Annotated in this window: 53 protein-coding genes (2 of these 53 running past the window's edge); 22 read left to right on the forward strand and 31 right to left on the reverse strand. The window is 62.6% G+C overall.

The window, feature by feature from the left end:
• Positions 1–580, reverse strand: the 5' portion of a protein-coding gene (locus tag BM216_RS08575) for a helix-turn-helix transcriptional regulator (RefSeq protein WP_092997918.1). The gene continues 152 nt to the left of window position 1, outside the view; 580 of the gene's 732 nt are visible here — the first part of the coding sequence; it begins with the start codon at positions 578–580; its stop codon lies off the left edge, out of view.
• 338 nt (positions 581–918) lie between these two features.
• Between BM216_RS08575 and BM216_RS08580 the strand changes: the two genes are divergently transcribed.
• Positions 919–1,800, forward strand: coding sequence for an SMP-30/gluconolactonase/LRE family protein (locus tag BM216_RS08580; RefSeq protein WP_092997921.1), 882 nt, complete (start codon positions 919–921; stop codon positions 1,798–1,800).
• Between the two features lie 179 nt (positions 1,801–1,979).
• Positions 1,980–2,600 carry a PRC-barrel domain-containing protein gene (locus BM216_RS08585; protein WP_092998502.1) on the forward strand — a complete coding sequence of 207 codons (621 nt, stop codon included), beginning with the start codon at positions 1,980–1,982 and terminating at the stop codon, positions 2,598–2,600.
• A gap of 76 nt (positions 2,601–2,676) precedes the next feature.
• Here BM216_RS08585 and BM216_RS08590 read toward each other — a convergent pair whose 3' ends face one another.
• From BM216_RS08590 to BM216_RS08600, 3 genes are all read right to left on the reverse strand, one after another.
• Positions 2,677–4,719, reverse strand: coding sequence for an NADH:flavin oxidoreductase (locus tag BM216_RS08590; RefSeq protein ID WP_092997924.1), 2,043 nt, complete (start codon positions 4,717–4,719; stop codon positions 2,677–2,679).
• Positions 4,720–4,856: 137 nt separating this feature from the next.
• Positions 4,857–6,212 carry a putative bifunctional diguanylate cyclase/phosphodiesterase gene (locus tag BM216_RS08595; protein WP_092997927.1) on the reverse strand — a complete coding sequence of 452 codons (1,356 nt, stop codon included), beginning with the start codon at positions 6,210–6,212 and terminating at the stop codon, positions 4,857–4,859.
• A 101-nt stretch (positions 6,213–6,313) separates the two neighbouring features.
• Entirely contained in the window at positions 6,314–7,996 is a 1,683-nt protein-coding gene (locus BM216_RS08600; RefSeq protein ID WP_092997930.1) for a response regulator, read from the reverse strand.
• 346 nt (positions 7,997–8,342) lie between these two features.
• On the opposite strand from BM216_RS08600, the gene mutL reads away from it, so the two are divergent.
• Positions 8,343–10,190, forward strand: coding sequence for a DNA mismatch repair endonuclease MutL (mutL, locus tag BM216_RS08605; RefSeq protein ID WP_092997933.1), 1,848 nt, complete (start codon positions 8,343–8,345; stop codon positions 10,188–10,190).
• Between the two features lie 175 nt (positions 10,191–10,365).
• A complete protein-coding gene (locus tag BM216_RS08610) occupies positions 10,366–10,599 on the forward strand; it encodes a DUF2093 domain-containing protein (protein ID WP_092997936.1) in 234 nt (77 codons plus the stop codon).
• Positions 10,600–10,611: 12 nt separating this feature from the next.
• On the opposite strand, the gene BM216_RS08615 is transcribed toward BM216_RS08610, so the two are convergent.
• From BM216_RS08615 to BM216_RS08650, 8 genes are all read right to left on the reverse strand, one after another.
• Positions 10,612–10,836 (reverse strand): hypothetical protein, encoded by a 225-nt coding sequence (locus tag BM216_RS08615; RefSeq protein ID WP_244530122.1) that lies wholly within the window; start codon positions 10,834–10,836, stop codon positions 10,612–10,614.
• 38 nt (positions 10,837–10,874) lie between these two features.
• Positions 10,875–11,306 (reverse strand): putative toxin-antitoxin system toxin component, PIN family, encoded by a 432-nt coding sequence (locus BM216_RS08620; RefSeq protein ID WP_092997942.1) that lies wholly within the window; start codon positions 11,304–11,306, stop codon positions 10,875–10,877.
• 60 nt (positions 11,307–11,366) lie between these two features.
• Complete coding sequence (gene lpxK / locus BM216_RS08625) at positions 11,367–12,413, reverse strand: tetraacyldisaccharide 4'-kinase (protein WP_092997945.1); 1,047 nt, start codon at positions 12,411–12,413, stop codon at positions 11,367–11,369.
• 5 nt (positions 12,414–12,418) lie between these two features.
• The gene (locus BM216_RS08630; protein ID WP_092998504.1) at positions 12,419–13,150 is read right to left on the reverse strand and encodes an HAD family hydrolase; all 732 of its coding nucleotides are present in this window, start codon (positions 13,148–13,150) and stop codon (positions 12,419–12,421) included.
• Positions 13,151–13,158: 8 nt separating this feature from the next.
• The gene (gene waaA, locus BM216_RS08635; protein WP_092997948.1) at positions 13,159–14,487 is read right to left on the reverse strand and encodes a lipid IV(A) 3-deoxy-D-manno-octulosonic acid transferase; all 1,329 of its coding nucleotides are present in this window, start codon (positions 14,485–14,487) and stop codon (positions 13,159–13,161) included.
• Between the two features lie 152 nt (positions 14,488–14,639).
• Positions 14,640–14,882, reverse strand: coding sequence for a DUF4170 domain-containing protein (locus BM216_RS08640; protein ID WP_092997951.1), 243 nt, complete (start codon positions 14,880–14,882; stop codon positions 14,640–14,642).
• Between the two features lie 59 nt (positions 14,883–14,941).
• Positions 14,942–15,742 carry a 3'(2'),5'-bisphosphate nucleotidase CysQ gene (locus BM216_RS08645; protein ID WP_092997954.1) on the reverse strand — a complete coding sequence of 267 codons (801 nt, stop codon included), beginning with the start codon at positions 15,740–15,742 and terminating at the stop codon, positions 14,942–14,944.
• Between the two features lie 5 nt (positions 15,743–15,747).
• Positions 15,748–17,094 carry a TldD/PmbA family protein gene (locus BM216_RS08650; protein ID WP_092998506.1) on the reverse strand — a complete coding sequence of 449 codons (1,347 nt, stop codon included), beginning with the start codon at positions 17,092–17,094 and terminating at the stop codon, positions 15,748–15,750.
• 119 nt (positions 17,095–17,213) lie between these two features.
• Here BM216_RS08650 and BM216_RS08655 point away from each other — a divergent pair, with 119 nt between their 5' ends.
• Both BM216_RS08655 and BM216_RS08660 read left to right on the forward strand, forming a co-directional pair.
• On the forward strand, positions 17,214–19,028 hold the full coding sequence (locus BM216_RS08655; protein WP_092997957.1) for a monovalent cation:proton antiporter-2 (CPA2) family protein: 1,815 nt from the start codon (positions 17,214–17,216) through the stop codon (positions 19,026–19,028).
• 39 nt (positions 19,029–19,067) lie between these two features.
• Positions 19,068–19,535: a hypothetical protein gene (locus BM216_RS08660; protein WP_143102757.1), complete on the forward strand. Its 468-nt coding sequence runs from the start codon at positions 19,068–19,070 to the stop codon at positions 19,533–19,535.
• A 44-nt stretch (positions 19,536–19,579) separates the two neighbouring features.
• On the opposite strand, the gene BM216_RS08665 is transcribed toward BM216_RS08660, so the two are convergent.
• From BM216_RS08665 to BM216_RS08675, 3 genes are read right to left on the reverse strand one after another with little or no spacing between them, the layout of a single operon-like run.
• Complete coding sequence (locus tag BM216_RS08665) at positions 19,580–20,464, reverse strand: patatin-like phospholipase family protein (protein WP_092997962.1); 885 nt, start codon at positions 20,462–20,464, stop codon at positions 19,580–19,582.
• A 6-nt stretch (positions 20,465–20,470) separates the two neighbouring features.
• Positions 20,471–21,031, reverse strand: coding sequence for a 16S rRNA (guanine(966)-N(2))-methyltransferase RsmD (gene rsmD / locus BM216_RS08670; protein ID WP_092997964.1), 561 nt, complete (start codon positions 21,029–21,031; stop codon positions 20,471–20,473).
• A 3-nt stretch (positions 21,032–21,034) separates the two neighbouring features.
• On the reverse strand, positions 21,035–23,212 hold the full coding sequence (locus tag BM216_RS08675; RefSeq protein ID WP_092997967.1) for a pseudouridine synthase: 2,178 nt from the start codon (positions 23,210–23,212) through the stop codon (positions 21,035–21,037).
• Between the two features lie 147 nt (positions 23,213–23,359).
• On the opposite strand from BM216_RS08675, the gene BM216_RS08680 reads away from it, so the two are divergent.
• Entirely contained in the window at positions 23,360–23,815 is a 456-nt protein-coding gene (locus tag BM216_RS08680; protein WP_092997970.1) for a nucleoside deaminase, read from the forward strand.
• Positions 23,816–23,887: 72 nt separating this feature from the next.
• On the opposite strand, the gene BM216_RS08685 is transcribed toward BM216_RS08680, so the two are convergent.
• From BM216_RS08685 to BM216_RS08695, 3 genes are all read right to left on the reverse strand, one after another.
• Positions 23,888–24,499: a hypothetical protein gene (locus BM216_RS08685; RefSeq protein WP_244530132.1), complete on the reverse strand. Its 612-nt coding sequence runs from the start codon at positions 24,497–24,499 to the stop codon at positions 23,888–23,890.
• 162 nt (positions 24,500–24,661) lie between these two features.
• Positions 24,662–27,574, reverse strand: a complete 2,913-nt coding sequence (ileS, locus tag BM216_RS08690) for an isoleucine--tRNA ligase (RefSeq protein WP_092997976.1) — start codon at positions 27,572–27,574, stop codon at positions 24,662–24,664.
• A gap of 402 nt (positions 27,575–27,976) precedes the next feature.
• Positions 27,977–28,219 (reverse strand): BrnA antitoxin family protein, encoded by a 243-nt coding sequence (locus BM216_RS08695; protein ID WP_177230741.1) that lies wholly within the window; start codon positions 28,217–28,219, stop codon positions 27,977–27,979.
• 104 nt (positions 28,220–28,323) lie between these two features.
• On the opposite strand from BM216_RS08695, the gene BM216_RS08700 reads away from it, so the two are divergent.
• Positions 28,324–28,575 (forward strand): DUF1902 domain-containing protein, encoded by a 252-nt coding sequence (locus BM216_RS08700; protein ID WP_092997980.1) that lies wholly within the window; start codon positions 28,324–28,326, stop codon positions 28,573–28,575.
• Positions 28,576–28,777: 202 nt separating this feature from the next.
• Here BM216_RS08700 and BM216_RS08705 read toward each other — a convergent pair whose 3' ends face one another.
• The 3 genes from BM216_RS08705 to chrA all read right to left on the reverse strand — a co-directional run bounded on the left by BM216_RS08705 (position 28,778) and on the right by chrA (position 32,213).
• Positions 28,778–29,758, reverse strand: coding sequence for a bifunctional riboflavin kinase/FAD synthetase (locus BM216_RS08705; RefSeq protein WP_092997983.1), 981 nt, complete (start codon positions 29,756–29,758; stop codon positions 28,778–28,780).
• 31 nt (positions 29,759–29,789) lie between these two features.
• Positions 29,790–30,638 carry a TIGR01459 family HAD-type hydrolase gene (locus BM216_RS08710; protein WP_092997986.1) on the reverse strand — a complete coding sequence of 283 codons (849 nt, stop codon included), beginning with the start codon at positions 30,636–30,638 and terminating at the stop codon, positions 29,790–29,792.
• Positions 30,639–30,884: 246 nt separating this feature from the next.
• Positions 30,885–32,213 carry a chromate efflux transporter gene (gene chrA, locus BM216_RS08715; protein WP_092997989.1) on the reverse strand — a complete coding sequence of 443 codons (1,329 nt, stop codon included), beginning with the start codon at positions 32,211–32,213 and terminating at the stop codon, positions 30,885–30,887.
• Between the two features lie 337 nt (positions 32,214–32,550).
• Between chrA and groES the strand changes: the two genes are divergently transcribed.
• The 5 genes from groES to BM216_RS08740 all read left to right on the forward strand — a co-directional run bounded on the left by groES (position 32,551) and on the right by BM216_RS08740 (position 39,515).
• The gene (gene groES, locus BM216_RS08720; protein ID WP_092997992.1) at positions 32,551–32,847 is read left to right on the forward strand and encodes a co-chaperone GroES; all 297 of its coding nucleotides are present in this window, start codon (positions 32,551–32,553) and stop codon (positions 32,845–32,847) included.
• A gap of 56 nt (positions 32,848–32,903) precedes the next feature.
• The gene (groL, locus tag BM216_RS08725) at positions 32,904–34,547 is read left to right on the forward strand and encodes a chaperonin GroEL (protein WP_092997995.1); all 1,644 of its coding nucleotides are present in this window, start codon (positions 32,904–32,906) and stop codon (positions 34,545–34,547) included.
• Between the two features lie 246 nt (positions 34,548–34,793).
• A complete protein-coding gene (locus BM216_RS08730; protein WP_092997998.1) occupies positions 34,794–35,426 on the forward strand; it encodes a hypothetical protein in 633 nt (210 codons plus the stop codon).
• Between the two features lie 231 nt (positions 35,427–35,657).
• A complete protein-coding gene (locus BM216_RS08735; RefSeq protein WP_244530123.1) occupies positions 35,658–38,423 on the forward strand; it encodes an autotransporter family protein in 2,766 nt (921 codons plus the stop codon).
• Positions 38,424–38,657: 234 nt separating this feature from the next.
• Positions 38,658–39,515 (forward strand): alpha/beta hydrolase family protein, encoded by an 858-nt coding sequence (locus BM216_RS08740; RefSeq protein WP_348271998.1) that lies wholly within the window; start codon positions 38,658–38,660, stop codon positions 39,513–39,515.
• Positions 39,516–39,553: 38 nt separating this feature from the next.
• On the opposite strand, the gene BM216_RS08745 is transcribed toward BM216_RS08740, so the two are convergent.
• Entirely contained in the window at positions 39,554–40,159 is a 606-nt protein-coding gene (locus BM216_RS08745) for a LysE family translocator (protein ID WP_092998004.1), read from the reverse strand.
• A 252-nt stretch (positions 40,160–40,411) separates the two neighbouring features.
• Positions 40,412–40,732, reverse strand: a complete 321-nt coding sequence (locus BM216_RS08750) for a hypothetical protein (protein WP_092998007.1) — start codon at positions 40,730–40,732, stop codon at positions 40,412–40,414.
• Positions 40,733–41,387: 655 nt separating this feature from the next.
• On the opposite strand from BM216_RS08750, the gene BM216_RS08755 reads away from it, so the two are divergent.
• A complete protein-coding gene (locus BM216_RS08755) occupies positions 41,388–41,837 on the forward strand; it encodes a DoxX family protein (protein ID WP_092998009.1) in 450 nt (149 codons plus the stop codon).
• A 79-nt stretch (positions 41,838–41,916) separates the two neighbouring features.
• Here the strand turns inward: BM216_RS08755 and BM216_RS08760 are convergent, their stop codons facing one another.
• From BM216_RS08760 to hisS, 4 genes are all read right to left on the reverse strand, one after another.
• Positions 41,917–42,525, reverse strand: coding sequence for a class I SAM-dependent DNA methyltransferase (locus tag BM216_RS08760; RefSeq protein WP_092998012.1), 609 nt, complete (start codon positions 42,523–42,525; stop codon positions 41,917–41,919).
• Positions 42,526–42,543: 18 nt separating this feature from the next.
• Complete coding sequence (gene hisG, locus BM216_RS08765; protein WP_092998015.1) at positions 42,544–43,242, reverse strand: ATP phosphoribosyltransferase; 699 nt, start codon at positions 43,240–43,242, stop codon at positions 42,544–42,546.
• The gene (locus BM216_RS08770; protein ID WP_092998018.1) at positions 43,242–44,351 is read right to left on the reverse strand and encodes an ATP phosphoribosyltransferase regulatory subunit; all 1,110 of its coding nucleotides are present in this window, start codon (positions 44,349–44,351) and stop codon (positions 43,242–43,244) included. Before BM216_RS08770 ends, hisG begins: the two co-directional genes overlap by 1 nt.
• A gap of 177 nt (positions 44,352–44,528) precedes the next feature.
• On the reverse strand, positions 44,529–46,094 hold the full coding sequence (hisS, locus tag BM216_RS08775; protein ID WP_092998020.1) for a histidine--tRNA ligase: 1,566 nt from the start codon (positions 46,092–46,094) through the stop codon (positions 44,529–44,531).
• A 148-nt stretch (positions 46,095–46,242) separates the two neighbouring features.
• On the opposite strand from hisS, the gene BM216_RS08780 reads away from it, so the two are divergent.
• From BM216_RS08780 to BM216_RS08800, 5 genes are all read left to right on the forward strand, one after another.
• Complete coding sequence (locus BM216_RS08780) at positions 46,243–46,476, forward strand: type II toxin-antitoxin system RelB family antitoxin (protein ID WP_143102758.1); 234 nt, start codon at positions 46,243–46,245, stop codon at positions 46,474–46,476.
• Between the two features lie 33 nt (positions 46,477–46,509).
• On the forward strand, positions 46,510–47,262 hold the full coding sequence (locus tag BM216_RS08785; RefSeq protein WP_092998025.1) for a hypothetical protein: 753 nt from the start codon (positions 46,510–46,512) through the stop codon (positions 47,260–47,262).
• Between the two features lie 234 nt (positions 47,263–47,496).
• Positions 47,497–47,958, forward strand: a complete 462-nt coding sequence (locus BM216_RS08790; RefSeq protein WP_143102759.1) for a hypothetical protein — start codon at positions 47,497–47,499, stop codon at positions 47,956–47,958.
• Positions 47,959–48,009: 51 nt separating this feature from the next.
• Complete coding sequence (locus tag BM216_RS08795) at positions 48,010–48,384, forward strand: CopM family metallochaperone (RefSeq protein ID WP_092998031.1); 375 nt, start codon at positions 48,010–48,012, stop codon at positions 48,382–48,384.
• A gap of 79 nt (positions 48,385–48,463) precedes the next feature.
• The gene (locus BM216_RS08800) at positions 48,464–49,174 is read left to right on the forward strand and encodes an HAD family hydrolase (protein ID WP_092998512.1); all 711 of its coding nucleotides are present in this window, start codon (positions 48,464–48,466) and stop codon (positions 49,172–49,174) included.
• Positions 49,175–49,213: 39 nt separating this feature from the next.
• On the opposite strand, the gene BM216_RS08805 is transcribed toward BM216_RS08800, so the two are convergent.
• The gene (locus BM216_RS08805; protein WP_092998034.1) at positions 49,214–49,837 is read right to left on the reverse strand and encodes a DNA-3-methyladenine glycosylase I; all 624 of its coding nucleotides are present in this window, start codon (positions 49,835–49,837) and stop codon (positions 49,214–49,216) included.
• Positions 49,838–50,069: 232 nt separating this feature from the next.
• Here BM216_RS08805 and BM216_RS08810 point away from each other — a divergent pair, with 232 nt between their 5' ends.
• The 3 genes from BM216_RS08810 (at position 50,070) to BM216_RS08820 (ending at position 52,584) form a co-directional block, all read left to right on the forward strand.
• Positions 50,070–50,927 carry a L,D-transpeptidase gene (locus tag BM216_RS08810; RefSeq protein WP_092998037.1) on the forward strand — a complete coding sequence of 286 codons (858 nt, stop codon included), beginning with the start codon at positions 50,070–50,072 and terminating at the stop codon, positions 50,925–50,927.
• Between the two features lie 155 nt (positions 50,928–51,082).
• Positions 51,083–51,766 carry a L,D-transpeptidase gene (locus BM216_RS08815; RefSeq protein WP_092998040.1) on the forward strand — a complete coding sequence of 228 codons (684 nt, stop codon included), beginning with the start codon at positions 51,083–51,085 and terminating at the stop codon, positions 51,764–51,766.
• A 155-nt stretch (positions 51,767–51,921) separates the two neighbouring features.
• Positions 51,922–52,584, forward strand: coding sequence for an outer membrane protein (locus tag BM216_RS08820; protein WP_092998043.1), 663 nt, complete (start codon positions 51,922–51,924; stop codon positions 52,582–52,584).
• Positions 52,585–52,720: 136 nt separating this feature from the next.
• On the opposite strand, the gene glcF is transcribed toward BM216_RS08820, so the two are convergent.
• The 3 genes from glcF to BM216_RS08840 all read right to left on the reverse strand — a co-directional run.
• Positions 52,721–54,019 carry a glycolate oxidase subunit GlcF gene (gene glcF, locus BM216_RS08825; RefSeq protein ID WP_092998046.1) on the reverse strand — a complete coding sequence of 433 codons (1,299 nt, stop codon included), beginning with the start codon at positions 54,017–54,019 and terminating at the stop codon, positions 52,721–52,723.
• Between the two features lie 295 nt (positions 54,020–54,314).
• On the reverse strand, positions 54,315–55,538 hold the full coding sequence (locus tag BM216_RS08830) for an FAD-binding protein (RefSeq protein ID WP_092998049.1): 1,224 nt from the start codon (positions 55,536–55,538) through the stop codon (positions 54,315–54,317).
• A 292-nt stretch (positions 55,539–55,830) separates the two neighbouring features.
• A protein-coding gene (locus BM216_RS08840; protein ID WP_092998052.1) for an FAD-linked oxidase C-terminal domain-containing protein crosses the window boundary here: on the reverse strand, positions 55,831–56,812 show its 3' portion. 452 nt of this gene lie beyond the right edge of the window; 982 of the gene's 1,434 nt are visible here — the last part of the coding sequence; its start codon lies beyond the right edge, outside the window; the stop codon is at positions 55,831–55,833.

A 56,812-nucleotide genomic window follows, 5' to 3' on the forward strand; every position in this document is an offset into this window, starting at 1 on the left:
CGGTCCAGTTGAGACAATCGGTCTCGCGCTCGGTCAGGACCTCGCCGGGGCGGATGTCCGCCTTGCGGAAGTCCGCCAGCCGCTCGTAGACATGAGCCGAGACATACATCAGCTCCATCATCTGCTGGACCGACGGGACGGGACGCGTGCCGCCGAAAGCGATGGCTCCGCGCTTGCCGGTAGCATCGTGAACGGGGAAATAGGCACCGCGGGCGATGCCGAAGCGGCCGAAAATCTCGCGGAGATTGGCGTTGCTCTCCGCCGGACGGTCGTTCTCGAGATCGAAGATGAAGGGCAGCGTCGAACGGCGAAGATGCTGCAGCACGAAGCTCGTCTTGCCGAGCCCTTCACGATCGAAGAGTGCGGTCAGTTCGGCCGGCCAGTTGGTGATGATCGTGTTGCCGGCGAGCTCCATCGCGGTCGGCGGCGGCAGGTTCAGTACCATGAATGTCCGGAAGTCATAGAACTCCGTCAGTTTCTTCATGAAGCGAAAGACGTCGAATTGCGTGTCGAGACCCGAGAGCTCCCCGACATCTACACCAAAGCCAGACAGTTCAGCGGCTTTTTCCGTTTTGGACATCTGCTACTTCTTTGTTCCACCGCGTGAGGTGATGCGCCCGTTAAGGCTCGAATCGATAGGGGGATCTTCGATAGAAATCTAGCAGGAGATGAGAGAAAAGTTGCAAGCTCTTTTCCTTCTCCCGTATGGAGTGCCTCGTGGACTGCAAGCTTCCACTTGAGACTTGAAAGAGATGTTAATTTCTACGGCCACCCCGTCGAAGATGCTGACATTTTATCGCTTTTAATCGGATTCGCAGCTTTGCGCATCTCTGTTGACCATTTTCCTGGGGATGACATCTTGTCAGCCCATCCGCCGAGCCCTGCCAGGCACAGCGGAAAAACATAGGCGAGGAAAAAATGACGACTGTCCACCGCTTCGAAGGCACCATCCTGTCGCACGCCCCATGCGAACTCGGCGAGGGGCCGAGCTTTGAGATGGAAACCAATACGCTCTGGTGGTTCGACATTCTCGGCAAGGCGCTGCACGAACTGAAGATGGACGGAATGACGGAGACTGTCTATCCTTTGCCTTTCATGGGAAGCGTCATTGCCCGCATTGACGACGCGCGCCAGCTGATCGCCAGCGACAAGGGCCTGTTCATCCGCAACCGGGCAACGGGCGAGCTGTCGCTTCATTGCGAACTGGAGCCCGGCAAGCCGGAGAACCGCTCCAATGACGGCCGGGTGCATGTCTCGGGCAGCCTGTGGATCGGCACGATGGGCAAGACCGCACCGGATGGCGCCGGCGCGATCTATCACGTCGCCAAAGGAAAGGTGACGAAACTGTTCGACAGGATCAGCATCTCCAACTCGATCTGCTTCTCGCCGGATGGCGCCACCGCCTATTTCGTCGATACCCGCGCCAACAAGCTGATGAAGGTCGCGGTCGATCCGGCGACGGGCCTGCCGATCGGTGAACCGTCGATCTTCGTCGATGGCAGCAAGGATCCGGGCGGCATCGATGGTTCGGTCTGTGACGGTGAAGGCCACATATGGAACGCCCGCTGGGGAGAGGCCGCGCTCGACCACTACGATACCGACGGAAAGCTGATCGAGCGTTACGCGCTGCCGGCCAAGCGCACGACCTGCCCCGCCTTCATCGGCGGCGGCCGCATCGCCGTCACGTCCTCCTGGGAAGGACTGGACGAAGCTGGCCGCGCGGAAGATCCGAAGGCCGGGAACCTGTTTGCGGTCACGACCGGCGCACAAGAAAAATACGAATTTTCATACCGGCTCTAACTCCCGGCAAGCCGGGCGTATCCGCGCCAAAACGGCACAGATACGCCTAATAAATCAGCAGGATCCTGGAACGAAACCTCTTCTGTCGTTGTTTGCCTATCGAAGCCCGCGGTGAGAACACAAGAAACAGACCGCGTGCCGAGCTGAACGACAAGAACAAACAGAAGAGGCAGGATCCCATGAAAAAGACCCTTGGAGCACTCGTAGCCGCAGCTCTCATGACATCGACCGCGCTTGCACCCGCATTCGCACAGTCGAACAATAGCGGCGCCAGCCCGGCAACGCCCACAGCCCCGACGGCACCGGCCGAACCGAAGGGCATGGCCCCGGCACCGTCGGCCAATTCCGACATGCCGGCAACCGGTGACGCCGCTTATCTGACCCAGCAGTCGGAAACGCAGGTGAGCGCCAATGATTACATCGGCAAGCAGATCTACAATTCCAACAATGAGAGCATCGGTGATGTGAACGATCTCATTCTGGAAGAAAACGGCGGCATCGTCGCTGCCGTGGTCGGCGTCGGCGGTTTCCTCGGCATCGGCGAAAAGGATGTCGCCTTGCCGATGGACAAGATCAGCATGGCCCGTGACGCAGAGAACAACAATGAAGTGCGTCTGACCACGACCGAAACGGCCGAAGCCCTGCAGGCTGCTCCGGAATTCAAGACCTTGGGTGATCAGCAGGCCGGCACGGATGCGACCACAACGTCGTCCACGACGTCCGAACCGGCCGCTCCTGCGACCCCGGCAACGCCATCCACTGGCGGCGACACGAACTCGTCGACGGCTCCCGCGAAGTAAGCCTGGAACGAGTGGATCATCGCCGATGGCGAGACTGATGAGGGGCGGTGCTGCGGCACCGCCCCTTCTTCGTTTCCTACAAAAGGGAACAGAGGCGTAGCGCGTCGTAGATCGCCGCATGGATATTGCGGCTCGACACGGCATCGCCGATCCGCACCAGATCGAAGCTCCCGCTTTCATTCTTCCCGGCCAGGGGCGGCTGACGCGCAATCAGAGCCCCGTAGTCGACCGCGCCGAGATTTCTGGATGACGGTTTGAGTTCCAGAAACAGATCCGCATTCGCCTGGGTCCCATGCTCGACAACCACCTGGGCGACGCGCCGCTCGACGGTGGCATCGGAGTAATCCGAGCCCAGCACGGCTGTCAGGCCGTTTCCCTCGCGGCGGACGGATTTCAGCTGTGTGTTGATGGTCACCGTCACCTGTTTTTCGGCAAAGGCCTTGGCATAGGGCACATGGTTCATGCCGCCCATCTCAGGCGCGAAGAAGCGTTCGGGCGAGACGAGTTCCAGCTCGGCACCCGATGCCGCGATCACTTCCGCAGCACTCATGCCCGGATGGCCACCATTGTCGTCGAACAGCAATACCGGACCCGACGGCTTGACCGCACCGGCCAGGATATCCCAGCTGCTGGTTACCAGATCTTCGCCCGCATCCAGCTCCGGCACCTGGGCGAAGCCGCCGGTCGCGACGACCACCAGATCCGGCTCGAGCGCCAGAACATCCGCGCCCTCGGCATAGACATCATAGCGGATCTCGACGCCGAGGCGTTCGAGTTCGGCAAGTCGCCAGTCGACGATGCCGACCATTTCCTTACGGCGCGGGTTGCGGATCAGGAGATTGACCTGGCCGCCGGCCTCGCCCGTCGCCTCCAGCACGGTCACGGCATGGCCGCGCTCGGCAAGCACACGCGCCGCCTCCAGTCCCGCCGGGCCGGCTCCGACCACGACGGCGCGGCGAGCCTTTTCGGCAGGTGCGATATCATGGGGAATGAGCGCTTCGCGGCCGGTTGCCGCATTGTGAATACAAAGCGCCTCGCCGCCCTCGTAGATTCGATCGAGACAGTAGGTGGCGCCGACGCAAGGGCGGATGCGAGCCTCTTCCCCGCGCATGATCTTCCTGACGATATGCGGGTCGGCGATATGAGCGCGGGTCATGCCGACCATGTCGAGCTTGCCCTCGGCGATCGCGTGACGGGCGGTCGCGACATCGGCGATGCGGGCGGCATGGAAGACCGGGAATTTCGTCGCCGCCCTCACCTCTCCGGCGAAATCGAGATGCGGCGAGGCGCGCATGCCCTGGATCGGGATGACATCGTTCAGCGAGGCGTCGTGGTCGATATGGCCGCGGATGACATTGAGAAAATCGACATTGCCCGAGGCCACCAGCCGGCGGGCGATCTCTATCCCCTCCTCCTTCGACAGGCCCTTCTCCCAGTCCTCATCCGCCACCATGCGGATGCCGACGATGAAGTCAGGCCCGACGGATTTGCGGATTGCCGTCAGCACCATGTCGGAGAAGCGCATGCGGTTTTCCAAGGGTCCGCCGAACTCATCCTCGCGGCGATTGGTGGCGGGTGACCAGAACTGGTCCATCAGGTGGCCATAGGCCTCGATCTCAATCCCATCGAGGCCGCCTTCCTGCATGCGGGCTGCGGCATCGGCATAGTCGGCGACGATCCGCTCGATGTCCCAGTCTTCCATTTCCTTCGGAAAGGCGCGATGGGCGGGCTCACGGATCGGCGACGGTGCCAAGACCGGCAGCCAGTTGCCCTTGTTCCAGTTGGTGCGCCGACCGAGATGGGTGAGCTGGATCATCACCGCCGTGTCGTGCTCGTGACAGTCGTCAGTCAGCTTCTTCAGCCACGGCACGATCTCGTCCTTGTAGGCCAAGAGGTTGCCGAAGGCGGGCGGGCTGTCGGCCGAGACGCTGGCCGAGCCTGCCGTCATGGTCATGGCGATGCCGCCCTTGGCCTTTTCCAGATGGTAGAGCCGGTAGCGATCCTTCGGCATTCCGTCCTCGGAATAAGCCGGTTCATGGGCGGTCGACATGATGCGGTTCTTGAGCCGCAGATGCTTGAGCTGAAACGGCTGCAGCAGGGGGTCGTTGGATGTCGACATCGGAAGGTCTCGCGCCAGCAAAAGACCCATCATCGCGCAGGCGACAAATCATGGCGAGGACCAGACGCGTCGCGGACTATCCGCCATGCGCCGTCGAGCCGCCCTTGGCCGCGTTAGGACCGGACGATAACGAACGGCTAGATGCGCTCGATCATCATGAAGTCGTGGTAGTGCTCGTGGAGATAATGCAGGGTCGAAGCCCCGTCCTTGGGCCTGCCGTAGTGAAAGCCCTGCCCCATACCGCAGCCGAGGGCGCGCAGCATCTCGACATCGGCTTTCTCCTCGATGCCTTCGGCGACCACTTCGAGGTCGAGCCCCTGGCACATGGCGATGATGGCGCGGACGATATGTTCGGAGGCCCGATCCGACGTGATGCGGGAAATGAAGGCGCGGTCAATCTTCACCTTGTCGAAGGTGAAATCGCGAAGGCGCCCGAGGCTCGACTGGCCGGTACCGAAATCGTCGAGCGAGATGCGCACGCCCTTCTGCCTCAGGTCGGAGATGATCCGCTCCGCCGTGTCGGCCGAGGTCATAACCGCCGTCTCGGTAATCTCCAGTTCCAGACGCCGGGGATCAAGGCCGACGCGCGACAGGGTCGAGAGGATATTGCCCGAGGTCCCCGGATCCATCAGCTGGGCGGAGGACAGGTTGAAGGACAGAAAGAGCTCGCGCGGCCAGGACAGCGCAGCCTCGGCCGCCTTGCGCAGCAACGTATCCGACAGTGCGTCGATGAAACCGCGTTCCTCGGCAAGCGGCACGAAGGTGGCCGGCGAGACCTGGCCGAGATCCGGATCACGCCAGCGTGCGAGCGCCTCGAAGCCTGCCACCATGCCGTCGCGAATGCGCACGATGGGCTGGAAATGGACGTCGACCGCATCCGAGATGATGGCATGGCGGAGCGCCTGCTCGATCTGCGTTGCGCGTCGCATCTCCTGGGCGATCTCGGTGGAATAGACGGTGATCTGGCCACGGCCGCGGCGCTTTGAGCGGTAGAGCGCCGTCTCGGCACTCTTCAACAGCTCCTCGGACTCTTCCCCGGCAAAGGGATAGATGGCAAAGCCGAAGGAGGCGGAAAGCCGGACATTGCGGTCGCCCAGATCGTAAGGCGCCGACAGCACGTCCTTCATCATCTGGCCGATGCGTTCGGCACCGAGGCGCTCGAAAACGAGCGGCAGGACAAAGGCGAACTCATCGCCGTCATGGCGGGTGACGATGGCGCCGTCCGGAATACAGGCTTTCAGGCGATGGGCCACCTGGCAGAGAATTTCGTCGCCGGCCTCGGAGCCGAAAAGATCGTTGATCGGCTTGAAACCGTCGAGATTGGCGATGCAGATGGTGAAAGGTGCGGGGTCGTCGGCGCGCTCGGCGGCCAGAAGCCGCACCTTGTCACGCAGGCGGTAGCGATTGCCTAGCCCGGTCAGCGGATCGCTGTAGGCCATGGCCTGCAGCTCGTTCTGGCTGACCTGCGGCAATGGGTTGACCGCTGACTTCATGAATATCCCGCCCTCGAATTGCCGGCAGAATGCTTGACAAAGATTAAGAAACCTTGCCGTGCAATGTGGCAGATGTCCTAATCTGCGACGCGCATCGAGTGCTAGGACGCGGCCAGTTCGACGGGTTCTGAAACATCGTCGCCATCGGTCAGGAAGCGCCGGAAGACGGCATCGAGCGCCTCCGGGCTGATCGGCTTCAGGATGACATCATCCATGCCCGCGCCAAAGCAGCTTTCCCGGTCGCGATCGAAGGCCTGGGCCAGCACGCCGACGATCGGGACAGGCGACGAATTGCCTTCCAGCGCCCGGATGGCGGCAGATGCCTCGAAACCGGTGAGTTTCGGCAGCGTCACGTCCATCAGCACCAGGCGCGGCGAATGTTCCCGCCACAGGCGCACGGCCTCCTCGCCATCCACGGCCAGCGCATAACGATAGCCGAAGCTTTCGATGATCTGGGAAAAGACGATCTGGTTCACTTCATTGTCTTCGGCAACGAGGATGTCGATCTGGCGATCGTTCTCCGGCGTGCCCGGATGCCAGTCTTCCGACGGCGACACGACCATCTCCTCGGATGCCCGCTTGAGTTCGGCGCTGACGAACAGCGGCAGATCACGCTCCAGGATGAGCGGATCGATCCTCAACACCGGCGTTCCATGGGCATCGGCCACCTGCACGCAATCGCTTCTCATGCGGGTGTCGACCACGACCAGATCGATACGGACATCCGATTCGGATGCAAGCTGGAGGAAGAGCGCGAGCTCGTCCGGTCCCGAGACGGCGGAAACGTCCGCACCCTGTTCACCGAGAATGGCGACGGCGCGGGCCTCGGTATCGAGCGAAGCAGCGACGACCAGGATCTTTGCGTCGGCGAGATCCGCCTGAACATGGGGCTTTGGCGAGGCCGGAATTTCGCGGCGGGTAAGATCGATCTCGACGAGATCCTCCTCCCTGATCCGCGGCACCAGCGGTTGCCCATCGCCTTCCTGCGCCACAAGCGCCGAGACATCCTGTTTCAGCGTCACCAGATAATAGCGACCGGGCTTGCCGACGCGATACTTGTGCACGACGACGATGGCGGTCGATCCATCCGGGCGGATGATACGTTCGGGAAGGTCGACGGGGATGCCGGTTTCGTAGACTTCGCGGTTGATCGGCCCGAGGCGCTCCTCGAGCGCCGGCGGATTGATGTCGGAGCCGCTATTGCCGAGAATAGCATCGGCGTTCAGGTCGAGAAAATCGCAATTGGCACGATTGATGGCGACGAATGTGCCGTTGCCGTCCTTGACGGAAATCGGAAAAGGCAGGTTGTCCAGAACCTCTTCGGTGATCTGGACCCGCTCGGTATCAAGCCGCCACTGGTCCTCGCGCCGCTTCTGTTCGGAGACATCCTTGACGACGCAGACGCCGTAGCCCGACGGCATGCGGCGCTTGGTGACGCGTAGCCAGCGGTCCTGACGGACGCATTCGAGCGCCTCGGCTCGTTCCTTCCACATTCCAGAGATCTGTTCGGCGAGCCAGTCTTCCCGGCTGAGCGACCGCCGCTGGCCATGGGCATCGGCACCCAGGTGGATGCCGGCATCATGTATCGCGACCAGCAGATCACGCAGGCGCGTTCCGGGCGAAAGCAGATCTTTCGCGACCGAGAGAAGGGACGCGAACTGCTGGCTGGCAAAAACAATCTGGTCGTTCTTGTCGTATAGAAGCACGCCCGCGGACACGCCTTCGGACATCGCTTCCAGAATGGCAGACTGAATGTTCGGATCCGCCGTGTCCAAATCATTCATGGGATGAAACTCCGTATGCTCTCAGGCCGGCCTGCAGCCGCGCCCGGTCAATCGACCCCACGCACGATCGGCGAGGCTTCCTTCACGTCCGGTCAGATTGGTAGGGTGATACATGCTGGCTCCAAGTCTTCAACGGGCGGCCAAAACAATGCGACGGTGCCCAGCTGGCCGTCGCTTCAGTCGCTCGCGGAGAGCGAAACTCTCCCGGTTTCATCCATTTCAACAGTTAGAGACTATCAGGTTTCTCTTAAGGCCCAATTAATGACAAACCGCAGCCGCCCTATTACCGAGGGATAATCGTCTTCGCGCCCTTTCCTCCAACCGACGAATCCCCGAAAATGAGGCCATGCCCGTACAGCTCCTGCCAGAAACCCTGATCAACCAGATCGCCGCCGGCGAGGTCATCGAAAGACCGGCCAGCGCGACGAAGGAACTGGTCGAGAACGCCATAGATGCCGGCGCGACCCGTATCGAGATCGCCACCGCCGGCGGCGGCAAGAGCCTGATCCGCATCACCGACAACGGTTCGGGCATGAATGCCGCCGACCTCGAACTTGCCGTGCGGCGGCACTGCACCTCGAAGATTTCGACGACGCTCGACGACATCCATACTTTGGGCTTCCGCGGCGAAGCGCTGCCGTCGATCGGCTCCGTCGCGCGGCTGACGATCACCAGCCGCCGCCATGGCGAGGCGGAGGGCTATCAGGTCTCCGTCAATGGCGGCCAGGCCTCGACGGTCAAGCCCGCACCCGCCAATGCCGGCACTGTCGTCGAGGTCCGCGACCTGTTCTTCGCCACCCCTGCCCGCCTCAAGTTCATGAACACCGAGCGGGCCGAGGCGGCAGCGATCACCGAGGTCGTCAAGCGGATGGCGATCGCCTTTCCGCAGATCAGATTTGTGCTGTCCGGCCCCGACCGTTCGACGCTGGAATTTCCCGCAACAAGCGACGACCGGCTTGCCCGCATGGCGCAGGTGCTGGGGGCCGAGTTCAAGGACAATTCGATCGAGATCGATGCCGCCCGCGAGGACGTGTCGCTTTCCGGCTTCGTCGGCGTGCCGACCTTCCATCGCGGCAACTCCGCCCACCAGTTCGCTTTCGTCAACGGCCGGCCGGTGCAGGACAAGCTGATCCTATCGGCGATCCGCGGCGCCTATGCCGAGCAGATGCCGTCGGGCCGTTATCCCGTCGCGGTCCTGTCGATCAAGCTCGATCCGGCGCTGGTCGATGTCAACGTCCACCCGGCCAAGGCCGATGTGCGCTTCCGCGATCCGCAGCTGGTGCGCGGACTGATCGTCGGCGCGATCCGGCAGGCGCTGCACCGGGAGGGCGACCGCGCCGCGACGACCGGTGCCGCCGCGATGCTGCGCGCCTTCCAGCCGGGATTTTCCGAAAACACGAGACCGAACGCCACGCCACAGGCCTGGCAGCATGCCGCTTCCCAACAGGCTCCATGGTCAGCCTCTTCATCGGTTTCCCGCCCGCTCGATCTTGCCGCCGCCACTCCCTATCAAGCCCGGCCGAGCCAGTCCGGCTTCGATGCCTTCGCCGCGCCGACCGCCCGCGCCGATACGATTTCCGAGCCCGCCTATGTGCCCGAGACGAATGCCGCCGGATACCGGCTCGGCGCCGCCCGGGCGCAGGTGCACGAGAACTACATCGTCGCCCAGACGGAAAACGGGCTGGTCATCGTCGACCAGCACGCCGCCCACGAACGGCTCGTCTACGAAAACCTGCGCAAGGCGCTGGAAAACGACCGCCTCGCCTCGCAGGTTCTGCTGATCCCCGACATCATCGACCTGCCGGAGGAAGACTGCGACAGGCTGATGGCCCATGCGGAGGATCTCGACCGGCTTGGGCTTGCGATCGAGCGCTTCGGGCCCGGTGCCGTTGCCGTGCGCGAGACGCCGGCCATGCTCGGCGAAGTGGATGCCTCCGCGCTGGTGCGCGATCTCGCCGACGAGATCGCCGAGTGGAATACGGCAAGCGGGTTGCGCAACAAGCTCGAATATATCGCCGCGACCATGGCCTGCCACGGTTCGGTCCGCTCCGGCCGGCGGCTGAAGCCGGACGAGATGAATGCGCTGTTGCGGCAGATGGAGGCCACACCCGGCTCCGGCACCTGCAATCACGGCCGGCCGACCTATATCGAACTCAAGCTCGCGGATATCGAGCGGCTGTTCGGCCGAAGCTGAAACACGCCGGCTCGCCGGGGGTGCCTCGCGACCCATGATAGTTCCGGCGCCTGTGAGTTAGGGGGCCAACTTTAATGTTTTCGCAGGTCGTTTCCGATTTTTCGGGCCGATCGCTGGAAATGGCGCCCGGTTCGGGTTAGACGGTGTGCCCATGTTTTTCGGCAGGAGACCCAGGATGAACCGGTTTGAGGGAAGCGGCTTTCGCGAAGCCAAGATCCGCTATCTCGACGGTGACTATCAGGTCTTAAGCGCCGGGTCCTACGTCGTCTGCGCCATGAGCGGCGTGCAGATCCCGATCGACGAGCTGCGCTACTGGAGCGTCGCCCGTCAGGAAGCCTATGCCGATTGCGAAACCTCGCTCGAGGCCGAAAAACGCGCCGGCGCCCTGCCTAACCAGAAGCGGACCTGATCAGAAGCGGTCCTAGGATCGGTTTCTGCGCGGCTCGACCAACTCATCGCCTGGATCAGGTTTTGCGTCAGGCGTACGGTCCAGAATGGCCAATGCCGCCTCGACATTTCCGCCTGCCGCGCGCTTCTTAAGCATCATGATCGCGCGCCGATGGCCGATGCCATCGGCGATGAACGCAGAGAGCAGCTGGTTGAGCGAGACATTGTCTTCCGCCGCCGCTTGCTTGGCCTCTTCCATGACGTGATCCGCCAATCTGAGAGGATAAGTGCTCATCTCTATTTTCTCCTTCTCGTCATTTCCGCAATAAAATCGCCGGCGCTGATGACCGACATGCCGAACGCGGTCACCGCTGGATGCCGGAAGTGACGATCGTTGCTCACGATCAATGCCGCGCCTGCTGCCAACGCGCATTCGATGTAGATGTCGTCCTTCGGGTCCGCGAGAAACGGTCTGAACCGGAACCACGGCGAAATGATCGTCGCCCTGGCGAAAAGCGCGTCCAGCAGCGTGTCGATCTCACTCCCGCTCAACCACGGACTATCGCCTAGAATGCCGGGCCTCTTTAGGACATCTTCGTATTCAAAGGCCACCGCAGGCGAGAGCGCAAATGGCACATTGCCGAGCAACATTTCCCGCAAAAGCCGATGCGACGCTCCGTTCGATGAGCGTAAAGCCGAAACAACGACATTGGCGTCAGCGACGATCATGAACCAACATGATATCACATACGATGTTATGTCAAGGAGGAGACGTCGGACCGGCAGCTTTCACTTGGCGCTCGCCGAACCTTCACGCAGCCGGCGTTCGCGGAAATTGCGGAATGCCGTTTCGATGATCGCGGCCGGTGCGCGCGGATCGTCGAAGACTATGTCGATCTCCACGATCTTCGAGCGTTCCAAGAGCGTGCGGGCAACGCCCGAATGTCCGGCGAGACGGGCTGCATCCTTTGCCGTCGTGACGAGAGTGAGGTTCTCGCGCCCGGCATCCTCCAGCAGCGACCGGATCTCGTCCTCGCTGAAATAGTGGTGATCGGGGAAGGAACGGGTCTTGCCGATCCGGCCACCGACCGCCTCGACCGTGCGGTAGAATTTTGCCGTATCGGCGATCCCGGCATAGGCAAACACATCCTGGCCGGCGAGCGCCTGGGCGTCATGGGGTCGGATGGCCGCCACGTAGATGGCCTTTCCCGCACGGGCCGCCTGGCGGACCAGCGCGTCGGCCGCCTCTCCATCGCCGACCTTCAGGATCGCGGACAGTTGCCGCATCTGTTCGGCGATCGGCGCCCGAACCGGGCCGCCTGGGACGAGATGGCCATTGCCGATGCCCCGCACGGTGTCGATGACGACTAGCGCATAGTCGAGGTGAAGACGGGCACTCTGGAAGCCGTCATCCATGATGATCAGGTCGGCGCCTTCGGCCGCCAGCCTTTTGGCCCCCTCCACGCGGCGTCTCGAAATCACCGTCGTCGCCTCGGCCGCAAGCAGCAGCGCCTCGTCGCCGACGGCATCGGCGCGGTGGTGTTCGCGGTCGACAAGCGTGGTGACGTCAAGCGATCCGCCATAGCCCCTGCTGAGGAAACCGGGCTTGTGTCCCAAGGCCCTGGCGGCACGCGCCATCGCGATCGCGGTCGGGGTCTTGCCGGCGCCGCCAACGGTGAAATTGCCGATGCAGATGACCGGCACCGGAGCCGAGGCTCGCCTTGCCGTCCGCATCCTGCGGCCGGACACCTTGCCGTAAATCGCCGAGATGGGCTTGAGCACGAAGGCGCGCCAGTCTGCCTTTTCCCACCAGAAGGGCGGCGCTTCGGAAACCATGGCCGCTATTCCCCTGCCGCTGTCTTGCGGGGGGCGGTGATCACGGTTTCGAGCGCGGTGATATCCTCAACGCAATGATCGGCGAGCTTCGACAGTGTCTCGCGTGTGCCCGTCCCGCTCAGCACCGCAATGTTCAGGCCGGCGCCACCGGCGCGGCCCATCAACATGTCGTGGTTGTTGTCGCCGACCATCGCCACTTGCGCCGGCGCAAGGCCGGTCGCATCGCAGAATGCGAGAAACATGCCGGGTCCGGGCTTGGCACCGAAGCCGCTGTCGTAGCCGGCGATGAAATCGACATGGCCGGCAATGCCGAAATGTTCGGCGGTGCGGCGGATCGCCATTTCGTTGTCGCTGGAGGCGATGCCGAGCTTCAGCCCTCTTTCCTTCAATTGCGCAAAAAGCGGGGCAAGATCGGTAACCGGCACGGAAAATTCGGCTGCCCGGACGAAGAGCGCGTCGAGTTCTGCCGCAAGTGTCTCCGGTTCGAAGGGCGAACCCGCCGCGACAAAACCTTCGGCAATTTCGGCGGCGTTGCCGGCTGCAAGCAAGCTGTCGGCCATCGTCTGGCCGGTAACAGGATCCATGCCACCGGCGATGAGAAGGCGAGGCTCCAGTTGGGCATTGCCGGCAGCGGCGATGCGCGCAGCCTCACGGTTTACCGGGCCCCAGCTCTCGTCATAGCGGAGAAGCGTGCCGTCCTTGTCGAAGAGAATGCCGCCAATTGCAGGCGTCGGCACGGGCGGCGTCACGGGGCACTACCCGCCGTTACCGCTTTCGGCTGCAGCCGGGCCGAAACCGTGAGCGGATTGATATAGGGCTCAAGCGCCTTCACCGTCTTCGACAGGGCGCCGCGCATTTCCTCCATCGCGTCTTGACCGGCATCGACCATCTTGCGGCGGGCGGGGTCGGTGATGATCAGGTAATGCACGGCCTTGGCCAGCATCTCGACGTCCTTGACCACACGGGCGCCGCCCTTGCGCACCAGATGCTGATAGGCATCACGGAAATTCTGGATGTTCGGACCAGTCAAGACGGCACAGCCGATCATTGCCGGCTCCAGCGGGTTCTGGCCGCCCTCGTTTGTCAGCGACCGGCCAACGAATGCGATCTCGGTCAGGCGAAGATAGAGGCCCATTTCGCCGATACTGTCTCCGAGGAAAATATCGGTTTCGGCTGTGATTACGTCGTCGCGCGAACGGCGAGCGACGTTCAGTCCCTCTTCCTGCAGCATCGCCTCTATGGCATCGGCGCGGTCCGGATGGCGCGGCACGATGATGGTCAGCTGGCCATTCTTCGGCTTCAATGCCCGGTGGACCACGGCCGCCGCCTTTTCCTCACCGTCGAAGGTGGAAATCGCGGCCCAGGTGCTCCGTCCGCCGATCTGGCCCTTGTATTTCGCCAGCAATTCCTCGTCGCAAGGCGGCGGGTCGGTATCGCTCTTCAGGTTACCCGAGACGATGACCGGCCACGCGCCGAGATCACGATAACGTTCGGCATCGAGATCCGACTGGGCAACGACCAGCGCCATCTTCTCGAACAGCGTCTCGGCAATCTTCGCATGATTGCGCCAGCGATCGAAGGAACGGTCGGAAATGCGCGCGTTGACCCGGATCTGCGGAATCTTGCGACGGGCAAGCTCGGCAACGGTCGTCGGCCAGATTTCCGATTCCGCCGTGATCGACGCGTCGGGCTTCCAGTAGGAGATGAACCGCTTGACCGGGAATTTCACGTCAACCGGCACATATTGATGGATCACCTCATCACCGAGCCGAGCCTCGACAAGGGCCGCCGAGGTAACGGTGCCGGTGGTCAGGACTACATGGATTTCGCGGCGACGCAGTTCGCGGATCAAAGGCAGGATGGACAGGGTCTCGCCGACGCTTGCCGAATGAACCCAGACAAGCGGCCCACGCGGGCGGGCGACGCTGGCGTAACCGAGGCGCTCCAGACGGCGGGAGCGATCCTCCTTGCCCTTGACGGCACGGTAGGAGAGGTAGGAACCCGCCAATGGATAGAGCGCGATGCCGGCCAGGCGATAGCCGGCAAGTGCAGCACGCGCCAGGCCGCTGCTCATCGCATCCGCTCCCGATCGCTGACGATCGCCATCAAAGCTTTACCCCAACAGTAATATCCTGAACCGTTCTGTGTTTTACAATTACGTCAAAATGGCGGGGTTATCGAGCCCCACCTGAATATGACTCATTGTCATAATTAACGGATCTTGCCTCAGGCCGACTTGACTTCCGGCTCGAGCAGGCGGTGCATGTGCACGATGAAATAGCGCATTTCAGCATTGTCGACGGTAGCCTGGGCCTTGGCCCGCCAGGCGATCAGCGCGCTGGCATAATCCGGAAAGATGCCGACGATGTCGAGGGCCGAGAGGTCCTTGAACTGGACGCCTGCAAGGCTGGAAAGCTCACCACCGAAGACCAGGTGGAGAAGCTGTTTCTTGTCGCTCGTTTCCGTCATTTCGCTCTTCCGTCCGTTATAGTACCCGTCCCCTCCTCTGCTGCATTCCTCGGCAAAGGTCAACCCGCAGCGCCGGTCAACAAATACGGCATCAGCATCATGCGGGCCTCGTTGGTTCCGGCCACAAGCACGCCATGGCTGACGGTCTTGCGGTTATAGGAAAGCGGACGACCCTGAAGGTCGGTCAGGGCGCCGCCCGCACGCTCCAGAATGAGGTCGGCGGCCGCCAGATCCCAGTCATGGGAATCCGACTTCACAATCGTGCCATCGATGCGTCCATCCGCTGCCATGGCGAGCCTGTAGGCCAGCGACGGCACATGCGGCACGCGGCGAATGCCAAGGTCGGTGGTCAGCCGGCTGACGATCTTTTCATCGGCGGCGAGAACCAGTTCGCCGTCGTCGCCGGCACTTCCGACGGCGATGGGCATGCCGTTCTTCGATGCCGGGCGATCAAGCGCCGCGGAAAATTCTTCGTTCAGGGCTGGCGCCACAAGGACGCCGGCGACGGGCCGGCCCTGGTGAACGACGGCGACCGATACGCACCACGTCGCCTTGCCGGCAATGAAAGCCCTCGTTCCGTCGATCGGATCGATGACGAAAACGGTCTCGCGGGAAAGCCGCATATCGTCGTCATCGGTCTCCTCCGACAGCCAGCCGTAATCGGGGCGCGCCTTCAAAAGCACAGATTGAAGATGGTCGTTGGCGGCGAAATCGGCAGCGCTCACCGGCGAACGGCCTTCGTTCTTCCACCAGACTTCGGGCGAATGTCCGAAGAAGCGGTTGGCGATCTCGCCAGCCCCGCGCGCAGCGTCGAGGATCAAGGCGAGGTCGTCATCCCAGGATGTGCGAGCCTCAACCATGATGCTCACCGTCCCGCCAGCGTCATGCCCTCGATCGCGATGGTCGGGGATGCGACGCCATATTTGCGGTCGATGTCGTTTGCAGGCGTGACCCGCATGAACATGTCCTTGAGATTGGAAGCGATCGTGACTTCCGAAACCGGGAAGGAGAGCTTGCCGTTCTCGATCCAGAAGCCGCTGGCACCGCGCGAATATTCGCCGGTGATCATGTTGACGCCCTGGCCGATCAGCTCGGTCACGTAGAGGCCGGTGCCGACCTGCGCGATCAGCTCTTCCGGCGAGATGTCGCCAGGTTCGAGCGCGAGATTGGTCGAGGCGGGGCCGACGGAATTGCCGCCGCGCACGCCGCGGCCATTGGTGGACAGGCCAAGCTCCTTGCCGGTCGAGGTCGACAGGAACCAGTGCAGCAGGACACCGTCCTCGATCATGGTCAGCCGCTCGCCAGAAACACCTTCGCCGTCGAAGGGGCGCGAGGAGGAGCCGCGAACGACAAGCGGATCGTCGGTGATGTTGAGGCCCGCCTTCAGCACCTGTTCGCCCATCCTGTCGCGCAGGAAGCTGGTCTTTCTCGCAACCGAGGCACCGTTGATGGCGCCGGCGATATGACCGACGAAACCGCGCGCCATGCGCGGATCGAAGACGACCGTGACGTTGCTGGCAGTCTCGACCTGGCGCGGGTTGACGCGGGCGACAGTACGCTCGCCGGCGCGACGACCGATCAGTTCGGGCGCATCGAGGTCTGCAGCGTAGAGGCGGCTGTCGAAATCATAGTCGCGCTCCATCTTGGTCCCCTCGCCGGCAATGACGCTGACGGAGCGGCCGAAGCGGGAAGCTATGTAGGAGCCGGAAAAGCCGTGCGACGTGACGAGCACCATGCCGCCCATGCCAGCGGATGCACCGGCACCGGAGGAATTGGTGATGCCGGAGACGCCGAGCGCCGCAGCTTCCATCGCAAGCGCCGTTTCGCGCAGTTCATCGGTCGACACATGCGTCGGGTCGTAAAGCTCGAGATCCGGATAGGATGTCGCCAGGCGATCCGCCTCGGCGAGCGTCGCGAACGGGTCTTCCGGCGAAACCTTGGCCATGGCGACGGCGCGCTCGGCCAGCGTCTTCATGTCGAAGCCGGGATTGGCGGAAACGCTCGCGACCTTCTTGCCGACAAAGACGCGCAGGGCAAAATCATCGTTCTCGGAGGCTTCGGTGCCCTCCACCTTGCCAAGACGCACGGAAACGGAGCGGGAATGGGAGCGCACCACGACGGCATCGGCCTGATCCGCTCCTGCGGCCTTGGCCAGATCGATCAGTTCGGAAGCGCGGGCCAGAAGCGAAGCGGAATCAATTTCAGAGCTCATATTTGCAAGCCTTTCGTTCCGTCCCATTTATTGTGCGTGCTCCGACGCATCAAGGGCGCTACACCGATTCTTGACAGTTGGGTTCCGCACCCTGGCCGCCCCACCCGAAAGTTTATTGCATGACTGCACCCGGCTCGCTGTTTTCCGAAATGCTCCTGCTCCTTGCCGGCGCAGTGATTGCAGCACCGATCTTCCGCCGGCTGGGGCTCGGGACCGTCCTCGGTTATCTGGCGGCCGGCGTCGTCATCGGTCCGGTCCTGCAGAGCATCAGCGACACCGAGGAAGTGCTGCATGTGGCGGAATTCGGTGTCGTCTTCCTGCTCTTCATCATCGGCCTGGAACTGAAACCGTCGCGGCTGTGGCAGATGCGCGGCGATGTTTTCGGCCTCGGCCCGGCACAGGTGCTGCTTACCGGTGTCGCACTTGCGGGGCTGGCGCTGTGGACCGGGATGTCCGACTGGCGTGGCAGCCTCGTCATCGGCTTCGGGCTGGCGCTTTCCTCCACCGCCTTTGCGCTGCAATTGCTGAACGATGCCGGCGAGATGAACAGCCGATACGGCCAGCGGTCCTTCTCGGTCTTGCTGTTTCAGGATCTTGCGATCGTGCCGCTGCTGGCGCTGGTCACGGTTCTGGCACCCGGCACCGAGGAGCAGGCGGCTACGCCGCTGATCGATTTCGGCGTCGCGGTGGCGGCGGTCGCCGCCGTCGTCGTCGCCGGCAAATATCTCCTGAACCCGATGTTCCAGATCATCGCCAAGGCGGGTGCGCGCGAAGTGATGATCGCGGCGGCCCTTCTCGTCGTTCTCGGTGCGGCAGCAGCCATGCAGGCGGTCGGGCTATCCATGGCCATGGGCTCGTTCCTCGCCGGCGTGATGTTGGCCGAATCCTCCTATCGGCACGAGCTGGAGGCCGATATCGAGCCTTTCCGCGGCCTGCTGCTGGCCTTGTTCTTCGTCGCCGTCGGCCTGTCGTTGGAAGTCGACGTGATCGTCGAGAACATCCTCTTCATCATTCCCGCCGTGCTCATCTTCATGGCCGTCAAGACGCTGCTCGCCTATGCGCTCTGCCGCCTCTGGGGCTCCCCCCACAATGACGCGATCCAGATTGCCTCCCTGCTGCCTCAGGGCGGTGAATTCGCCTTCGTGCTGTTCACCACCGCAACCGCCGCCGGCCTCCTGTCCTCCTCCGTCGCCTCGCTGCTGATCGCCATCGTCACCCTGTCCATGGCGCTGACGCCACTTGGGGCAGCGCTTGCGCGACGCTTTCTCAACGGCGAGACGCGGGAGGAACTGGAAGAGGATTTCGATGGCGCAGGCGCCGATGTGATGATGATCGGCTTTTCCCGCTTCGGCCAGATCGCCGCCCAGATCCTGCTCGCCGGCGGCTCGAGCGTGACCGTCATCGACGATTCGGCAGACCGTATAAGGCAGGCGGCCAATTTCGGTTTCCGCATCTATTTCGGCGACGGCACCCGCAAGGACGTGCTGATCTCATCCGGCATCGAGCGGGCGAAGGTCGTCGTCGTCTGCACCCAGAAACGGGAAACGACCGACACCATTGTCGATCTGATCCGCGCCGAATTCCCGACGGTCCGGCTGTTCGTCCGCTCCTATGACCGCGTCCATTCCCTTGCGCTGAGGGAAAAGGGCATCGAATACGAGCTGCGCGAAACGCTGGAATCCGGCCTTCTCTTCGGCCGGCGCACGCTGGAGGCGCTCGGCATGTCGGAAGCGGCGGCCGAGGAAATCGGCAACGACATCCGCCGCCGCGACGAGGAGCGGCTGGAGATACAGGCAGTCCAGGGGCTGGGTGCCGGGCGGGCACTGCTGTTCAACGAGCCGGTCAAGCCGGAACCGCTGATCAAGCCGAAACGCGCGAATGTCGAGAATGCCGAGGAAGAAACGTCCGCGGGAGCCTCGGTCGGGAAATGGTAACGCGCGGGCGGTAAAGCTACAGGCTTCCGCTGGCTTGCAATGTCACAGCAAGAAGGTCGTCATCGCTTGAAGCTTTTATATCAACTGGCAGCTGTTCTGATGCTTTCGGGCTGCAGTGAAGATGCCAGGACCGAATTGTCCTATTACTGTGGCAACGACCTGACGACCACGGTCAATCATTCCTCGGCGGTGATCTATGGAGCCGACACACCACCTCCGGCCACGACAGGTGTATTCCCCATCGATGAAGCGTTTCTGCGAAATATCGACGCCGGAAACCCAGACCATCCAACTCTCGTTGCGACAGATCGGGAGGGCACGGTCTATGTCGAGCATTGCGACAAATTATGTGATGCCGGTGATGCGCTGAGCCTCATTTCAGAGTGCCGTGATATCCCGGGGTGCCAAATCGTCGGCGGCGTGAAAAATTCGGCTTTCTATCCGTTCTATACAAACGACAGGAACGGCGGGCACCTCTGCTCCCGCAACTGGCCGACTGCCCTGTAAGAGCCTTGCCGAAAGCGCCATCGGATGAGCGCTCCACTGCTGCCCTACGGTCTTGATGCCGCCGCCGTTTCCAGCGCGTCGACCGCGCGCTTCAGCTCGTCCTTGACGTGCTCTGACTCGTCAAGGATCTCCCGCGCACGCAGGAAATCCAGAACGCGAAAGCGGTTGACCTGCGGCCGCAGAAAAATGTGCGGCGAGTTGAGCTTCAGTTTGAGTGAAATGCTCGCCTGCATGGTGAGCTGGCTTGCGCCGAACAGGCTGTCTATGCGGCTCGGCGGATGGGTGCCGTCGCCTTCAGGGGCACCGACGACATCGACGGCGATGACGACATCGGCCAATTCCAGCAACGGCTCGTAGGGAATGGGGTTCAGCACACCGCCATCGATCATCACCCGGCCGTTCACCCAGACAGGCATGAACAGGCCGGGGATGGCGGCTGATGCCGCGATTGCCTCGCGCAACTCGCCTGTCTCCAGCACCACCTCCGCCTGGCCGTAATAGTCGGTCGCGGAAATCTTCAATGGGATGGCGAGATCGGCGAAATCCTGCGGGATTTCCGGCGGCAGGAAGGCTTCGAGGATAAGCTCCAGGTTGAAATGGCCGAAGCGGAAGCCGCCGAGCTTGTCGCGCATCGAGGCAGGCCCAAGCGCCCAAAGACGGTTCAGCAGATAATTGCGGGTACCGACCGTCTGGAGCGTATAGTCCCGGATCTCGGCACCGCGCATGCCCGACGCCATGCCGGCGCCCATGATGGCGCCGATCGAGGAACCGGAAATCGCCACCGGCCGGATGCCGAGTTCGTCCAGCGCCTCGATGACGCTGATATGGGAAATGCCCCGCGCTCCACCGCCGCCGAAGGCCACCGCATAACGCAGACCGTTTACGGTCTTGTCTGCGTCGAGGTCTGGCAGGGTGATGCGGGTGTTCATGGATCGTCAGCCCGGCTCGTAGCGATAGAATTCCACACGAGTATCGCCGAACATGCGGCTTTCCAGTGACCTAAAGACCGGATCGACGGCAAGCTCGACATCCGATCTTTCTTCCAGAACCACCAAAGCGCCCGGCACCAGCCATCCACCGGCATGGGCGGCGTAAAGCGCACGCTCACCGAGCTTCTGGCCATAGGGCGGGTCGGCGAAGAGGAAATTGAACGGCTCGATATTGCCGATCGTGCCGAGGCTGGTCGCATCCCGACGCAGGATGCGGGCGCGACCATGCAGGCCGAGACTGTCGATATTTTCCCACAGCAGCCCGCGGCCCTCGACGCCGTTCTCGACGAACAGCGCCGTGCGACAGCCACGCGACAGCGCCTCGAGACCGACCGCGCCGGTACCGGCGAAAAGGTCGATCACGCGGGTGCCATCGAGCGCTTCCGGGTAGACATGGCCGATGATGTTGAACAGGCTTTCGCGCGTCCGGTCGATGGTCGGCCGGATGTCGTTCGTCTTCGGCGTGGCCAGGGCGCGGCCGCGGAATTCACCCCCAACGATGCGCATTAATCAGCCCCTCGGCGTGCGCGGCTTGCCGGCAGGACGCCCGCCGGGCCTTCCACCGCCGCCAGCCGGGCGACCACCGGGCTTGCCGCCACCGGCACCGCCACGCGAACCGCCGCCGCCGGGCTTGCCGCCGAAACCTTTCGATCCACCGGGCTTGCCGCCGAAACCAGGCTTACCGCCGGACGGCTTTCCACCAAATGGCTTGTCGCCCCTGGCGGGACGATCACCGAAGCTGCGTTCGCCTCTGCTGTCGTCCCGAGCGGGGCGATCACCACGTGGCGGCCGATCGGAGAACGAACGTTCGCCGCGACCTTCGCCACGGGGACGTTCCGAACGCCCCTCGCCTGCGAAGGAACGGGCCGGACGATCACCATCCTGGCGCGGCTTGCGGTCACCAAAGGACCGTTCACCGGAGGAGCGCTCGCCGCGGGGCTTGTCGCCATAGGGACGCTCACCGCGAGGCCCATCACCACGGGGCCTGTCGCCGCGCGGTCCGTCTCCACGCGGGCGGTCACGGAAATTACCTTCGCCACGGGGACGCTCGGAGCGTCCCTCGCCGGAGAAGGATTTCGCGCGCGCCGGGCGGTCGCCGTCTTCGCGGGGCTTGCGATCACCAAAGGATCTCTCACCCCTGGGTTTGTCACCGAAGCTGCGGTCGCCCCGCGGCTTATCGCCGAAGCCGCGATCGCTGCGGCCTTCGCGGTCTCCGAAACCGCGCTTGCCGCCGAAGTCCGACTTGTCGGGGCCGTCTGCGCGAATCCAGTCGCCTTCCTCGTCGGCTGCACGATTGACCACGACGCGGCGGTCATTCTCCGGAGCCGGCTTCTTGAACAGCTGTTCCGCCTCGGCACGGGCCGAGGTCTTGCGTCCCCTGTCATCGGTGGTCGGGCGTGCGCCCGGGGCCATCCAGACATTGGTCGTGCGGCTGGTGCCCATCGGCGTGCGCTTCTTCGGCTTTTCGTCGCCGAAGTCGCGGTCCGCGGGCTTTGCGCCGAATTTTCCGGCCGGCTTGTCGAAGCTCTTGCGGTCGTCGCGGCGGCTGTCGGGCCGTTTCGTATCAAGGCGACCCAAGGCGCGCTCGCGGCGATCATCACGATCTCCGCTGCGAGCACCGCCACGGTCATTACCGCGCTCGTTCGCCCAGCCGCGCTCGGTCTTTTCGGCGCGCTGCGGCTTGTCGTCTTCGGCAACGCGCTCGTTATAGAGCGGCGCTTCGAAATTCGCTTTCGATTCGTCGATCAGGCGGGGCCCAAGCTGGTCGCGCAGGGTGCGGCCACGCACTTCGAGCACCTGGCCTTCCGGCAGGTCGCCGAGCTGGAACGGGCCGTAGGAGATGCGGATCAGGCGGTTAACCTCGAGACCAAGCGCGCCGAGCACGTTCTTGATCTCGCGGTTCTTGCCTTCGCGCAGACCCATGGTGATCCAGACGTTGCGGCCCTGGCTACGGTCGAGCGTTGCCTCGATCGAACCGTAGAGAACGCCGTCGACGGCAATGCCGTCCTTCAGCTTGTCCAGCGCTTCCTGATCAACCTCGCCATGGGCGCGCACGCGGTAGCGGCGCAGCCAGCCGGTGGTCGGCAGTTCCAGCGTCCGCGAAAGGCCACCGTCATTGGTGAGCAGCAGCAGGCCTTCGGTGTTGATGTCGAGGCGGCCGATGGAGAGAACACGTGGCAGTTCATCCGGCAGGTTGTCGAACACGGTCGGGCGGCCTTCCGGGTCGGAATTCGTCGTCACCAGGCCGCCCGGCTTGTGATAGAGCCACAGGCGCGTACGCTCCATGCCGCGGATCGGCGTGCCGTCGACCTCGATCTTGTCTTCGAGCGTCACATTGACGACCGGCGTATCGAGAAGCTTGCCGTTCAGCGTGACGCGGCCTTCCAGGATCATCCGCTCGATGTCGCGGCGCGACGCCACGCCGACACGGGCGAGAAGCTTGGAAATACGCTCGGGCTTGCCGCCGCCCGCGGTCGGGGCCGCATCCGTCGCGAACTCTTCGCGCTTGGCCGACCTGACCGGCTTTCTAGGCGCAGAGTCATCCTTGGCGCGTGCCCTTGCCGGCGCCGCGGACTTGGATCCCGGCTTGGCACCGGACTTCGGTGCAGCCTTGCCTTCTGCCTTGGGCTTGATTTCGCGAACGAAGGGCTTGGCTTCGCCGCGCTTCGGCTTGTCTTTTGAATTCATTTGTTGTTTGCCTGAAGCATGATGTCGACGGACAGTGCCGGACATCCGTGTTCGTGTTGATTAGAAGGACGCACGCCCGCATAGCGCGCTTCGTGTTGGATGCTTCCTACCAGTTCGAGCGATCCGGGTTAAGAGGAAATCGCCCAAATGCCTAATACGGTCGGGTTCATGGATGCCGCCCTTTCAGAAGCCAGGAATGCGGCGGCACGCGGAGAGGTTCCGGTGGGTGCCGTCCTCGTGATCGACGGGACGATCGTTGCGCGATCGGGAAACCGTACCCGGGCCGACAATGACGTGACCGCCCATGCCGAGATCGCCGTCATTCGCGAGGCCGCCGAAAAGCTCGGCGCGGAACGGCTAAGCGGGGCGGATCTGTATGTGACGCTGGAACCCTGCACCATGTGCGCCGGAGCCATTTCCTTTGCCCGTATCCGCCGGCTTTATTACGGCGCGAACGATCCGAAGGGTGGCGCGGTGGAAAGCGGCGTGCGGTTCTTTTCGCAACCGACCTGCCATCATGCGCCGGATGTCTATTCCTGCATCGGTGAAAAGGCCGCCGCGGACCTTCTCACAAGCTTCTTCCGCGAACGGCGTGAAAAATAAGGGAGGTTGCCGAAAGATGCCGGCAAGCCGCTGCCGACCGGTGTCCACCGGCCAGCGTTTAGCAACCGGCTATTACTGGAAAGGCTTCCACCAGGAAGAACCGCCGGTGCCGGCAGCCTGGGCTTCCTTCTTGCGGCGCGCTTCCTTCTTGCTCTCGGGCTCGCCGAGATCGGTCAGCGTGCCGGCATCGGCCGAGCGATATTCAGCCGGCGGCTCCGACAGCGAACGGCGACGTGCGGTCACGTCGGTGGTCTCGGCATTCTGCCTCGCCTGACGGAAGGCTTCCCACTTTTCCGTTTCGGTCATCTGCCCAGCCTGGCCGCGGCCAGTGAGAAGCGGCGAACGGTAGTTCTGGTTCTTCTCGTTGTCCTCGGCTTCCTGGCGCAGGCGCGCACGGGTTTCTTCCGGAGACTCGACCCAGTTTGGATTGTTTTCGCGATTGGCAAGCGACTGCTGCGGTGCAGGCAGGCTGCCGGCCTGCTGCTGGCCAGCGACGACCAGCTGCGGACGCGGATTGTAGCGGATCTTTGCCTTGTCCTCGTCCCGGCCGCTGCCCAGTGCAACGGCAGCGCCAAGGTCATCGCCAAGCTGCGCCATTGCCGGCTTGTCTGTGCCGTAAGTCGGCCCCATGCAGCCGGAGAGTGTCACGGTCGCAGCCAGTATGCCGGCCGCGGTCATGGCCATGCGCAACGCTTTTGTCGTTTCCATCAAACCCCTACCACAAGCGCCCGCCTCGACGCCTCAGAGACTATTATTCATCGACCTGACGTATAAATCCGGCCAATTTCAGGCAGGAATACCGGATGACGCGGGCGAGCGCAATCATCCGGCAGTATTTCGGAAGCTTCAGAGCCGGCCGAGCTTGGCCAGTTCCGTGAGTGCCGCGGCATCACGCGCCGAGACGTCCGGCCAGGCCGGATCGGAGCCGACATCGGTCGTCACCCGCCAGGAACGGGCACATTTGGTGCCCTCCGCAAGCGTCGGCTCGACGGCCACGCCCGGCACTTCGGGCAGGCGGAAGGCCTGATCCGGGCCATCACCTGACGTGATCGTGATGGCCGAAGTGATGCAGGTTTCCTCGAATTCGAGGCCTTCCAACGCCTTGAGGAGTTCCGCGTCAGCAACGTAGACGACCGGCGCCGCTTCCAGCGACGAGCCGATGCGCTTGTCCTTGCGCTCGATCTCGAGCGCACCGGTGACGACGGAACGGACCTTGCGGATCTTCACCCACTTCTCGGCAACCGCATCGTTCTTCCATTCGGCCGGGATAGCCGGGAACTGTTCCAGATGCACCGAAACCGCTTCCGGCTTCAGCGACAACCAGGCCTCCTCCGTGGTGAACGGCAGCATCGGCGCGAGCCAGGTGACAGTCGCTTCGAAGATCTTGCGAATGACGGCGAGCGAGGCTCGACGGCGCAGGCTCGACGGCGCGTCGCAATAAAGCGCGTCCTTGCGGATGTCGAAGTAGAAGGCCGAGAGTTCGATATTGGCAAAATCGATCAGCGCGCGGGCGATCTTCTTGAATTCGAACGCGTCATAACCTTCGCGCACGAGCTTATCGAGCTCATGCAAGCGATGCAGCATCAGCTTTTCGAGTTCGGGAAGCTCCGCATAGGCGATTTCCTCGCCTTCGTCATGGGCGAGCGTGCCGAGCATCCAGCGGATGGTGTTGCGCAGCTTGCGGTACGCATCGACATTGGTCTGGATGATCGTCTTGCCGAGACGCTGGTCTTCCCAATAGTCGGTGGTCATGACCCAGAGACGCAGGATATCGGCACCGGCATCCTTCATCACGTCCTGCGGGGACACGACGTTGCCGAGCGACTTCGACATCTTCTGGCCCTTCTCATCCATGGTGAAACCATGGGTGACGACCGTGTCATAGGGCGCGCGGCCACGGGTGGCAGCCGATTCCAGCAGCGACGAATGGAACCAGCCGCGATGCTGGTCGGAGCCTTCGAGATAGACGTCGGCCGGCCATCTCAGGTCCGGGCGGTCTTCCAGCGTGAACGTGTGGGTGGAGCCCGAGTCGAACCAGACATCGAGGATGTCCATGACCTGCGTCCACTTGCCGTGGTCGTGGCCATTGCCGAGGAACCGTTTCTTGGCGCCCTCGGCGAACCAGGCATCGGCACCTTCGGCATCGAAGGCTTCGAGGATGCGCTTGTTGACCTCTTCGTCTTGCAGGACATTGCCTTCCTCATCGGCAAACACGCAGATCGGGACGCCCCAGGCGCGCTGACGGGAGAGAACCCAGTCCGGGCGCTGCTCGATCATGGCGCGAAGGCGGTTCTGGCCGGCTGCCGGCACGAAACGGGTGTCGTCGATCGCCGACAGCGCGCGGGTGCGCAGCGTCGTGCCGTCCTTCAGGTCCTTGTCCATATAGACGAACCATTGCGGCGTGTTGCGGAAGATGATCGGCTTCTTGGAGCGCCAGGAATGCGGATACTGGTGCTTCAGGCGGCCACGGGCGAAGAGAGCGTTGCGCTCGATCAGCGCCTTGATGACGCGGTCGTTGGCATCGCCCTTCTTGCCGTTGTCGTCCATGACGCGGGCGCCCTCGAAACCGGGGGCGTCAGCGGTGTAGGTGCCGCTATCGTCGACCGGGAACGGGATGCGCGTGTCGATGCCACGGGCTTCGAGTTCCTTGGCGCCCGACATCCAGGCATCAAAGTCTTCGCGGCCGTGGGATGGGGCGGTATGGACGAAACCGGTACCGGCGTCGTCAGTGACGTGATCGCCAGCGAGAAGCGGGACGGCAAAATCGTAGCCGCCGCCGAGACCCTTGAGGGGATGCGCAGCCGTGATCGACGCCAATTCGTCGGCGGATACATCGCGCAGACGCTTGTATTCGAGCTTCGACTTCTTGAACGACTCTTCGGCCAGCGCATCGGCAAAAATCAGCTTCTCACCCGGACGCGGCCCAAAATCGTTCTCGGCTGCCGTGACTTCGTAAAGGCCGTAAGCGACCTTCGGCGAATAGGCGATGGCGCGATTCCCGGGGATAGTCCACGGGGTAGTCGTCCAGATGACGATGTGGGCATCAGCCAGTTCGCCAGCCCCATCATCCACCGGGAACTTCACCCAGATCGTGTCGCTCTCGTAGTCGTGGTACTCGACTTCGGCTTCCGCCAGCGCCGTGCGCTCGACCACCGACCACATGATCGGCTTCGAACCGCGATAGAGCTGGCCGCTCATGGCGATCTTCAGCAGTTCGCCGGCGATGCGGCTTTCCGCGTGGAAGTTCATCGTCAGATACGGGTTGTCGAAATCGCCGACGATGCCGAGGCGCTTGAATTCGTCGCCCTGGATCTTGATCCACTTCTCGGCATAGGCGCGGCATTCCTTGCGGAATTCGATCATCGCGTCCGGCTGCTTCAGGTCGGGCTTGGCCTTGCCCTTGGCGCGGTAATTTTCTTCCTCGATCTTCCACTCGATCGGCAGGCCGTGGCAATCCCAGCCCGGAACGTAGTTCGAGTCATAACCGCGCATCTGGAACGAGCGGGTGATGACGTCTTTCAGGATCTTGTTCAACGCATGGCCGATATGGATGTTGCCGTTGGCATAGGGAGGGCCATCGTGCAGCACAAACTTTTCGCGGCCGGCGGCGGAAGCGCGCAGCTTCTTGTAAAGGTCCATCTGCTGCCAGCGGGCAACGGTTTCCGGCTCCTTCTGCGGCAGGCCGGCGCGCATGGGGAATTCGGTCTCGGGCAGATAGAGGGTCTTCGAGTAATCGAGTTTTTCAGCTGTATCGGTCATGTCGGGCAATCGTCTCTGGCGCCGGCAAAGGGGGCGCGATGCGGATTTTTAGGAATTCGGTGGCGGAGGCGCGATTTTTACATGCGCCAAGATCCCGGACCTTCCCGCAGCTCGATTAAGCCGCGCGGAAAGCCGGGCCGATAATTCGTATGATCATCTTCTCGATGATCCTAGCCGAAATCTGGGCCGACCGGAAATCTGTCATGGACGCGGTTATTACGGGTTTTTGAAGCGGAAAGGAAGACGGATTATCCAGCCATTCGGACAGCGCGCTCATTTGACGATCTGGCCAACGGCCGGGCGTTGCCTTCACATCCGAAAGCCCAAGCGGCCGGACGCCTGAGAGATATCGACAGCGCTATCCGGCCGGCGGTGCCGCGAAACGACATCGCACCCGGCAGTTCAATCCTTCGGGTTCGCAGCCATCACTGCCCGCAGCGCATCGTTGATGCGATCCTGCCAGCCGGGGCCGTCCTCCTGGAAATATTCAAGCACCGCGCTGTCGAGCTTCAGGGACACGAGTTCCTTCGTCTGCGGCAGAGCACGCTTCTCGACCGCCGGTGCGGCGGCGGTCTTCTTTGCCGGCTTGAACAGGGCTTCGGCGGCATCCAAGGGGTTTGCGGGCCTGCGCGGGGTCGTAGCCAAGGGATCATCCTCCGTTGCTTGCCGACCAAGGTCGGCCGTCATTGCCGACGACCAATGACAGATATATAGCTTGTGCGAAACCACCGATTTCCTGATTGGACGCTATGAAAAGAACATTCTTCGTCAGAGCCGTCTGGGATGCCGAGGCCAAGATCTTCTATTCCGAAAGCGATATAGAAGGCCTTCATATCGAGGCTTCGAGCGTGGACGCATTCGAGGAGGTCATGTTTGACGCGGCGATCGACCTGATCGTCGCAAACCACATGTCAGCGGCCGACCTGGCCGACACGCCCATGAGAGAACTCATTCCCGCGATCCTCTGGGAGAGACCCGTCGGCGCCCCGGCCGCCGCCTGAGATGGTCGACGGTTTCCACAAGACGGTCCGCGAAATCATATCTTAACTCGGCGACGAGTACCTGATCAATGCGAAGGGGTCGCACGAAAAGTGGCGATCACCGGAGACAGGCAAGATACTACTCGTGCCGCGCAATCTCCAAAGCCGGCACACGGCGAATTCCATACTGAAAGATGCGGGTTCAGACACGCGTCTCTGAGACCTAAAACGCCACCTTCATATCCAGCTCGCCGATCGGGCTCACGCCCGCAAGCAGTGCACGCGCCTCTTCTTCGTCGCGCTTGATCTGGGCGACCAGCGGCTCCAGGCCGTCGAATTTCAGCTCGTCGCGCAGATGGCCGAAGAAGGAGACCGAGCAGATCTCGCCATAAAGCGAGCCGGAGAAATCGAAGAGATAGGTCTCGAGCAGCGGCAGGCCGTTGTCCGTCACCGTCGGGCGGCGGCCGTAGCTGGCGACGCCGTCATAGAGCTCGCCATTCGGGCGACGGAAACGGACGGCGTAGATGCCGGGCTTCAGTTCCGCTTCCGGCGCAAGCCGCATGTTGGCGGTCGGGAAGCCGAGTTGGCGGCCGAGCTTTTCGCCATCGATGACCTCGGCCTCGACCGTGTAGCGATAGCCGAGCAGGCCGGCGGCGGCCGCGACATCGCCATCGGCTAGCATCTCGCGGATGCGGCTCGACGAGATCACCTCGGCATTCTCGTCACGGAAGGCATCGACCAGCGACACCGAAAAGCCGTGGCGTTCGCCTGACGCCATGAGGAAGGCCGGGCCGCCTTCCCTGCCCTTGCCGAAATGGAAGTCGAAGCCGGTCACCACGGCGCTTGCACCCAGCCAGTCGACCAGGATCGTCTTGACGAATTCCTCCGCCGATCGCGTCGCGAAGTCGCGGTCGAACGGATATTCGATGACGCTGCGAAAACCCATCGCCTCGAGAAGCCGTGCCTTGAGCGGCGCCGGTGTCAGGCGGAAAACCGGCTGGTCGGGCTTGAAGACGGTGCGCGGATGGGGCTCGAAGGTCAGTACCAAAGCCGGCACGCCGCGTTCTTCCGCCAGTTCCAGCGCCCGTTCCAGGACGCTGCGATGGCCGCGATGGACGCCGTCGAAATTGCCGATCGCCACGACGCCACCCTTCAGCGCGTCCGGCAGCGGCTCTTTCTTTTCGTTGCGGTGGAATACGGTCATTCCGATAGATTCCGTTCGCCGATCAATTCCGTTAGGCCAGTCGGGGCATCCAGAATTTCGGCGCCGCGTTTTCGGATTTCAGCCAGGACTGGAGGATCGCCTCGTCGGTCTGGCCGTTCACCGTGTATTCGGCGACATGGATGCCGTCGCTGATATAAAGCAGGTCGAGATCTTGCGAAAGCGCCCCACGGACATCGGTCGGCATGCCGTCGCCGATCGCGAGCACCTTGGCCTTTTCGAACTCCCCGCGGGCCTCGCGGGCAATCGCCAGTGCCTCGTCATAGATCGGCTTGTGCGGCTTGCCGGCAACGCGGGTCTTGCCGCCGAGCTGCTCGTAATAGGCGGCGACCGCACCGGCGCAGGGGATCATCTTGTGGCCACGCTCGACGATAAGATCCGGATTGGCGCAGATCAGCGGCACATCCTTCTTCACCCAGGCTGTCAGCATGTCGGTATAGTCTTCCGGAACTTCCTTCTCGTCGTCGAAGAAGCCGGTGCAGACGATTGCCTCGGCGTCTTCCTTCGACACGATCTCGACATCGAGGCCATCGAAGAAGTTGAGGTCGCGCTCCGGACCGAGCAGGAAGACTTTCTTCGGACCTTCCGCCACCAGATGTCGGGTCACGTCGCCGGAGGTGACGATACGGTCATAGGTGCCGTCCGGCACGCCGAGCACCTTCATCTGCTCGATGACGCCGGGCGCCGGACGCGGCGAATTGGTGATCAGCACCACGGTCGCGCCAGCCTCGCGGGCACCGGCAAGAGCCTTACAGGAATGCTGGAAAGCCTCGACGCCGTTATGCACAACGCCCCAGACATCCGACAGAACGACGTCGTAGCCGCCGATCACTTCGTTCAAATTCTGGATGCGCTTCGCCATGCCGGGTCCCTTGTCACAATTGTCCCGGTCACATCGCAAACCATTGGCGGGATTACAAGAGGATCACCGGCGAAAGGCGTCCGCCGGGCGTTCGGGACGCTAAAACTTCACATTTCTGCAACGCACCATACCCTGATCATGCGTACCAAATGTTTTACCGACGCGCAGCTGGCTCACCCGAACGAGGAGCCGGACGGAGAAAGGCCGGGATGCCCGTGGGAGCGACGCCCGGAGCATGGCCCGTCGCTAACCGAGAAGAGGCCTCAGAAGCAGGCCTGCAACGGCGCTCGTGGCGAGGACTGGCACCATGCCTGCCTTGATGCCGAAAAGCATGACGGCCGAGCCGGCAAACAGAACTGCGGCAAGCGGATCGAGGCTGGACCAGACCGGCACAGGCAGACCAAGGCCGATCGCCTGCACGAGTTCCGTCGGTCGTACCTCACGAAACAGAACATGCAGGCCGAACCAGATGGCGAGGTTGAGGATGACGCCGACGACCGCCGCCGTGATCGCCGAAAGCGCGCCTGAAAGCGTGCGGTTGCCGCGCAGTCGCTCGATATAGGGCGCACCGGCGAAGATGAAGACGAAGCTCGGAACGAAGGTCGCCCAGGCGACGAGCAACGCGCCGACAATGCCGCCCATGACACCGAAAGCCTCGCGAAAACCGGTCACGAAGCCGACGAAGGACAGGACGAGCACCAGCGGCCCGGGCGTGGTTTCCGCCAGCGCCAGCCCGTCCAGCATCTCTCCGGGCTTCAGCCAACCATATTGCTCGACGCCGACCTGCGCGACATAGGCAAGCACCGCATAGGCGCCGCCGAAGGTCACCACCGCCATCTTCGAGAAGAAGACAAAGAGGCTGGAAAGCGCTTCGGGTGCGGAGACGAGCCAGAGAAACACAAGCGGCGCCTGCCAGACGATGATCCAGGCGATCAGCGCGGCAACCGCCCTCCCCGCCGGAGGCCTTGCCGGAATATCGGCCATGTCGACAGGAACAGCCGTGGTACCGGCGCGCCGGACATTGAGAAGACCCGCGATGGCTGCCGCCAGCACCACGAGCGGGAACGGCACGGAAAACAAAAACAGCGCCGCAAAGGCCGCGGCCGCGACAAGACAGAGAAAGCCGCTCTTCAGCGTCTTCCTGCCCAACCGGATGACCGCCTCCACGACAATCGCCAGGACGGCCGCCTTCAGGCCGAAGAACAGGCCGGCGAGCCAGGTTGTCTCCTGATAGAGCGCATAGGCGGCCGAAAGCGCCGTGATGACGATGAGGCCCGGCACGACGAACAGCAGGCCGGAAATGATGCCGCCGCGGGTGCCGTGCAGAAGCCAGCCGATATAGGTGGCGAGCTGCTGGGCTTCAGGTCCCGGCAGGAGCATGCAGTAGTTCAGCGCATGGAGAAACCGCGCCTCGGAGATCCAGCGCTTTTCCTCCACAACGGCCCGATGCATCATGGCGATCTGGGCCGCCGGACCGCCGAAGCTCAGGCAACCGATGCGGCCGAAGACCGCCGTCAGCTCGGCCAGTGTCGGCGCCGATGCGCTCTCGTCACCTGCACGATCCACCACAGTCATTCACGCCCTCCCCTGCCGGTTTCACATCCGGAACTGGCCCCTGTAAAAATGTCATGTAAAGACTGTATGACGGTCTCGTCGTGGGCGTGCCATCCTTAGACCAAAGTCCGGTGCGAAAAGCCGCCTGCCCGAGCAGGACAGCGCCTGGACCTCAGTGCCGTTAATCCTGTTTTGCTTGATGCTGCAGAGCGGCAACGAAATTTTCGAGCCCGTTCTTGACTCGACCAGTGGCCACCCTTATCTCGGGCTCCGTTAGCACTCTCGATAGACGAGTGCCAAACGAGATCCGCGGGTCCTCTAAAGACCTGTCCATGTCATTTGATCGAGGGATTAGACAATGGCAAGCACAACTTTCCGCCCCCTGCACGATCGCGTCGTTGTAAAGCGCGTCGAGTCTGAAGAAAAGACCAAGGGTGGCATCATCATCCCGGACACCGCCAAGGAAAAGCCGGCTGAAGGCGAAATCATCGCCGTCGGTTCTGGCGCACGCGACGACAAGGGCGCACTCGTTGCTCTCGACGTCAAGGTCGGCGACCGCGTCCTGTTCGGCAAGTGGTCCGGCACGGAAGTCAAGCTTAACGGCGAAGACCTTCTGATCATGAAGGAATCCGACATCATGGGCGTTATCGGCTGATTGCCGGCAACGCCTTTTTCGTAATTCGCTGACACCTCTATTCAGGAGTTCTCAAAATGGCAGCTAAAGAAGTAAAGTTCGGCCGCTCTGCGCGCGAAAAGATGCTGCGCGGCGTCGACATCCTCGCTGACGCAGTGCAGGTCACCCTCGGCCCGAAGGGTCGTAACGTCGTTATCGACAAGTCCTTCGGCGCTCCGCGCATCACCAAGGACGGCGTTTCGGTCGCCAAGGAAATCGAACTTGACGACAAGTTCGAGAACATGGGCGCCCAGATGGTCCGCGAAGTCGCTTCGAAGACCAACGACATCGCCGGCGACGGCACCACGACTGCAACCGTTCTGGCCCGCGCGATCGTTCGCGAAGGCGCCAAGGCCGTTGCTGCCGGCATGAACCCGATGGACCTGAAGCGCGGCGTCGATCTCGCTGTTGCAGAAGTCGTCAAGGACCTGCAGGCAAAGGCAAAGAAGATCTCCACCTCGGCTGAAGTTGCCCAGGTCGGCACAATCTCCGCAAACGGCGACAAGCAGGTCGGTAACGACATCGCTGAAGCCATGCAGAAGGTTGGCAACGAAGGCGTCATCACCGTCGAAGAAGCCAAGACCGCCGAGACCGAACTCGAAGTCGTCGAAGGCATGCAGTTCGACCGCGGCTACCTGTCGCCCTACTTCGTGACCAACCCGGAAAAGATGATCGCGGACCTCGAAGACGCATTCATCCTGCTGCACGAAAAGAAGCTCTCGAACCTCCAGGCCATGCTGCCGGTTCTCGAAGCTGTCGTTCAGACCGGCAAGCCGCTCGTCATCATCGCTGAAGACGTCGAAGGCGAAGCTCTTGCAACGCTCGTCGTCAACAAGCTGCGTGGCGGCCTGAAGATCGCTGCCGTCAAGGCTCCGGGCTTCGGCGATCGCCGCAAGGCCATGCTGGAAGACATCGCCATCCTCACGGGCGGCACCGTCATTTCTGAAGACCTCGGCATCAAGCTCGAAAACGTCACCCTCGACATGCTCGGCCGTTCCAAGAAGGTTTCGATCTCCAAGGAAAACACGACGATCGTCGACGGCGCCGGCCAGAAGGCTGACATCGAAGGCCGCGTAGCCCAGATCAAGGCGCAGATCGAAGAAACCACTTCGGACTACGACCGCGAAAAGCTGCAGGAACGTCTTGCCAAGCTCGCTGGCGGCGTTGCCGTCATCCGCGTCGGCGGTTCCACGGAAATCGAAGTCAAGGAACGCAAGGACCGCATCGACGACGCTCTGAACGCGACCCGTGCGGCCGTTCAGGAAGGCATCGTACCGGGCGGCGGCGTTGCCCTGCTCCGTTCGGCTTCCAAGATCACCGTCAAGGGTGAAAACGACGACCAGGAAGCTGGCGTCAACATCATCCGCCGCGCCCTGCAGTCGCTGGTTCGCCAGATCGCCGACAATGCCGGTGACGAAGCTTCGATCGTGGTCGGCAAGATCCTCGAGAAGAACGAAGACAACTACGGCTACAACGCCCAGACGTCCGAATATGGCGACATGATCGCCATGGGCATCGTCGACCCGGTCAAGGTCGTTCGTACGGCTCTGCAGAACGCAGCTTCGGTTGCTTCGCTGCTGATCACCACGGAAGCCATGATTGCCGAGCTGCCGAAGAAGGACGCTCCGGCCGGCGGCATGCCTGGCGGCATGGGCGGCATGGGCGGCATGGACATGATGTAAGACCGAAAGGTCTTATGTCTGAGCCATCCGGTTCAGTTGACGAAAGGGCGGTCTTCGGACCGCCCTTTTTGCTTTGGATGCCAGGGATGCACCACCTTCTGAAAGCAGTCACAATGATGAGCGTTGCCGGTCCTCCCTGTCCTCGATAGCGGTGACGCGTTCCTGGAAATTGCGGGCGAGAATGCGCATGTGGGGAACATCAGTGGAAGCTTCCGCTTTTGCAATCAACAGCAGGAGACAAATCCCATGAATGAGACGCCCCCGGTTTCGATGCGCGCCGAGGATCAAGTATCCGAGATACTGAGACGAAACGAAAAGGCCATGATGGATGCCATTCTCAAGGTATGTGAGGATACCGAAAGGAGAACAGCGGATGACCTCAAGTCGGCCGGTGTCGATCCGATAAGGATGAGGGACGGCTATTCTGCTTCGGTCGCGCTGCATCTCCTCTTCCTGCAGCAGTGCGGCGCAGACATGGAAACGAGCAAGGGCGGCGACGCCAAGCGTGCCAGCCAGATCCTTCGCGCCGGCCGAAGAATTTCCGCCCATTATTGGGAAGGCATCGACGCGGAGCAGAGCGCAGGCAGGAGCGACATCGCGATGGACCGCGAGGAACAGCGCGAACTTGCCGTCAGTGCGCAGCGAGCAGCCTCCAGGGCAGTGATGAGGGCTCTGGTCGAGCAGGCAAGTACGGCCGATCCGGATCTGCGCGATCGCATCACAGCCGATATCGAGACCTATATTGCAAGGCTTGCGCCGATATCCGAGACGGATCGGTATTTTGCCGAACGGGTGAGGGAAAACGCCGCATTGCTGCTGCAACCGCCCTCCGTCCAAACTCCGCCCGTCAAGGACACAAGCGTGGATGACGGAGAGTGACGACGTCACGTTTCTCACCGCCGCGCGGGACATAAGGCAAAGACGCCGCTACGGCGCTGCCTTGACGGCGTTCATTGTTCAACTGCGCAGAAATAAAGCTCGGGCCAATCTTATGAGCGCGTATCATAAAGGCAACACAACTCTGGGGCCATTGTCGAACCCCCTTATTTTAGTGGATGCTCACTAAGGCAATGTTCAATTTATAGACCGGAACATCCTTAGAGGGCCGCGATGACCCGTAAGTCGATGCCGACCGCATTCGGATTGATGCGGACTTCATGGATTGGCGGCGGGCTGCTCATCCCTTTTTCTTCGCTCACCTTTCTCGTCTCCGGTGCTCCGGCGCAGGCCGCCTGCGTTCTCGTCGCGGGTGTCGGCAACGACAATTATGTCTGCGACAGCGGCATCGGCCCCGGGCTTACCGATACCAGCGGCGACAATACGCTGACGCTGCCGGCGGGCGGAACGGGACAGATCAACGGCAACGTGATCTTCGGAAACGGTTCCGACGGCATCGGGATGGGCTCCGGCACGATCACCGGCAATGTCGATCAGGGTGGCGGCACCGATGCCTTCACCATCACCGGCGGCCAGGTCACCGGCAATGTCCAACAGGGCGCCGCCATCGACGACTTCCGCATGACGGGCGGAACGATCGGCTCGCTCAGCCAGGGCGACGGTTTCGACACGTTTTTCATGTCCGGCGGCCGCATCGTCGATTTCTTCGAGGATGGCGACTATGCCGTCATGACCGGCGGGCGCATCGGCCGCGTCAACATGAAGCTCGACAACAACTATTTCGACATGTCGGACGGTATTATCGACCGCAATGTCGTCACCGGCTTTGGCACCGACACGATCATTATCTCGGGCGGCACGATCGGCGGCAATATCAGCACCGGCGACGGCAATGACAGCGTCACGGTCAGCGGCGGCAGCATCGGCAACGGCATCAAGACCGGCAATGGCAACGACACATTCGCCTGGAGCGGCGGCATCATCTACAACACGATCCTGCTTGAGGCCGGAAACGACAGCGCAACGCTGACCGATCTCACCAACGGCAATATGGGTGGCATGACGCAGCTCTCCGGCGGCGCCGGTAGCGACACCCTGATGCTCGACAACGTCTCGATGGACGGCGTCGGCCGGCTTGTCGGCTGGGAGACGATCGACGCCACCAACGACACCGAGCTGATGTTCGATGGCGACCTCGTTCTCGGCGATGCCTCGACCGGGACGGGCACGTTCAGCATCGACGGAGCGAGCACGGTCTTTTCGGGTGGCGCGGACACCGCGGTCTCCGCCTTCGATGCCGGCGCGCTTGCGACCGTCATCAATGCCGGACGGATCGATCTCACCAATGGCAGTGGCGGCGCCACCGACAGTTTTACCGTCAACGGCAATTATGTCGGCAACGATGGGCTGCTGTTCGTCGATACCGTGCTCGGGACAGACGATTCCGCGTCCGACAGGCTGATCATTTCCGGCGGAACGGCGAGCGGCATTACCGGCCTGGAGGTCGAGAACCAGGGAGGCCTCGGCGGGCTGACGACGCAGAACGGCATTCTCGTCATAGAGGGCATCAACGGCGCCGACACCGGCGACGGCACCTTCGCGCTGACCAACAACGTCGCCGCCGGTGCCTACCAGTATTACCTGTTCAAGGGCGGGGTCAGCGCGGATACGGGTGAAAACTGGTATCTGCGCTCGGCGCTCGTCAATACGCCGACGCCTTCGGAAGCGGCTCCCGCTCCGTCGCCGCTCGCTCCGGCGGAGGAGCCGCAGCCGGAGCCGCCAGAGCCCGAGGTCAGCGGTCCGCCGCCCGCTCCCCCTGCCCCACCCGAAACGCCGCCGGACGGGTCCGGCATCGTCGAGCCGCCGGTGTCTGCCGGCGATACCGCACCCGTTGCGCCGCCCGAGCCTGAAGCCGCCGAGGCGCCTACACCCCCGGAAAATCCCCAGGAGATCCCCACCGAAGCGCCTCCACTGCCCATCGGCATCGACCCGGAGCCTCCGACATCGGGCGCGACCCGCGTGGCGGGCGACGTCGTTCCGCTTTACCGCGTCGAGGTGCCGACCTATTCGGCGATCGCGCCTGCCGCCCGCACTGCGACGCTTTCGGCCCTCGGCACGCTGCACGAGCGCCGGGGCGACCAGAACTTCGTCGACGGTCCCGCCGCCTGGACGCGTGTCTACGGCATGAAGGCGGAGCAGACTTTTTCCGGAATGGTCGATCCGGCGCTCGACGGACATCTCTACGGTTTCCAGGCCGGACTGGACGTGATCCATCTGGACCGGGCCGATGGCGGACGCGACATTGCCGGCCTCTTCCTCGGCTACAGCACCTATGATGCGGACATCAAGGGCCAGGCGCTCGGCTGGAACGGCGTCAGCACCGGGGATCTCAACCTCAACGCAACCAGCTTCGGCGGTTACTGGACCCATATCGCCGCATCAGGATGGTATGTCGACGCCGTCCTGATGGGCACATGGTACGGCGGCAATGCCGCCAGCTATCGCGATATCGGCATCGATATCGACGGCTTCGGCGTTACCGCGTCACTGGAAGGCGGCTATCCGATCGCGTTGACGGAAGAATGGACGCTGGAGCCCCAGGCGCAACTGATCTGGCAACACCTGTCGCTGGACGACCAAGCGGACGACTTTTCCGATATCGCCTTCGACAACGACAACATGGTCACCGGCCGGATCGGTGCCCGGCTGGAAGGCAGCTACAAGACATCCGCCGGCCTCATCCGGCCCCATGTCAAAGCCAATCTGTGGCATTCGTTCAGCGGCACGGACACGGTGAGGTTCGGCAGCGACGCCATCACCACCGATACCGACTGGACCTCGCTGGAACTCGGCGCGGGCGTTACATGGGATATCAATGCCCGCCTCAGCGCCTTCGCATCGGCCGACTACACGTTCAATCTCGGTGGCGAGAATATCGACACATGGCAGGGCCGAGCCGGATTGAAGCTGAGCTTCTAGACCAGGCTGTCTAGCGGCGGGTCTGGACAAGGATCACGATTTCCGCAACTCTCGCGCGGATAAAAAGACGATCCTTAATCACTTTTTTCCACATTTTGATATTCAAGGATAATATTCTGATGCTTCTTAGAACGCTTGCGCTTGCCGCCATGCTAAGTTCGCTGGTGAATCTCTCAGGCGGCAGGGCTGAAGATCTTCGAAATCCCCGCCATTGAGGATGGAGCAGCGATCCGGGTGGCCGAGTGGACGCCCTGTGCAAAGCCGGCGGAAACCATCGAGCTTAGACCTTTCCTTCTTCCGGCAGTGCGCGATTGCCCGGTTGCCGGCAAAGGACTTCCGCTCATCGTTCTCTCGCACGGCTTTCGCGGCACCAATCTTAGCCATCACGACACGGCAGAGGCGTTCGCGGATGCGGGCTTCGTCGTCGTGGCGCTCAACCATCCCGACGATTCCGCCTTGAGCAAGGACAAAGGCCCCAGCCTGAAGGCCCTGACGAACCGCCCGACGGATATCAAGCGGGTGATCGATTTCATGCTCGGTGCGTCACCGGATGCAGCGAAGATAGATCCGCAGCGCATCGGCTTCTTCGGATTTTCACGCGGTGGGTATACGGGCCTCGTGCTTGCCGGCGCCGAGCCGGATTTCCAGCAGTTGCGCCGGCGCTGCGCAGATCCGACAGGCGCAGACTGCAAGCCGATCGATCCGGCACTTGTCCCGACTTCAACGCTGACCCGCGATCCGCGCATCAAGGCGTTCGTCATCGCCGACCCGCTGAGCAGCGCTTTCCCGACGAGGGAAAGCGTGCAGGTAATCAGCGCGCCCCTGCAGCTGTGGAGTTCCGAGGGCGGCGGCGATGGCGTGTCGCCGAAGGATATTGCCAGGATCGCCGCCAACCTCGCCTCCCCGCCGGAGCATCATGCCGTGCCCGGCTCCGGCCATTTCGCCTTCCTGACCGTCTGCCCCGCGGCATTGGCGAAAAGCCTGCCGGAACTTTGCACCGATGCACCGGGCTTCAGCCGCGCCAAGTTCCACGAAGAGCTGAACAGCAAGGCGCTTGCCTTCCTAAAGAAGCATCTGCCCGTACAGCCCTGATCCGTCTCAAGGCAGGAGGCAATTGCTGGCAGGCCTGTTTACCGCGTGCCTTCGGTCGCCAGCTTCAAGCCCAGCGCCGCAAACGAAGCGGCGAAGGCGCGGCGGAGCCAGTTCATCGCGGTCTCGCTCTGCAGCAGGTACTGGCGGCCGGTGGCAGCAATGGCGGCATAACCGAGAAAGACGACGAAGGTCATGGCCGTGAAGCCGAGGCCGAGTTCGACCAGCAGGCCGATCGGGCTATCGGCCGGGACGAATTGCGGGATGAAAGCCACGAAGAACAGTGGCAGCTTTGTGTTCAGGATATTGAGCAATATGCCGCTCCGAACGAGCTTGCCCGCCGATTTCGGTGCGCTCCGGCGGATCGACAGGCCGCCGCGGTCGTTCAGCACTGCCCAGGCCATCCAGAGAAGATAGGCAACCCCGGCGAACTTGATCGTCTGGAACAGGACCGCACTGGTGTGCAGGATCGCGGCAAGGCCCGCCATGGCCACGGCGAGATGGAGAACGGTGGCGATGGTGCAGCCGACCGACGCCCAGAAGCCTGCCTTCAACCCGCCGCCCATGGCCGAGGACAGCGTGTAGACGACGCCGATGCCCGGCGAGAGGCAGATGATGAAAGCGGTCAGCAGATATTCGAAGCTCATGGACCATCCTCCCGAGACACCATCGACGCAGTGATCATCCGGCGGGATGTCCTTTTTGGGCATGTTCCCGCCGAATAGCCGCATCCTGTCAGGCTAGTGGAGGATGGCCCGGTATCGGCCTTTTGGCAAGGCAGCAGCCGGTTACCGAGGAATGGGCGAAATACGCATCCCCCGGACACGCTCAGGGGCGGCCTCGTAAAGCCGCCCCTGACGAAATTTCCTGCCTAGACTTGGCCGTTCTTCGGGCCGTTATCAGTACATGGTGCGGCCATTATGGGTCTTGCGATAGATGTTGCGCGAGGCGCGATTCTGCATGCGCTCGACCTTTTCACGCTCGCGACGGGTGACATAGCCGTCCCGGGCAGCGCGCGACTTGGCACGGTCGATACGGTGCTGCTGACGCGCGAGGTTGCGCATTTCGCGCGGGGTCAGTTCGCCACGGACGGCACCGCGATAGACGCGATGTTCCTGGCGATGTTCGCGGGCCTCGCTGCGCCAGGTCTGCGCCTGGGACAGGGTCGGGATCGCGGAGGCCATCACGAGGGCCAGTGCACTGATGATGATCTTCTTCATGACATTCTCCTTTTCGCGTCGAACTCGCGTGACGTACGCTGTCATCGTGGGTCCATAACGATGAATGGCCCCTGAAAGGTTCATTCACAAACGGCAACAATCTGACACGAAACGGCTCACATTTTCGTCAGGCAAGGACCGTGAAGCGGGGACGAAAACGCCGTAGGGACACATACAATTCAGATACTTGCGAAGAAAATCGAGGGTGATCATCCCCTTCCCCAGACTGGCTTACATAATTGACGAACTTCCGTCGCCGGAGTGTTTCGCGAGACGTTTGCGGACAGGCGGAAGATGGCAAGCTCCTCCACCGTGGCCAGACCCTTTGGTGTCCGGGACCTGTCCGAAGAACCGTTATCCCGACCGAAAGGAGTCATAGAAAGGGAGGCGGAACAGGACAAAGCAGCCGAACGAGAAACGGGATTGCCAAGGCTGCGCAATTGCAACGCCACTATTACCCTCTCCCATTCCCGCAATTGCGCGGCCTCTCCTCCCCATGCCGGACTCCGTCCGGGTCGTTCATTTTTATGAAACAATTTGTCTACTGTCGTTCATCTTTCTGATCTTCGTCAAAACTGGCACATAGGCGTCCAGAGAAATCACCGATCGCCGCACAGCCCGTGGGGGCAAGGCCATCGATACCTGGAGAGCTGATATGTCCAACACCCAGAACGCCGTCATCCTCGTCGCGCGTATTCTTCTGTCCTTCATGTTCATCTATGCCGGCTTCGGCAAGCTGACCGACCCGGCCGGTACTGCCGGCATGATCGCCGGCGCCGGCATGCCGGCCGCAACCCTTCTCGCCTATCTCGCCGGCGCATTCGAATTCGTCACCGGTATTGCCGTTCTCGTCGGCTTCCAGACCAAGATCGTCGGCTGGGCGCTTGCCCTGTTCTGCGCCTTCACCGGCGCCGTCTTCCACTCCGGCACCGTTGCCGTTCCCGGCTGGCCGGATGCAGCGCTCGGCTGGATCAATGCCCTTAACGGCATCATGCTGATGAAGAACTTCACGCTGGCCGGCGCCTACATCCTGCTCGCCACCTTCGGCCCGGGCGCCTATTCGCTCGACGCACGTCGCCGCGTTTCGGTCGCAATTGCTGCGTAACCTACAACCATTCCCTGCCAAGACACTCCCGCCGGACAACCAATCCGGCGGGTTTTTTATTGCCTGAAATCTGGTTTTCTCAGCGGCGGATGTTGCGGGCGAGCCAGACGGTGGCGCCACCACAGGCCGGATCCTGGGAGATCTGCTTCACCACCTCGAAACCGTTCTTCGCGAGAAGCGCCTCGTATTCGGCCTTGGACAGGCTGGCGTGATAGAGCGGCTCACCTGCGAACTGGCCCATCGCCTCGCCCTCGAAATGACCGGAGGTGAACATCAGGGCCGCGCCCGGGCCTGCCAGCGCGCCGAACCGGGGAAACATCGCCCGCTGGTCGTCCGCATTCAGATGGAAGAAGCTGTGCCAGGCGATGATCCCGTCGAACTTGGTTGGGATATAGAACTTGCGCATGTCGGCCTGATACCAGGCGAGGCCGGGAAAGCGCTCGCGGGCAAGCCCGATCAGCGTCTCGGACGTATCGACGCCGGTGACGTGGAAGCCGCGCTTGATGAAATGGCCGGCGATCGGCTCGCCGCCGCCGCAACCGAGATCGAGGATCTGGCCGCGCTGCTTGATCAGCCCGGTAAAATGATCGAGCCACGGCCGCTCGAACAGGTTGCGGCCGCGAAACTCGTCGAACGCCCTGGCGTGGCGTTCATAGAGCCCGATGATATTGGCGTCTTCATTTGCCATCGGCTATCAGCTTTCGCGTCACACGGCCTTGCGGATCGCCTCGACGAGCGCCTTGATACGAGCGTTGCCGTCATGCTCCGGCTTGCGCGCCCGCACAAGGCAGGCCTCCGACTTCAGGATTACGCCGTCCGACAGGATCTTCAGGTGATTGGCCTTGAGCGTCGATCCGGTCGAGGTGATATCGACGATGATATCCGCCTGTCCCGCCGCCGGCGCGCCTTCCGTTGCGCCGAGGCTCTCGACGATCCGATAAAGCTGGATGCCATGGCTGCCGGAGAAATGCTGCTGGGTCAGCCGCCAGTATTTGGTGGCGATCTGGAGGCGGCGGCCGTGGCGGGAACGGAAGTCGGCGGCGACATCGCCGAGGTCTGCCATGGTCTCGACATCCAGCCAGATTTCCGGCACCGCGACGACGACATCCGCACGCCCGAAGCCGAGGCGGGCGGAGATTTCCACCTTGCGGTCGGCATCGGCCAGGCCTTCGCGGATCAGGTCTTCGCCGGTTACGCCGAAATCGACGGTGCCGGCACCGATCTCGCGGGCGATCTCGGAGGCAGAGAGGAAGGCGATCTCGATATCGTCACGGCCGTCGACCTTGCCGCGATAGGAACGATCGTTGCCGACGGCGACGATGGGCAGGCCGGCGCGCTCGAAGATCGCCGAGGCATCTTCCTTCATCCGACCCTTGGAGGGGAGTGCGATGGTAATGGTGGACATCAGCGCGCCCTCGCCTGTTCGATCCGGTCGAGCCAGAGCGAGAAGCCCACGGCCGGAATATCCTCGCTCGCACCGAGCAGCGTCATCAGCCGGTCGAAGCGGCCGCCGCCTGCCAGAACCGCGTTGTCGCGGCTAACCTCGAACACGAGGCCGGTATAGTAGTCGAGCGGTCGGCCGAAGGCGGCGCGGTAAGTGACCTTGGTCAGGTCCACGCCGAGATCGGCCATGGCTTCGGCACGGGCTTCGAATGTGGCCAGTGCCATGCCCATGGAAAGGCCTGCCGCATCGGCAAAGCCTGCAAGCGCGGCAGACGCCTCTGACAGAGGCATTTCCAATGACAGAAACTCGCTCAACAGGAGAAGCGCCGAGCCGTCCAGCCGGGTTTCGGCCAAAGACTGCTTCTCCTTCAGCCGGGCCGCGATTTCGCGCGGCGAACGGCTGGCATTGGTGGAATAGCCGGTCTCCTGCATCGTCCGGTCGATATGGGCGATGAGGGCCGCCTCGTCCTGCTTCAGAAGCTCGGCAAGCTCCGGCGACAGGCCGGACACGGCCTGCGGGCTCGCAAGCGTCATCAGGAGTTGCCGCAGATGGGCATTGTTGCCGAAGGACTGGATCAGCCGCTTCTGCCAGCCACCGGGAAGCCCCAGCGCCTTGACCACAGCCTCGAACACCGCCTGGTCGCCGAGCGTGACATTCAGCTTGCGGCCGGGAATGAGGTTTTCCAAGATCTGCATCGCATCGTTGACGGCGCGGGCATCGGCGCTCGCCGTGGCGATCTCGCCGAGATCCTCGATACCGGCCTGATAGAACTCGTTGTCACCGTCGCGGCGCTGGCGGAACACTTCGCCGAGATAGCAGTAGCGCCGCGGCGTGCCGGTGGCATTGGCGATATGGCGCAGGCAGACGGGAATGGTGAATTCCGGACGCAGGCACAGGCTCTCGCCGGTTTCGCTTTCGGTCAGGAAGATGCGCCGGCGCAGGTCCTCTCCCGCCATGTCGAGAAACGGTGCTGCCGGCTGGATGACCGGCGTATCAATGCGCGCGGTGCCACGGGCGGCAAATTCATCGAGCAGACGGCCGGAGAATTCGGGCATGTTGATCAGAGGCATGGGATGGCTCCCCGATAAAGTCCCCTCTCCAACCCCTCCCCACAAGGGGGAGGGGCCAAACCGCCGCCCCCCTTGGAAAGGGTCAGAAACGTCGAGGAAAAGGCGGATGTTGATTGCGGCAGGACGGCGCGGCACAAAGCCCCTCCCCCTAGTGGGGAGGGGTTGGGGAGGGGTCTATTACGCATCCTTCGCCCGCCTGCGGTCTTCCGCCTGGGCGGCCAGTATGTCCTTCACCTTGGCGACCAGATCGGCCTCGGAGACCGTCTCCTGCGCCACGCGGGCCTCGCGCCAGGAGGCGTTGTCCTCGATCTCGCCGGAAAGACGCTTGCCCTCGATCAGATCCTTCAGCTGCACGACGCTTGTCGCGCGCTCGTCACCGCCCTGGATGATGGCGATCGGGCAGCCTCGACGGTCGGCATATTTCAGCTGGTTGCCGAACTTCTTCCAATTGCCCTGGTACATTTCGGCGCGGATGCCTTCGGCGCGCAGTGCCTGGGTGAAGCGCTGGTAACGACCCATGCTCTCGACATCGCCATCCATGACGGTGACGAGAACCGGCGCGATCACCTCGTCCTGCCCCAGCTTGCCGAGGTTCTTCAGCGCCGTCATCAAGCGCGAGACGCCGATAGAAAAGCCCGTGGCCGGAACAGGCTGGCCCATGAAACGCGATACGAGGCCATCATAACGGCCACCACCACCGACGGAGCCGAAGACAACCTTGTCGCCCTTCTCGTTGGTAACGTCGAAGGTGAGCTCGGCTTCGAAGACCGGGCCGGTGTAATATTCGAGGCCGCGGACGACGGAGGTATCGATGCGAATTCGATTAGCCTCGTAACCGCAGCTTCTTACGCTTTCCTGGATCTGCTGTAGCTCGGCCAAGCCGTGATAATAACTATTTTTCTCATCCTGTGCCGGCGGGCTTACTTTGAAGTCCACCTTGTTCTCGCGAACGGCCTCAATCGTTCCATCTTCTCTGCGTTGCAGCACGAAGTCAGCCGTCAGGATAGCAACAACAGCCTTGATTTGGACCTCATCTAGGCCCGCCCCCTTGGTAAAGTCGCCTGATTCATCCTTGCGACCGGCGCCAAGCAGTAGTTTCACACCATCAATGCCAAACTTATCCAGCTTATCCATGGCACGCAGGACCGTCAGTCGCTGGCCTGCACTTTCACTATTATCGAGCCCGATGGCATCTAGCACACCATCGAGAACCTTGCGGTTGTTGACCCGGATCACGTAGTCGCCGCGCTTGATGCCAAGCGCTTCCATCGTGTCGGCCATCATCATGCACATTTCGGCATCGGCCTGGACGCCCGGCGCACCGACCGTATCGGCATCGAACTGCATGAACTGGCGGAAACGGCCCGGGCCCGGCTTCTCGTTGCGGAAGACATAGCCGGCGCGATAGGTGCGGAACGGCAGCTGGATCTCGTTGAAATTCTCCGCGACATGGCGGGCAAGCGGCGCCGTCAGGTCATAGCGCAACGACATCCACTGGTCGTCGTCATCCTGCAGCGAAAAGACACCCTCGTTCGGGCGGTCGCTATCGGGAAGGAACTTTCCGAGCGCATCGGTATATTCGAACAGCGGCGTTTCGACCGGATCGAAACCGTAGCGCTCGTAGACCTCACGAATCTTAGCGGTCATCTCGTTGGTGGCATGGATATCGGCAGCCGAACGGTCAACGAAGCCGCGCGGCAGGCGGGCCTTCAGTTTCTGTGGCTTTTTGCTCTTGTCGTTCATGATCGATATCCATTGCTCACGGGCCTTCGGGAAAAGGCCGAAAATACGAGCGGTTTCTTAGAGGATGAAGCTTTTGGCGGCAAGGGCGGCCGCTGGCGAAGTGTCGGGGCGGTTGGTATATATCCGCCTACCCAAAGGGATCATCGCCATGAACAAGCGCATTGCTGTTGAAATCCCTGAAGCCATGTATCGACTGCTAATGCGCTACGCTGACATACACGGCTTCGATACGGACGCTTACGTGGCTCAGGTTCTGCACAAACATCTCGAAGATCTGCACGCTCTTGCGGTCGTTGAAGCGCATATGGAAGACGTTCGAAACGGCAACTCTCGCACCTATACGATGGTGCAGCTGGAGCAAGAACTAGGCCTCGATGATTGACAGCGGCACCGCCGGGAAGTCTATCGCTGATCCATGATCCTCGAAGCCATCCAATATGCCGCGACGCAAGCCGTCACGCCGTCCGAATTCCGACCCTTCGTCCACTCCTCCGTAAACCTCTGGTCGCGGGCGAACCGCTGCACCAAGGCGTGGGCGCCCCATGAGGCAAATTGCAAGGCCTTCATCGGCGAGACGATTGCCGGGATGCGGCAGCGACGCACGGCCGTCGTGCTCGGATCGGGCCTGTTGCGCGACGTGCCGATCCTCGATCTCGCCAGAGCCTTCGATACCGTGGTGCTGGTCGATCTCGTGCATCTTGCGAGCGTCAGGGCGTGGATCAAGGCCAAGCGGTTCACCAACATCCGGCTGATTTCCCGTGATCTTTCCGGCTTCACGGACACGCTTGCGGGCCGGATGCCGGAACCGCTCTCCTTCCTGCGGCAGGTGCCTTATCTCGATCTGGTCGTCTCGGCCAATATCCTCTCGCAGATCGGCGTCGGCACCCGTCGGCAGCTCGCGCAGTCGCGGCATGACGATGCGGATGCGATCGTCTCCTCCCTCATCAAGGCGCATCTCGACGGGCTGTCCGCCCTGCCCTGCAGGACGGCGCTGCTGACCGATGTCAGCTACAAGGTGACGGATCGCGGTGGTGCCGTGCTGGAGGATGCCGATCTTCTCTGCGGTGTGCCGGCGCCTATCGCCAAACGCAGCTGGTTCTGGACGGTCGCACCTTACGGAGAGCTCGGCCGTGACCGCCAGGCGGTGCATCAGGTGATTGCGGTTTAGGTATTTCCGGCAACTGATCCACCCGACGTGCATACGGAGTTCGGACAGGGCGACAAGCTCCAGTTGCCTTCTCCCCAGCGGGGAGAAGGTGGCCCGAAGGGTCGGATGAGGGGGAGCCTACGGTAAACGTGCTACCGCGCAGCGCCTCATCGCCTCGCTAGCGCTCCGGCACTTCTCCCCGCTGGGGAGAAGACGATCGTCTCACCGCTGCAGTCCTTACACGATCAGCGTTACGTGAACCGACACCCCGTTGATTTCAACGCCTGGGCACATATTTTCAGCGGCATGAAACGCCTCGCCGCCACGATGATGTTTGCCGCCTGGCTCCTCTACGGGGCCATGCCTGCCATGGCGATGCCGGGAATGACGACCATGTCGATGGCGCCGCAGCCGGCAGCGGAAGCCGCGCACGACCACGGCCAGCATCACGACATGAGCGGCGGCACCGGGCAGCCGCTTGCAAATCCGGTGCAGGCCGATCACCCCAGCCATGCCCATAATGACAGGTCAAAGCCCTGTCCGCATGGCAGCGGCAAGGGATGCGTGGCGCCGTTTTGCGCAGCCTGTCTCGTGCTTCTGCCCGATATTGCCCTTGCCGATACGGGCCGCTTCATCCATCCGACACCCGTTCCGCAAGACGCGCCCTCGCTCGTTATTTCCGCGGCTCGACCGCCGATACCTCCGCCCCGCGCCTGATCGACCGATACGCATATCGAAAGATCACTCATAAGGACGAGGAGGTATCCCATGTCCAGGACCACTATTACCGCAGCCGTGATTGCGCTGCTTGCTGTCCCATCCTTCGTTTCGGCCCAGGAGATGAAGGGCCACGACCATTCGAAGATGCAGATGGATTCGGGCGGCGACAGCGCCTCGACCAAGGCGTTCAAGGCCGCCAATACCAAGATGCATGAGGGCATGGCGCTCGAATTCAGCGGCGATGCCGATATCGACTTCACCCGTGGCATGATCGCCCATCACCAGGGCGCAATCGACATGGCCAAGGTCGAGCTCGAATATGGCAAGGACGCGCAGCAGCGCAAGCTGGCGGAAGAGATCATCAAGGCGCAGGAACAGGAAATCGCCGAGATGCAGGCCTGGCTGAAGGCGAAAGGCCAGTAAGAGACTGAAGCGCCGGGAAAGCTTGCCGCTTGCCCGGCGCCACCATCTCCCCCATATGATACCGGCGGAGGCAGAGATCATGCGCCCGATTACCGCCATCGGCTTCGATGCCGACGACACGCTCTGGCAGAACGAACAATATTACCGGCTGACGGAAGAGCATTTTCAGGCCCTGCTCGGGGACTTCGCCGAGGGTGCGGATATTTCCGCGCGTCTGCTGGAGGCCGAGAAGCGCAACCTTTCCCAATACGGTTTCGGCATCAAGGGTTTTACGCTCTCGATGATCGAGACGGCGCTCGAGGTGACCGACTGCCAGGTGCCGGCAGAGACGATCGGCAAGATCCTCAATATCGGACGCGATCTCCTGCGCCACCCGGTCGAATGCATGCCCCATGTCGAGGAGACGCTGGAGGCGCTGAACGGGCACTATCTGCTGGTGATGATCACCAAAGGCGACCTGTTCGACCAGGAGCGCAAGCTCGCCCAATCAGGCCTCGGCGATTATTTCGACGCCGTCGAGATCGTCTCGGACAAGAGCGCCACAACCTATCGCCGGATCTTCCAAAAGGTGGCGGACGGGCCGGAACGGGCGATGATGGTCGGCAATTCACTGAAATCCGACATCGTGCCGGCGATCGCCGCCGGCGCCTATGGCGTCTTCATTCCCCATGCGCTGACCTGGGTTCTGGAACATGTCGATGCACCGGAGGATGCGCCGCGCTTCCGCCAGATCGAACATCTGGGCGAGCTTTCCGGCGTTCTGGAAAAGATCATCTCCTCCCAGGCATGACAGTCTGCGAAAACCGCTTCACGCCTTTCGGCGTCATGCCTATGGCCGCTTGAACTTCAGCCGCGCCTCGTCGACCTCGCGCTGGCAGAAGCAGCCGTCGAGGTGGTCGTTGACCATGCCCATCGCCTGCATGAATGCATAGACGGTGGTCGGACCGACGAAGGTCCAGCCGCGCTTCTTCAGGTTCTTGGACAGCGTGACGGAGACAGGCGTCGTCGGGTTGGCGCGCAGCGTGTCGAGGTCCAGCACCGCAGGGCGGGTGTCGCTGCCCGGCTCGAAGCTCCAGAAAAATTTGGCGAGCGAGCCGAATTCAGCCTTCAGCTCGATGGCGCGGCGGGCATTGTTGATGGTCGAGACGATCTTGCCGCGATGGCGGATGATGCCGGCATCCGCGACCAGCCGCTCGATATCGTCTTCGCCGAATTCAGCGACCCTGTTGAAATCGAAGCCGGCAAAGGCCGCACGAAAGTTCTCGCGCTTTCTGAGGATCGTCAGCCAGGACAGGCCGGACTGGAAACCTTCGAGGCAGATCTTTTCGAAAAGGCGGAAATCGTCGGTGACCGGCCGGCCCCATTCCTCGTCGTGATAGCGGCGGTAATCCTCCAGCCCACCATGCCAGAAGCAGCGCCCCCTGCCGTCCTCGCCCACGATGATGCCGGCCATTTCCTTCTCCCAAACCATTCATAGTCCCAATCATTAACAGCAGCGGCACGCGGTTTAGTATCAAGCAACCATATTTCCAAACCGGCAGGTAACCCTGCCGAAAGCTATATCGGATTCGGGAGGCGAAAGCCGCCACCCGTTTACCATTCCCTTTGAGCTTGCATTCACCATCAGCGCCAACGGGCTCGATATTTCCAGGGCCTTTTCGGTGATTGTAACGAGTGGATCCGACATGAAGGCGAAACTTCTCCTGGCGCTGGGCTTGGCCGCGCTCTTTTCTACGTCCGCATTGGCAAACGACCGCTATCGCGAACGGCCGCCGGTCATGGTCAGCCCGGATCTGGCCGCCCCGTGGCTGATGCAGCTCGGCGCCCAGCAGAATTCGAGAGCCACGCAGCAGCGCCGGGTCTACCAGCAGCAGCCGCGCCAGATGAAGCCGCAGGTCGTCACCGGCCAGCGCAACTATCTCCCGGCAGCGCCCAGCCGCCCGGGTGCCGGCCGTTCGGCCGTCAGCCAGCAGGCCGAACAGCGCCAGCCCTCTTTCGGTCCCGGCGTGCGTCGCGGCATCTTCGGCAACAGCTCCAATGTCCAGCAGGCGGCGGTGCGCCCCAACAGGGCCGTTCGCAGCCAGATCGAGGCTCAATTCCTGCCGCAGGCCGTCGCCTATGACACGACGGAAAAGGCAGGCACGATCGTGATCGACACCAACAACCGCTTTCTCTATCTCGTGCAGGGTAACGGCCAGGCGATGCGCTACGGCGTCGGCGTCGGCAAGCCGGGCTTCGAATGGGCCGGCGAACACCGCGTGACCCGCAAGGCCGAATGGCCGAGCTGGGTTCCGCCGAAGGAAATGATCAGCCGCGAGGCGGCCAAGGGCCACTACCTGCCTGCCCGCATGGACGGCGGACCGGAAAACCCGCTCGGTGCCCGTGCCATGTATCTCGGCTCGACGCTCTACCGTATCCATGGCACCAACGCGCCCTGGACGATCGGCAGCGCCGTCTCTTCCGGCTGTATCCGCATGCGCAACGAGGACGTGACCGACCTCTACGGCCGCGTCGATGTCGGCACCAAGGTCATCGTGATGTAATCTTCGGCTTCGACAGAATATGTGGCCTGATCGACACGATCAGGCCATTTTCTTATCTGTCGGGCAATCACATTCGTCTTTCCTTATCTTGCCGCCTTGGAAAAGCCGCGACATCTTGCCCGGGTTTTTCATGAAACTTTGCAAGTGGGGTAAGGATGAATTCGCGTAAACTGCTGATGGCGGTCGTCGCCGTGATGTTTGCGGTGGTTGGCACCGCTGCACCGGTCGAGACCGCAAGCGCCCAGTCGCAGACGACGGCGAGCGATGTCGCGCCGAAGGTGCGCAACAAGGAAGTCCCGGGCAAGTTCAAGCGCCGCAGCGTGCGCTTTGCCACCAACGAGGCACCCGGCACGATCATCGTCGATACCAACAACAAGTTCCTCTATTATGTCGAAGGCCAGAACCGCGCGACCCGTTACGGTATCGGCGTCGGCCGCGAGGGCTTCGGCTGGTCCGGCGTCGTCTCGATCGGCCGCAAGGCGGAATGGCCGACCTGGACGCCGCCGGCTGAAATGCGCGCCCGCGAGGCACGCCGCGGCATCAAGCTGCCGGCCGTCATGCCGGGTGGCCCGGAAAACCCGCTCGGCGCCCGCGCCATGTATCTCTACAAGGGCGGCCGCGACACGATCTTCCGCATCCACGGCACCAACCAGCCCTGGTCGATCGGCCTCAACCTGTCGTCCGGCTGCATCCGCATGATGAACAAGGACGTCGAGCATCTCTATGCCCGCGCGCCTGTCGGCTCCAAGGTCGTCGTCATCGGCCCCGGCTCGAAGCCGGGCGACGTCGCCTTCCAGGACCGCGGCCTCGACATCTTCCGCACCATCTTCGGCGGCTGATCGAAAGTTGCCAGGGAAAGGCGGCAGCGGCCGCCTCTCCCGCACTCTCGCCAGGATGCAAGAATGGCGAGTGATACCCAAATGACACAAGCCGGTTACACGCCTGTCACCTCCCCGCGCTATGCGGGTGCATCGACAGTCGATCGGGCCGGCTCATGCGCACATTTGCTTCAGCACTTTTCTCTTCCGCAGCTTTTCTGACGCTTTTTTCCGTACCCGCCTTTTCCGGCGATTTCGAAATATCCGGCTATGGCGGCTACCAGTTTTCGCCCCATAGCGACGTGACGATTTCCGACGGGGCCGACTTTACCGCCGGGTGGGACACAAAGCCCTTCCAGAGCCCTCCCTATTGGGGCGTGCGCGCCACCTACTGGTTCGACGAGGGGCGTCTGGCCAACTGGGGCGTATCGCTCGACTATACCCATGCCAAGGTCTATGCCGACGGCGAGACGCTGGACAAGAGCGGCTTCGACCATTTCGAATTCACCGACGGCCTCAACCTCGTGACACTGAACGCGCTCTACCGGTTCGACATCGAGGGCAGCAAATGGGCGCCCTATCTCGGCGCCGGTGTGGGCCTCAACATTCCGCATGTGGAAGTGACGCGCGCCAGCGGCCGCACCTTCGACTATCAGGTCGGCGGCGCCACCCTCCAGGCCCAGGCCGGCGTGCGCTACCAATTCACCGAGAACTGGTCGGCATTTGCCGAATACAAGGGCAACTATTCCTTCGTCGACGTCGATATCGACAATGGCGCGACGCTCGAAAGCGACATCATCACCAATGCGATCAATCTCGGGATTTCCTATAAGTTCTGAGGAGTTTCAGGTGTCCGTCTCCCGCATTCCTGTGACATTCCGTGGGCGCAGCCCGAGGGCACAGGGATGAGGGTAGAGAATGACGCAGCGTCTCGCTTCGTTTGCACCATGCGCCAGGCATGACGACGCGGGCGAACTAGCCCTTCAATTTCCCCGGCTTCGGCCCACCATAGGCCCAATCCAGCAGCTCGATCGTATGGACGATCGGGATGGCGGTGCCCGAGCCGATCTGGGTCATGCAGCCGATATTGCCGGTGGCGATGATGTCGGGCTTCGTCGCCTCGATATTCTTCACCTTGCGAACCTTCAGCTGCGCGGAGATTTCCGGCTGCAGGATGTTGTAGGTGCCGGCCGAGCCGCAGCAGAGATGGCCTTCGGCCGGATCGCGAACGGCGAAGCCCGCGGCCTTCAAGAGCAGTTTCGGCGCCATGGTGATCTTCTGACCGTGCTGCATCGAGCAGGCCGAGTGATAGGCGACCGTTAGCCGCTTTGGCTCCTGCGGCAGCAGGTCCAGCGTCGCCAGATATTCAGTGATGTCCTTGGCGAGCGCCGAGATCCGCGCTGCCTTTTCCGCATAGGCGGGATCGAGGCGCAGCATGTGGCCGTAGTCCTTGATCGTCGTGCCGCAGCCGGAGGCGGTGATGATGATGGCGTCGAGACCACCCTTCTCGATCTGCCGCGTCCAGACATCGACATTGCGGCGGGCAAAGTCGAGGGCCTCGTTCTCGCGGCCCATGTGGTGGACGAGCGCGCCGCAGCAGCCCTCGCCTTCCGGCACCACCACCTCGATGCCGAAACGGGCCAGCAACCGGATCGTCGCCTCATTGATGCCGGGATCGAGCACCGACTGGGCACAGCCGGCAAGGATCGCCACCCGGCCGCGCCTGATCCCCTTGACCGGTTGAGCGCCACGCATGGCAGGTGACGCATTCCCCAGCGTCTTCGGTGCAAGCTCCAGCATGGCACCGAGCGGCTGCAGCGCCTTGACCCGTTTGATCAGCGGCGCGAAAGGCCGACCGAATTTCGCCAGCGTCAGGGCGGCGCGGAAGCGCGCCGGATAGGGCAGCACCGCGGCAAGCAGGCTGCGCAGCAAGCGGTCTGCAAGCGGCCTCTTGTATGTATTCTCGATATGGATGCGGGCATGGTCGACCAGGTGCATGTAGTCGACGCCCGAGGGACAGGTGGTCACGCAGGACAGGCAGGAGAGACAGCGGTCGATATGGGTGACCACCTCTTCATCGGCGTCCCGGCCATTTTCCAGCATGTCCTTGATCAGATAGATGCGCCCGCGCGGGCTGTCTAGCTCGTTGCCCAGCGTGACGTAGGTGGGACAGGTGGCAGTGCAGAAGCCGCAATGCACGCAGCGCCGCAGGATCTTTTCGGATTCGGCGACATGCGGGTCTTCGAGCTGTTCGGGGGTGAAGGAGGTTTGCATCAGGAGAGCCCTCGCGGAATGGAGGGGGCGGGCCGGTTTCTGGCATCGGGGCTTTCTGCAGGCGGTCCATAGCTGCTGCTCCGGGTTTCACACCCCCCTCTGCCCTGCCGGGCATCTCCCCCACAAGGGGGGAGATTACAAGCGGCACGACCTTCGCCCGGCTCTTCATTCTTACAGGCAACTAAAACCAGACTCGATTGGGGCAACACGGTGCGCCCAGCTGATCTCCCCCCTTGTGGGGGAGATGCCCGGCAGGGCAGAGGGGGGTGTTGCAACGCCAACAAAGTCATGTCCATCACCCCATCTTCCCCGGACCGAAAATCCCGGCCGGGTCGAGCTTTGCCTTGACGCGCGCCGAAAGCGCCGCCACCGCGTCGGGCTGCGGCTCGAAGGTCGGCGCCTCGGCACGCACCACCTCCGACGCCCGGATCAGCGTCGCGTGGCCGCCGCCGAAGGCGCGGATCATGCGGCGCAGGAGATCCCCTTCGGCTTCCGCCTCCATCCGCATCCAGACGAGACCGCCCTGCCAGTCGTAGAAGGCGTCGATGCCCGCCTCCAGCCGAAGGGCGGCCACAAGCTGGGCACCGGCGGAAGGCGCAACGGAGACGCGCCAAAGCGGCTTCTCGCTGCCGTCGGCATAGGCGTGGACGTCCCGGATTTCGCGCCAGAGGATGCGGCTTTCGTCCACCCCGAGCCGGGCAACCGGGCCGAATGCTTCCATGATGGCGGCAAGCTTTTGCGCGCGTACCTCGACGGAGGCGGTAAGGCCTTCCAGCCGCAGGACGGTCGCTTCCCCGCCTCCCGGCTCTTCAGGCAATGCACCGCCGAGAAATCGCGAACGGACACTGGCCGGCAGATGGGCGGCGCCGGAAACTTCCACCGGCAGTGCCATGGCCGCCGCCATCGCCTTTGCCGCCGTCTGGTCGTCCAGGCCGAAAATGACGATCGTCTGCGTCATCGGCGGCACGGGCAGGACGCGGAAGGTGACTTCGGTGAGGAAGCCGAGCGTGCCCTGCGAGCCAGCCAGTAGTTTTACCAGATCGAGGCCGGTGACGTTCTTCATCACCCGGCCGCCGGCGCGGATGATCTCGCCGCGGCCATTGACGAAGCGGATGCCGAGCAGGCTGTCACGGGCAGCCCCTGCCACGAAGCGGCGCGGGCCGGAGACATTGGCAGCGAAAACACCGCCGATGGTCGGTTCGACGGATGGATTTCCGTGAGGCCCGAGGATGCCGCGATGATCCATCGGTTCGAAGGCCATCATCTGGCGGTTCGCGGCAAGTGCCTGCTCGACCTGCGCCACGGGCGTTCCAGCCTTCACCGTCATCACCATTTCGGCCGGATCGTAATCGACCATGCCGGAAAGGCTGCGGGCGCTGATCGGCTCCACATTGCCGGACCTCGCCGGCAAGCGGGCGAGGCCACGGGTATTGCCGCCGCAGATGGACAGGTGTTTGCCATCAGCTGCGGCATTGCGGATGACATAGGCGGCATCGGCTTCGGAATTGGGGATCAGCATGCGGAAGGCATCCCCTTCCGGCGGTCCGCTCCCGAGCCGTCTCTGAGTTGGCTCCGATGAGCGTTGGCGGGTGGCAGCCCCCCTCTGCCCTGCCGGGCATCTCCCCCACAGGTGGGGAGATCACAAGTGGCCCGACCATCGCCCAGTCCATCAAACGGATCAGTGCACGCCATCTCACCCAGTATCGATTGGACTTGGACGCTGCGCCCAGCTGATCTCCCCCCTTGTGGGGGAGATGCCCGGCAGGGCAGAGGGGGGTGGGCGACAGATGAGACGGAAGCCAACCCAACCATCATCCCCTCCCCTCCAGCGGAAACACCTTGGACGGGTTCAAAATCCAGTCCTCGTCGAAGGCGGCGCGGACGGCCATCTGCTGGTTGAGTTCCGCCTGGGTGTATTGATGGCGCATGAGGTCGCGCTTTTCGATGCCCACGCCGTGTTCGCCGGTCAGGCAGCCGCCGGCGTCGACGCAGAGTTTTAGGATCTCGTTGCCCGCCTCTTCCGCCTTCATCGCCTCTTCCGGATCATTGGCGTTGAACAGGATCAGCGGGTGCATGTTGCCGTCTCCCGCGTGAAAGACGTTGGCGACGCGCAGGCCGAAACTGTCGGTGATCTCCGACGTCTTCTTCAGGACATAGGAGAGCTTGCCGAGCGGCACGGTGCCGTCCATGCAGATATAGTCGGCGATGCGGCCCGTGGCGCCGAAGGCGGATTTGCGGCCCTTCCAGATCAGTGCCGCTTCGGTCGCCGACTGGCATTCGCGCACCGTCATCACCTCATGGCGGCGGGCGATCTCGACGATGTTTTCCAGCACCGCATCCATCTCGGCCTCGGAGCCCTCGACCTCGACGATGAGAAGCGCGCCGACATCGAGCGGGTAGCCTGCCTTGGCGAAGGCCTCGCAGATCTCGATTGCCGGCTTGTCCATGAATTCGATCGCGACGGGGATGATGCCCGAGGCGATGATGCCGGCAACGCAGGCGCCCGCCTGTTCCGACGTGGCGAAACCGAAGAGGACGGGGCGCGCCCCTTCCGGCCTGGCGATCAACCGGACGGTCGCCTCGGTCACGATACCGAGCTGGCCTTCCGAGCCACAGACGAGGCCGAGCAGGTCATAACCCGCCGCATCCAGATGCTTGCCGCCGAGCTCGATCACCTGGCCATCGACCAGGACGAGCTTGACGCCGAGCAGGTTGTTGGTGGTAACCCCGTATTTCAGGCAGTGGGCGCCGCCGGAATTCATGCCGATATTGCCGCCGATCGTGCAGGCAAGC

This window comes from Rhizobium sp. NFR07 (genome assembly GCF_900111905.1).
GTDB lineage: Bacteria > Pseudomonadota > Alphaproteobacteria > Rhizobiales > Rhizobiaceae > Neorhizobium.

What these genes read in the sequence shown, in the direction of transcription:
- BM216_RS08580 (WP_092997921.1), top strand. Translation starts at nt 919, where the DNA reads ATGACGACTGTCCACCGCTTCGAAGGCACCATCCTGTCGCACGCCCCA.
- BM216_RS08585 (WP_092998502.1), top strand. Translation starts at nt 1,980, where the DNA reads ATGAAAAAGACCCTTGGAGCACTCGTAGCCGCAGCTCTCATGACATCG.
- BM216_RS08590 (WP_092997924.1), bottom strand. Translation starts at nt 4,719, where the DNA reads ATGTCGACATCCAACGACCCCCTGCTGCAGCCGTTTCAGCTCAAGCAT.
- BM216_RS08595 (WP_092997927.1), bottom strand. Translation starts at nt 6,212, where the DNA reads ATGAAGTCAGCGGTCAACCCATTGCCGCAGGTCAGCCAGAACGAGCTG.
- BM216_RS08600 (WP_092997930.1), bottom strand. Translation starts at nt 7,996, where the DNA reads ATGAATGATTTGGACACGGCGGATCCGAACATTCAGTCTGCCATTCTG.
- mutL (WP_092997933.1), top strand. Translation starts at nt 8,343, where the DNA reads ATGCCCGTACAGCTCCTGCCAGAAACCCTGATCAACCAGATCGCCGCC.
- BM216_RS08610 (WP_092997936.1), top strand. Translation starts at nt 10,366, where the DNA reads ATGAACCGGTTTGAGGGAAGCGGCTTTCGCGAAGCCAAGATCCGCTAT.
- BM216_RS08615 (WP_244530122.1), bottom strand. Translation starts at nt 10,836, where the DNA reads ATGGAAGAGGCCAAGCAAGCGGCGGCGGAAGACAATGTCTCGCTCAAC.
- BM216_RS08620 (WP_092997942.1), bottom strand. Translation starts at nt 11,306, where the DNA reads ATGATCGTCGCTGACGCCAATGTCGTTGTTTCGGCTTTACGCTCATCG.
- lpxK (WP_092997945.1), bottom strand. Translation starts at nt 12,413, where the DNA reads ATGGTTTCCGAAGCGCCGCCCTTCTGGTGGGAAAAGGCAGACTGGCGC.
- waaA (WP_092997948.1), bottom strand. Translation starts at nt 14,487, where the DNA reads ATGAGCAGCGGCCTGGCGCGTGCTGCACTTGCCGGCTATCGCCTGGCC.
- BM216_RS08640 (WP_092997951.1), bottom strand. Translation starts at nt 14,882, where the DNA reads ATGACGGAAACGAGCGACAAGAAACAGCTTCTCCACCTGGTCTTCGGT.
- BM216_RS08645 (WP_092997954.1), bottom strand. Translation starts at nt 15,742, where the DNA reads ATGGTTGAGGCTCGCACATCCTGGGATGACGACCTCGCCTTGATCCTC.
- BM216_RS08650 (WP_092998506.1), bottom strand. Translation starts at nt 17,094, where the DNA reads ATGAGCTCTGAAATTGATTCCGCTTCGCTTCTGGCCCGCGCTTCCGAA.
- BM216_RS08655 (WP_092997957.1), top strand. Translation starts at nt 17,214, where the DNA reads ATGACTGCACCCGGCTCGCTGTTTTCCGAAATGCTCCTGCTCCTTGCC.
- BM216_RS08660 (WP_143102757.1), top strand. Translation starts at nt 19,068, where the DNA reads ATGTCACAGCAAGAAGGTCGTCATCGCTTGAAGCTTTTATATCAACTG.
- BM216_RS08665 (WP_092997962.1), bottom strand. Translation starts at nt 20,464, where the DNA reads ATGAACACCCGCATCACCCTGCCAGACCTCGACGCAGACAAGACCGTA.
- rsmD (WP_092997964.1), bottom strand. Translation starts at nt 21,031, where the DNA reads ATGCGCATCGTTGGGGGTGAATTCCGCGGCCGCGCCCTGGCCACGCCG.
- BM216_RS08675 (WP_092997967.1), bottom strand. Translation starts at nt 23,212, where the DNA reads ATGAATTCAAAAGACAAGCCGAAGCGCGGCGAAGCCAAGCCCTTCGTT.
- BM216_RS08680 (WP_092997970.1), top strand. Translation starts at nt 23,360, where the DNA reads ATGCCTAATACGGTCGGGTTCATGGATGCCGCCCTTTCAGAAGCCAGG.
- BM216_RS08685 (WP_244530132.1), bottom strand. Translation starts at nt 24,499, where the DNA reads ATGGCCATGACCGCGGCCGGCATACTGGCTGCGACCGTGACACTCTCC.
- ileS (WP_092997976.1), bottom strand. Translation starts at nt 27,574, where the DNA reads ATGACCGATACAGCTGAAAAACTCGATTACTCGAAGACCCTCTATCTG.
- BM216_RS08700 (WP_092997980.1), top strand. Translation starts at nt 28,324, where the DNA reads ATGAAAAGAACATTCTTCGTCAGAGCCGTCTGGGATGCCGAGGCCAAG.
- BM216_RS08705 (WP_092997983.1), bottom strand. Translation starts at nt 29,758, where the DNA reads ATGACCGTATTCCACCGCAACGAAAAGAAAGAGCCGCTGCCGGACGCG.
- BM216_RS08710 (WP_092997986.1), bottom strand. Translation starts at nt 30,638, where the DNA reads ATGGCGAAGCGCATCCAGAATTTGAACGAAGTGATCGGCGGCTACGAC.
- chrA (WP_092997989.1), bottom strand. Translation starts at nt 32,213, where the DNA reads ATGACTGTGGTGGATCGTGCAGGTGACGAGAGCGCATCGGCGCCGACA.
- groES (WP_092997992.1), top strand. Translation starts at nt 32,551, where the DNA reads ATGGCAAGCACAACTTTCCGCCCCCTGCACGATCGCGTCGTTGTAAAG.
- groL (WP_092997995.1), top strand. Translation starts at nt 32,904, where the DNA reads ATGGCAGCTAAAGAAGTAAAGTTCGGCCGCTCTGCGCGCGAAAAGATG.
- BM216_RS08730 (WP_092997998.1), top strand. Translation starts at nt 34,794, where the DNA reads ATGAATGAGACGCCCCCGGTTTCGATGCGCGCCGAGGATCAAGTATCC.
- BM216_RS08735 (WP_244530123.1), top strand. Translation starts at nt 35,658, where the DNA reads ATGACCCGTAAGTCGATGCCGACCGCATTCGGATTGATGCGGACTTCA.
- BM216_RS08745 (WP_092998004.1), bottom strand. Translation starts at nt 40,159, where the DNA reads ATGAGCTTCGAATATCTGCTGACCGCTTTCATCATCTGCCTCTCGCCG.
- BM216_RS08750 (WP_092998007.1), bottom strand. Translation starts at nt 40,732, where the DNA reads ATGAAGAAGATCATCATCAGTGCACTGGCCCTCGTGATGGCCTCCGCG.
- BM216_RS08755 (WP_092998009.1), top strand. Translation starts at nt 41,388, where the DNA reads ATGTCCAACACCCAGAACGCCGTCATCCTCGTCGCGCGTATTCTTCTG.
- BM216_RS08760 (WP_092998012.1), bottom strand. Translation starts at nt 42,525, where the DNA reads ATGGCAAATGAAGACGCCAATATCATCGGGCTCTATGAACGCCACGCC.
- hisG (WP_092998015.1), bottom strand. Translation starts at nt 43,242, where the DNA reads ATGTCCACCATTACCATCGCACTCCCCTCCAAGGGTCGGATGAAGGAA.
- BM216_RS08770 (WP_092998018.1), bottom strand. Translation starts at nt 44,351, where the DNA reads ATGCCTCTGATCAACATGCCCGAATTCTCCGGCCGTCTGCTCGATGAA.
- hisS (WP_092998020.1), bottom strand. Translation starts at nt 46,094, where the DNA reads ATGAACGACAAGAGCAAAAAGCCACAGAAACTGAAGGCCCGCCTGCCG.
- BM216_RS08780 (WP_143102758.1), top strand. Translation starts at nt 46,243, where the DNA reads ATGAACAAGCGCATTGCTGTTGAAATCCCTGAAGCCATGTATCGACTG.
- BM216_RS08785 (WP_092998025.1), top strand. Translation starts at nt 46,510, where the DNA reads ATGATCCTCGAAGCCATCCAATATGCCGCGACGCAAGCCGTCACGCCG.
- BM216_RS08795 (WP_092998031.1), top strand. Translation starts at nt 48,010, where the DNA reads ATGTCCAGGACCACTATTACCGCAGCCGTGATTGCGCTGCTTGCTGTC.
- BM216_RS08800 (WP_092998512.1), top strand. Translation starts at nt 48,464, where the DNA reads ATGCGCCCGATTACCGCCATCGGCTTCGATGCCGACGACACGCTCTGG.
- BM216_RS08805 (WP_092998034.1), bottom strand. Translation starts at nt 49,837, where the DNA reads ATGGCCGGCATCATCGTGGGCGAGGACGGCAGGGGGCGCTGCTTCTGG.
- BM216_RS08810 (WP_092998037.1), top strand. Translation starts at nt 50,070, where the DNA reads ATGAAGGCGAAACTTCTCCTGGCGCTGGGCTTGGCCGCGCTCTTTTCT.
- BM216_RS08815 (WP_092998040.1), top strand. Translation starts at nt 51,083, where the DNA reads ATGAATTCGCGTAAACTGCTGATGGCGGTCGTCGCCGTGATGTTTGCG.
- BM216_RS08820 (WP_092998043.1), top strand. Translation starts at nt 51,922, where the DNA reads ATGCGCACATTTGCTTCAGCACTTTTCTCTTCCGCAGCTTTTCTGACG.
- glcF (WP_092998046.1), bottom strand. Translation starts at nt 54,019, where the DNA reads ATGCAAACCTCCTTCACCCCCGAACAGCTCGAAGACCCGCATGTCGCC.
- BM216_RS08830 (WP_092998049.1), bottom strand. Translation starts at nt 55,538, where the DNA reads ATGCTGATCCCCAATTCCGAAGCCGATGCCGCCTATGTCATCCGCAAT.